The sequence below is a fragment of the Micromonospora sp. CMU55-4 genome (assembly GCF_011602315.1).
Lineage (GTDB): Bacteria > Actinomycetota > Actinomycetes > Mycobacteriales > Micromonosporaceae > Micromonospora > Micromonospora chalcea.
Genome location: NZ_JAAOLH010000015.1, coordinates 115,343 through 172,498, shown reverse-complemented (window position 1 = coordinate 172,498; position 57,156 = coordinate 115,343). Strand labels below are relative to the sequence as shown.

At 73.1% G+C, this 57,156-nt stretch carries 51 protein-coding genes (1 of these 51 running past the window's edge); 32 read left to right on the top strand and 19 right to left on the bottom strand.

Going from position 1 to position 57,156, the window contains the following annotated elements; genetic code table 11:
* Positions 1–343: 343 nt before the first annotated feature.
* Positions 344–1,654: a serine hydrolase gene (locus HA073_RS24025; protein WP_166457340.1), complete on the bottom strand. Its 1,311-nt coding sequence runs from the start codon at positions 1,652–1,654 to the stop codon at positions 344–346.
* Between the two features lie 98 nt (positions 1,655–1,752).
* On the opposite strand from HA073_RS24025, the gene HA073_RS24020 reads away from it, so the two are divergent.
* The 9 genes from HA073_RS24020 (at position 1,753) to HA073_RS23980 (ending at position 13,678) form a co-directional block, all read left to right on the top strand.
* Positions 1,753–2,226 carry an NfeD family protein gene (locus HA073_RS24020; protein WP_030504273.1) on the top strand — a complete coding sequence of 158 codons (474 nt, stop codon included), beginning with the start codon at positions 1,753–1,755 and terminating at the stop codon, positions 2,224–2,226.
* A gap of 5 nt (positions 2,227–2,231) precedes the next feature.
* Positions 2,232–3,338: an SPFH domain-containing protein gene (locus HA073_RS24015; RefSeq protein WP_043329729.1), complete on the top strand. Its 1,107-nt coding sequence runs from the start codon at positions 2,232–2,234 to the stop codon at positions 3,336–3,338.
* 129 nt (positions 3,339–3,467) lie between these two features.
* Positions 3,468–4,271, top strand: a complete 804-nt coding sequence (locus HA073_RS24010) for a hypothetical protein (RefSeq protein WP_166457339.1) — start codon at positions 3,468–3,470, stop codon at positions 4,269–4,271.
* A 90-nt stretch (positions 4,272–4,361) separates the two neighbouring features.
* Positions 4,362–6,566, top strand: a complete 2,205-nt coding sequence (locus HA073_RS24005) for a transglycosylase domain-containing protein (protein WP_205798368.1) — start codon at positions 4,362–4,364, stop codon at positions 6,564–6,566.
* Between the two features lie 101 nt (positions 6,567–6,667).
* Positions 6,668–7,039: a hypothetical protein gene (locus HA073_RS30370; RefSeq protein ID WP_043329734.1), complete on the top strand. Its 372-nt coding sequence runs from the start codon at positions 6,668–6,670 to the stop codon at positions 7,037–7,039.
* A gap of 278 nt (positions 7,040–7,317) precedes the next feature.
* Positions 7,318–8,415 carry a TOMM precursor leader peptide-binding protein gene (locus tag HA073_RS23995; RefSeq protein ID WP_166457337.1) on the top strand — a complete coding sequence of 366 codons (1,098 nt, stop codon included), beginning with the start codon at positions 7,318–7,320 and terminating at the stop codon, positions 8,413–8,415.
* Positions 8,416–8,425: 10 nt separating this feature from the next.
* Positions 8,426–9,733: a hypothetical protein gene (locus HA073_RS23990; RefSeq protein ID WP_166457336.1), complete on the top strand. Its 1,308-nt coding sequence runs from the start codon at positions 8,426–8,428 to the stop codon at positions 9,731–9,733.
* Positions 9,734–9,894: 161 nt separating this feature from the next.
* Positions 9,895–13,011 carry a BTAD domain-containing putative transcriptional regulator gene (locus tag HA073_RS23985; RefSeq protein ID WP_166457335.1) on the top strand — a complete coding sequence of 1,039 codons (3,117 nt, stop codon included), beginning with the start codon at positions 9,895–9,897 and terminating at the stop codon, positions 13,009–13,011.
* 106 nt (positions 13,012–13,117) lie between these two features.
* A complete protein-coding gene (locus HA073_RS23980; protein ID WP_064445359.1) occupies positions 13,118–13,678 on the top strand; it encodes a dihydrofolate reductase family protein in 561 nt (186 codons plus the stop codon).
* A 4-nt stretch (positions 13,679–13,682) separates the two neighbouring features.
* Here the strand turns inward: HA073_RS23980 and HA073_RS23975 are convergent, their stop codons facing one another.
* Complete coding sequence (locus HA073_RS23975; protein WP_069087720.1) at positions 13,683–15,515, bottom strand: thiamine pyrophosphate-requiring protein; 1,833 nt, start codon at positions 15,513–15,515, stop codon at positions 13,683–13,685.
* On the opposite strand from HA073_RS23975, the gene HA073_RS23970 reads away from it, so the two are divergent.
* The 3 genes from HA073_RS23970 (at position 15,473) to HA073_RS23960 (ending at position 19,675) form a co-directional block, all read left to right on the top strand.
* Positions 15,473–16,429, top strand: a complete 957-nt coding sequence (locus tag HA073_RS23970; RefSeq protein WP_369830103.1) for a TrmH family RNA methyltransferase — start codon at positions 15,473–15,475, stop codon at positions 16,427–16,429. The genes HA073_RS23975 and HA073_RS23970 overlap by 43 nt on opposite strands.
* 44 nt (positions 16,430–16,473) lie before the next feature.
* A complete protein-coding gene (gene argG, locus HA073_RS23965) occupies positions 16,474–17,925 on the top strand; it encodes an argininosuccinate synthase (protein WP_064445361.1) in 1,452 nt (483 codons plus the stop codon).
* A gap of 76 nt (positions 17,926–18,001) precedes the next feature.
* Complete coding sequence (locus tag HA073_RS23960; RefSeq protein ID WP_166457334.1) at positions 18,002–19,675, top strand: PucR family transcriptional regulator ligand-binding domain-containing protein; 1,674 nt, start codon at positions 18,002–18,004, stop codon at positions 19,673–19,675.
* Positions 19,676–19,894: 219 nt separating this feature from the next.
* Here the strand turns inward: HA073_RS23960 and HA073_RS23955 are convergent, their stop codons facing one another.
* A complete protein-coding gene (locus HA073_RS23955) occupies positions 19,895–21,244 on the bottom strand; it encodes a hypothetical protein (protein ID WP_166457333.1) in 1,350 nt (449 codons plus the stop codon).
* A gap of 86 nt (positions 21,245–21,330) precedes the next feature.
* On the opposite strand from HA073_RS23955, the gene murD reads away from it, so the two are divergent.
* On the top strand, positions 21,331–22,677 hold the full coding sequence (gene murD, locus HA073_RS23950) for a UDP-N-acetylmuramoyl-L-alanine--D-glutamate ligase (protein ID WP_166457332.1): 1,347 nt from the start codon (positions 21,331–21,333) through the stop codon (positions 22,675–22,677).
* Between the two features lies 1 nt (position 22,678).
* Here murD and HA073_RS23945 read toward each other — a convergent pair whose 3' ends face one another.
* The 3 genes from HA073_RS23945 to HA073_RS23935 form a co-directional block, all read right to left on the bottom strand.
* Entirely contained in the window at positions 22,679–23,215 is a 537-nt protein-coding gene (locus tag HA073_RS23945) for a DUF6114 domain-containing protein (protein WP_166457331.1), read from the bottom strand.
* Between the two features lies 1 nt (position 23,216).
* Positions 23,217–23,831: a DUF6230 family protein gene (locus HA073_RS23940; protein ID WP_030500319.1), complete on the bottom strand. Its 615-nt coding sequence runs from the start codon at positions 23,829–23,831 to the stop codon at positions 23,217–23,219.
* Positions 23,832–24,016: 185 nt separating this feature from the next.
* Complete coding sequence (locus HA073_RS23935; protein ID WP_043329745.1) at positions 24,017–24,775, bottom strand: TetR/AcrR family transcriptional regulator; 759 nt, start codon at positions 24,773–24,775, stop codon at positions 24,017–24,019.
* Between the two features lie 344 nt (positions 24,776–25,119).
* Here HA073_RS23935 and HA073_RS23930 point away from each other — a divergent pair, with 344 nt between their 5' ends.
* Positions 25,120–25,806, top strand: a complete 687-nt coding sequence (locus tag HA073_RS23930) for a Tat pathway signal sequence domain protein (protein ID WP_166457330.1) — start codon at positions 25,120–25,122, stop codon at positions 25,804–25,806.
* Positions 25,807–25,862: 56 nt separating this feature from the next.
* Here the strand turns inward: HA073_RS23930 and HA073_RS23925 are convergent, their stop codons facing one another.
* Positions 25,863–26,825, bottom strand: a complete 963-nt coding sequence (locus tag HA073_RS23925) for a hypothetical protein (protein ID WP_166457346.1) — start codon at positions 26,823–26,825, stop codon at positions 25,863–25,865.
* A 118-nt stretch (positions 26,826–26,943) separates the two neighbouring features.
* On the opposite strand from HA073_RS23925, the gene HA073_RS23920 reads away from it, so the two are divergent.
* Positions 26,944–28,239, top strand: a complete 1,296-nt coding sequence (locus HA073_RS23920; protein ID WP_043329748.1) for an aspartate aminotransferase family protein — start codon at positions 26,944–26,946, stop codon at positions 28,237–28,239.
* 3 nt (positions 28,240–28,242) lie between these two features.
* Here HA073_RS23920 and HA073_RS23915 read toward each other — a convergent pair whose 3' ends face one another.
* Entirely contained in the window at positions 28,243–29,622 is a 1,380-nt protein-coding gene (locus HA073_RS23915) for an acyltransferase (RefSeq protein WP_166457329.1), read from the bottom strand.
* A gap of 163 nt (positions 29,623–29,785) precedes the next feature.
* Between HA073_RS23915 and ngcE (HA073_RS23910) the strand changes: the two genes are divergently transcribed.
* From ngcE (HA073_RS23910) to HA073_RS23880, 7 genes are all read left to right on the top strand, one after another.
* Complete coding sequence (ngcE, locus tag HA073_RS23910; protein WP_043329751.1) at positions 29,786–31,201, top strand: N-acetylglucosamine/diacetylchitobiose ABC transporter substrate-binding protein; 1,416 nt, start codon at positions 29,786–29,788, stop codon at positions 31,199–31,201.
* Positions 31,201–32,109, top strand: coding sequence for a carbohydrate ABC transporter permease (locus tag HA073_RS23905; protein WP_030500326.1), 909 nt, complete (start codon positions 31,201–31,203; stop codon positions 32,107–32,109). Before ngcE (HA073_RS23910) ends, HA073_RS23905 begins: the two co-directional genes overlap by 1 nt.
* Positions 32,106–33,011 carry a carbohydrate ABC transporter permease gene (locus HA073_RS23900; protein ID WP_069087727.1) on the top strand — a complete coding sequence of 302 codons (906 nt, stop codon included), beginning with the start codon at positions 32,106–32,108 and terminating at the stop codon, positions 33,009–33,011. The genes HA073_RS23905 and HA073_RS23900 overlap by 4 nt, the downstream gene beginning before the upstream one ends.
* A gap of 85 nt (positions 33,012–33,096) precedes the next feature.
* A complete protein-coding gene (locus HA073_RS23895; RefSeq protein WP_166457328.1) occupies positions 33,097–33,582 on the top strand; it encodes a hypothetical protein in 486 nt (161 codons plus the stop codon).
* An 85-nt stretch (positions 33,583–33,667) separates the two neighbouring features.
* Positions 33,668–34,039 carry a VOC family protein gene (locus HA073_RS23890; RefSeq protein ID WP_166457327.1) on the top strand — a complete coding sequence of 124 codons (372 nt, stop codon included), beginning with the start codon at positions 33,668–33,670 and terminating at the stop codon, positions 34,037–34,039.
* On the top strand, positions 34,032–34,352 hold the full coding sequence (locus HA073_RS23885) for a helix-turn-helix transcriptional regulator (protein ID WP_030500330.1): 321 nt from the start codon (positions 34,032–34,034) through the stop codon (positions 34,350–34,352). Before HA073_RS23890 ends, HA073_RS23885 begins: the two co-directional genes overlap by 8 nt.
* Positions 34,345–34,776, top strand: coding sequence for an SRPBCC domain-containing protein (locus HA073_RS23880; RefSeq protein WP_043329759.1), 432 nt, complete (start codon positions 34,345–34,347; stop codon positions 34,774–34,776). Before HA073_RS23885 ends, HA073_RS23880 begins: the two co-directional genes overlap by 8 nt.
* A 16-nt stretch (positions 34,777–34,792) precedes the next feature.
* Here HA073_RS23880 and HA073_RS23875 read toward each other — a convergent pair whose 3' ends face one another.
* A complete protein-coding gene (locus tag HA073_RS23875; protein ID WP_166457326.1) occupies positions 34,793–35,782 on the bottom strand; it encodes an N-acetylglucosamine kinase in 990 nt (329 codons plus the stop codon).
* 157 nt (positions 35,783–35,939) lie between these two features.
* Here HA073_RS23875 and HA073_RS23870 point away from each other — a divergent pair, with 157 nt between their 5' ends.
* From HA073_RS23870 to HA073_RS23830, 9 genes are all read left to right on the top strand, one after another.
* Positions 35,940–36,887 carry a MurR/RpiR family transcriptional regulator gene (locus HA073_RS23870; protein WP_043329763.1) on the top strand — a complete coding sequence of 316 codons (948 nt, stop codon included), beginning with the start codon at positions 35,940–35,942 and terminating at the stop codon, positions 36,885–36,887.
* Positions 36,884–37,633 (top strand): sugar isomerase domain-containing protein, encoded by a 750-nt coding sequence (locus HA073_RS23865; RefSeq protein ID WP_030500334.1) that lies wholly within the window; start codon positions 36,884–36,886, stop codon positions 37,631–37,633. Before HA073_RS23870 ends, HA073_RS23865 begins: the two co-directional genes overlap by 4 nt.
* Before the next feature lie 24 nt (positions 37,634–37,657).
* Positions 37,658–39,070, top strand: a complete 1,413-nt coding sequence (ngcE, locus tag HA073_RS23860) for an N-acetylglucosamine/diacetylchitobiose ABC transporter substrate-binding protein (protein WP_166457325.1) — start codon at positions 37,658–37,660, stop codon at positions 39,068–39,070.
* 22 nt (positions 39,071–39,092) lie between these two features.
* Positions 39,093–40,034, top strand: coding sequence for a carbohydrate ABC transporter permease (locus HA073_RS23855; protein ID WP_043329767.1), 942 nt, complete (start codon positions 39,093–39,095; stop codon positions 40,032–40,034).
* Positions 40,035–40,047: 13 nt separating this feature from the next.
* Entirely contained in the window at positions 40,048–40,998 is a 951-nt protein-coding gene (locus HA073_RS23850; RefSeq protein ID WP_043329769.1) for a carbohydrate ABC transporter permease, read from the top strand.
* Between the two features lie 138 nt (positions 40,999–41,136).
* Positions 41,137–42,804, top strand: a complete 1,668-nt coding sequence (locus tag HA073_RS23845) for a bifunctional 3'-5' exonuclease/DNA polymerase (protein WP_205798413.1) — start codon at positions 41,137–41,139, stop codon at positions 42,802–42,804.
* 140 nt (positions 42,805–42,944) lie between these two features.
* Positions 42,945–43,538, top strand: a complete 594-nt coding sequence (locus HA073_RS23840; protein ID WP_030500339.1) for an NTP transferase domain-containing protein — start codon at positions 42,945–42,947, stop codon at positions 43,536–43,538.
* Positions 43,539–43,578: 40 nt separating this feature from the next.
* The gene (locus tag HA073_RS23835; RefSeq protein ID WP_043329771.1) at positions 43,579–43,911 is read left to right on the top strand and encodes a TfoX/Sxy family protein; all 333 of its coding nucleotides are present in this window, start codon (positions 43,579–43,581) and stop codon (positions 43,909–43,911) included.
* 81 nt (positions 43,912–43,992) lie between these two features.
* Positions 43,993–44,709 (top strand): VOC family protein, encoded by a 717-nt coding sequence (locus HA073_RS23830; protein WP_113972440.1) that lies wholly within the window; start codon positions 43,993–43,995, stop codon positions 44,707–44,709.
* Between the two features lie 35 nt (positions 44,710–44,744).
* Here the strand turns inward: HA073_RS23830 and HA073_RS23825 are convergent, their stop codons facing one another.
* The 8 genes from HA073_RS23825 to HA073_RS23790 are packed head-to-tail and all read right to left on the bottom strand — an operon-like array spanning position 44,745 to position 53,791.
* Entirely contained in the window at positions 44,745–46,388 is a 1,644-nt protein-coding gene (locus HA073_RS23825; protein WP_166457324.1) for a DUF4127 family protein, read from the bottom strand.
* Entirely contained in the window at positions 46,385–47,098 is a 714-nt protein-coding gene (locus tag HA073_RS23820) for an N-acetylmannosamine-6-phosphate 2-epimerase (RefSeq protein ID WP_064445377.1), read from the bottom strand. Before HA073_RS23820 ends, HA073_RS23825 begins: the two co-directional genes overlap by 4 nt.
* Complete coding sequence (locus HA073_RS23815) at positions 47,095–48,015, bottom strand: ROK family protein (protein ID WP_064445378.1); 921 nt, start codon at positions 48,013–48,015, stop codon at positions 47,095–47,097. Before HA073_RS23815 ends, HA073_RS23820 begins: the two co-directional genes overlap by 4 nt.
* Positions 48,012–48,854 carry a carbohydrate ABC transporter permease gene (locus tag HA073_RS23810; RefSeq protein ID WP_013287328.1) on the bottom strand — a complete coding sequence of 281 codons (843 nt, stop codon included), beginning with the start codon at positions 48,852–48,854 and terminating at the stop codon, positions 48,012–48,014. Before HA073_RS23810 ends, HA073_RS23815 begins: the two co-directional genes overlap by 4 nt.
* The gene (locus tag HA073_RS23805) at positions 48,844–49,791 is read right to left on the bottom strand and encodes a carbohydrate ABC transporter permease (protein ID WP_043329779.1); all 948 of its coding nucleotides are present in this window, start codon (positions 49,789–49,791) and stop codon (positions 48,844–48,846) included. Before HA073_RS23805 ends, HA073_RS23810 begins: the two co-directional genes overlap by 11 nt.
* 11 nt (positions 49,792–49,802) lie before the next feature.
* Positions 49,803–51,086 (bottom strand): ABC transporter substrate-binding protein, encoded by a 1,284-nt coding sequence (locus tag HA073_RS23800; RefSeq protein WP_043329780.1) that lies wholly within the window; start codon positions 51,084–51,086, stop codon positions 49,803–49,805.
* A 22-nt stretch (positions 51,087–51,108) separates the two neighbouring features.
* Positions 51,109–52,704 carry an FAD-dependent oxidoreductase gene (locus HA073_RS23795; protein ID WP_043329781.1) on the bottom strand — a complete coding sequence of 532 codons (1,596 nt, stop codon included), beginning with the start codon at positions 52,702–52,704 and terminating at the stop codon, positions 51,109–51,111.
* A gap of 40 nt (positions 52,705–52,744) precedes the next feature.
* A complete protein-coding gene (locus HA073_RS23790; protein ID WP_135241080.1) occupies positions 52,745–53,791 on the bottom strand; it encodes a LacI family DNA-binding transcriptional regulator in 1,047 nt (348 codons plus the stop codon).
* Between the two features lie 299 nt (positions 53,792–54,090).
* Between HA073_RS23790 and HA073_RS23785 the strand changes: the two genes are divergently transcribed.
* The gene (locus tag HA073_RS23785; protein WP_157538970.1) at positions 54,091–54,231 is read left to right on the top strand and encodes a hypothetical protein; all 141 of its coding nucleotides are present in this window, start codon (positions 54,091–54,093) and stop codon (positions 54,229–54,231) included.
* A 1-nt stretch (position 54,232) separates the two neighbouring features.
* Here HA073_RS23785 and HA073_RS23780 read toward each other — a convergent pair whose 3' ends face one another.
* Entirely contained in the window at positions 54,233–55,042 is an 810-nt protein-coding gene (locus HA073_RS23780) for a metal-dependent hydrolase (RefSeq protein ID WP_043329783.1), read from the bottom strand.
* A gap of 200 nt (positions 55,043–55,242) precedes the next feature.
* Positions 55,243–57,156: the 3' portion of a serine/threonine-protein kinase gene (locus HA073_RS23775; protein WP_166457323.1), read on the bottom strand. 372 nt of this gene lie beyond the right edge of the window; 1,914 of the gene's 2,286 nt are visible here — the last part of the coding sequence; the start codon falls outside the window, past its right edge; its stop codon occupies positions 55,243–55,245.

Sequence of the window (57,156 nt, the reverse complement as noted above, 5' to 3'; positions counted from 1 at the left end):
CGGGGGGGGACGTGCCGGGGCCCGGGGGGGCAGGCTTGGCGCCCGCCGCGGGCCCGGGCCCCCCCCGCCCCCGCCGTGCGCCAGCGCCACCCGCCCCCGCCCCCGCCCCCGCCCCGGCCCCTCGCGCCCCTGGCCCCCCGCGCCCCGCCCGCCCCCCGCCAGGGTGATCAAGGAGTTTGTGGGTGAATTGGAGATCAACGCGGACGCGAACTCCTTGATCACGGGGTGAGCGGTGCGGGTGTGCGTCGATCATGGAGTTGTGGTCCCCGCGGATCGGGCATAGCGGGCGGAATGAGGGCCACAAGTGCAAGATCGGCGGGGCGGGGGTGGGGAGGGGCGGGAGTTACGGGAGCTCGTCGGGGGTTCGGGTCAGGACGAAGGTGGCTATGTCCAGGGCTACCGGGGTTCCTGTTTCGTCGCGGATCACCGTCAGGATCTCGCCGTCCTGGGAGCCTGCGCGGCCCCGCCACCGGTCCAGGCCCTCGCGGGTGAAGCGCAGCAGCGGTCTGCCGACCTGGCCGCCGACCAGGTCACCGGCGGCGTCGACGCGGAACTCGTACTCGCCGCCCATCCACCACCAGCGCCCGGTCAGCGCGGCCACGTCGGCGGCGGGCGGGTCGGCCGGGCGCCAGGGGGCGGGCGCGGCCGGTTCGGCGTCCAGCACCAGTGTGAGCGCTTCCCGGCCGAGCGCGCCGATGTGGTGGCCGCGCAGCCCGTACGAGTTGGCGAAGTTGACCACGGCGGTTCGGGTGGGCCGGTGCACGGCCAAGCCGGCGACGTACCCGGGCATGGATCCGCCGTGCCCGACGTACACCCGGTCGCCGACCCGGTAGAGCTCGATGCCGAGGCCGTGCCCGCCGGTCCACGAGTCGAGGTCGTTGATGACCATGGGGGCGCACATCTCGGTGAGCGTGGCGGGGGAGAGCAGCGCCGGGTCCGGGTCGGCCAGGAACGTGGCCCAGCGGCCCAGGTCCTCGACCGTCGACCAGAGCTGGCCGGCCGGCGCCATCGCCGCGGTGTCGGTGAGCGGCTCCTCCCGCAGCGTCTCGTGCCAGGGGTGGACGACGTATCCGCGGGCGTACGGCTCGGTGGGGTGGTACGTGGTGCGGCGCATGCCCAGCGGGGCCAGCAGCCGCTCGGTCAGCAGCTCCGCCCAGGGCGTGCCGGTGATCCGTTCCAGCGCGGCGCCGAGCAGCCCGTACGCCAGGTTCGAGTAGTGGTAGACGAAGTGCGGCGGGTAGGCGATCTTGTCCGGGGTCAGCCCGGCGAGCAGGGTGTCCAGGTCCGTGCCCCCGACCCGCTCCCACCAGTCGCCGTCCGGCTCGCGTTGCAGGCCGCTGACGTGGCCGAGGAGCTGGCGCACCGTCACCGAGCCGACCGGGGTGCCGGGCAGGTGGGCGTCCAGCGGGTCGTCCAGTGACAGCCGGCCGGCGTCGCGCTGCTGCATCACCAGCACCGCGGTCATCGTCTTGGTGATCGAGCCGATCCGGTACTGCAGGTCGGCGTCGGGGCGGGGCGTCTCACCGGCGACGGCGAGGTGCGCCAGCCGGCCGTCGCGGACCACGCCGAGAGCGAGCGAGGGGCCCCGCCCCTCGGCCTGGGCCCGGGCGACCAGCAGGTCCACCTGACGCGCGGTCTCGGGCAGCAGGGGCATCTCGTCCTCCTCATCGGCGGTGGGCGCGGTACGCCGAGCCGAGCCTAGCGATCATGACAGTTCGATGACACGTGCGTTGACGTGTCAGGATTGTTCTCGTGGACGCCGTGTTCTGGATCGTTCTGGGTGTGGTATTGGCGGTCGCCGAGATCTTCACGACGACGCTCTTCCTGATCATGTTCGGGGTCGGGGCGTTCGCCGCGGCCGGCGCCGCGGCGCTCGGTGCGCCGGTGGCGCTGCAGGCGGTGATCTTCGCGGTGGTGTCGGCGTTGTCGGTGGCGGTGGTCCGTCCGGTGGTCCGGCGGCACGCGCGGCCGGCGATCGAGACCGGGGAGCAGCCGTTCGGGGTGGAGGCGCTGGAGGGGGCCACCGCTGTGGTCCTGGAGCCGGTCGACTCCGAGCGCGGGATGATCAAGATCGATGGTGAGCTGTGGACGGCCCGCTCGTACGACGCGACGCGCTCGTACGCCGAGGGTGAGCGGGTGCAGGTGATCAAGGTTCGGGGCGCTACCGCCCTGGTATGGCAGGACGACATTTCCACCCCGGGCGAGCTGCCCGAAGCGAAAAGGTGAACGGTATGGAGTTTCTGGCGATCCTGATGATCGCGGTGGCGTTGATCGGTGTGGTGACGCTGTTCAAGGCGGTGCGGATCGTGCCGCAGCAGCGGCAGGACGTGGTGGAGCGGCTGGGCCGGTACAAGCGCACGCTGAACCCGGGCCTGAACCTGCTGGTGCCGTTCGTCGACGCGGTACGCACCAAGGTCGACATGCGTGAGCAGGTGGTCAGCTTCCCGCCCCAGCCGGTGATCACCTCCGACAACCTGGTCGTCTCGATCGACACGGTCCTCTACTTCAAGGTCGTCGACTCGGTTCGCGCCACCTACGAGATCTCCAACTTCCTCCAGGCGATCGAGCAGCTGACCGTCACCACGCTGCGTAACGTGATCGGCTCGCTGGACCTGGAGCGCGCGCTCACCAGCCGCGAGGAGATCAACCGGCACCTGTCCGGCGTGCTGGACGAGACCACCGGCCGCTGGGGCATCAAGGTGACCCGGGTCGAGATCAAGGCGATCGAGCCGCCGCCGAGCATCCGCGACTCGATGGAGAAGCAGATGCGCGCCGAGCGGGACCGCCGCGCCGCGATCCTCAACGCCGAGGGCCACAAGCAGTCGCAGATCCTCACCGCCGAGGGTGAGAAGCAGGCCGCGGTGCTGCGCGCCGACGGTGACCGGCAGGCCCGGATCCTCCAGGCGGAGGGCCAGGCCAAGGCGATCCGTACCGTCTTCGACGCGATCCACACCGCCAACCCGAGCCAGAAGGTGCTGGCCTACCAGTACCTCCAGGCGCTGCCGCAGATCGCCAACGGCACTGCCAACAAGGTCTGGATCGTCCCGACCGAGCTGACCAAGGCCCTGGAGGGCATGGGCGGCGCGCTGGGCGGGCTGGCCAACATGGCCGGCGACGTGCCGTCGCCGGAGGCCGCCCGCAGCGCCGGTGAGGTCGAGCGGGAGGCCGCCGAGGCCGCCCAGGCCGCGGCCGTCGCGGCCCAGGAGATCCACAACGAGGTACGGGTGGCCGAGGCGCAGGCCACCGGCGGCAACGCCCCGCAGGGCCTGCCCGCGCCGGAGCCGGTGTCGCCGGCCAGCCTGGTGAACGACCCGGCGGACCAGCGCGAGCGGGGCTGACCGGCAAATCCGAAAAGTCCTCATACGGCGCTCCGGCGACTGCCACCATCGGTCTTGAGGACGGGTGGTGAGCAGGGCCGGAGCGCCGTCGCGTGTCCCGGGCCACCCGCGGCGCGAACGAGGTGACCCATGAAGGACCCGGCGAACCGGCTGTTCTCCCGTACCCCGGTCCCCGGCGCGCACGACCCCGCCGGGCCGATCGGCTCCCGGCGTACCGGAGGGGGGTTCGGGGTCCTGCCGTTCGTCTCCGAGCCCGGCCCGGGCGCGCCCGCCACCGACGCGACCTGGGCCTGGTCGATCCGCCGGTTCGCCCGCGCGGCGGTCTGGCTGCTGCCCGCGTACGCGGTGCTCTACGGCCTGGTGGCGATGGCCAGCGACGGCGGGGTGGGCAACGACCCGTACCCGGCCGACGGCCGGCCGCTCTACCTGGTCGGCTGGGTCGCCTCGGTGTGGCTCGGGCTGCTCGCCCTGCTCGCGCTCACCGGCCTGCTCGCCGCCACCCGCTGCCGCCGCGTCGCGCTGGCCGGGCTGCTCGCCAGCATCGGCGGGATGGTGCTGATGCTCCCGTTCGCCGGGCTGGCCGAGCAGACGCCGGTGTTCGGCGTGACCGCGCGCGGCATCGTGCTGTTCGGCGCCACGCTCTACAGCGTGGGCTGGTTCCTGACCGGCTGGTCGGTGGCCCGGTCCGGGATGTTCTCCTACGGCGACGGGACCATGCTGATGATCGCCGCCCCGCTGCTCGGCCTGGGCGGCGCGCTGATCGGCTCGCTGCAGACGTTCGGCGCGATCTTCGTGCTGGTCGCCGGCATCGGCATCGGCTACCGCAGCGGCCGCCTGGTGCCCGAGACCATCGCCCGGGACGCCGCAGCCGCCAGCGTCGCCGCCGCACCCGTGCCGCCCGTGTCACCGAAGGGCCCACTCGGGGCGGGCTGACCGGTTCGGAGCTGGGCGGTTGCCGTGAAGTAACTGACAGTTGCCTGGCGAGGTGGCCGGTAGGCGGCTTTCGTGGCAATCCTTGCCTTCATGCCGTCACCCAGGTCGCCGCTGTCGCGGCTGTTCACCGTGCTGCTGGCCGGCCTGCTCGCCGGGCTCGTCCTCGCGGTCGCCGCGCTTCCCGCCGGACTGCTCGGCGGGTTCGCCGCCCGGGCGGCGCTCGGCGCGTACGCGGACCTGCCCGACGCGCTGCGCACCCCGGCCCAGCCGCAGCGCTCCTACCTCTACGCCAACGACGGCAAGACGCTGATCACCACGTTCTACGACGTGAACCGCACCGACGTGTCGCTGGACGAGATCGCCCCGGTGATGCGGCAGGCGATCATCGCGGCCGAGGACCGGCGGTTCTACTCGCACGGCGGCGCGGACCTGCGCGGCATCGCCCGGGCGCTGGTGGCGAACGTCAAGGGCGGCGGCACCGAGCAGGGCGGCTCCACGCTGACCATGCAGTACGTCCGCAACGTGCTCAAGACCGACCCGAACCGCACGCCGGCGGAGCGGCAGGCCGCCACCGAGCAGACCGTCGGGCGCAAGCTCCAGGAGATCCGGTACGCGAACGCGCTGGAGCAGTCGCTGTCCAAGGACGAGATCCTCAACCGCTACCTCAACATCGCGTACTTCGGCTCCGGCGCGTACGGCGTCGCCGCCGCCAGCCAGCGCTACTTCGGCAAGGCCCCGGCCGACCTGACGCTGGGCGAGGCGGCGCTGCTCGCCGGTCTGGTCCAGTCGCCGGAGGCGTACAGCCCGATCGACGGCGACCTGGACCAGGCGCTGGCCCGCCGGGCGTACGTGCTGGACGCGATGGCCGAGACCGGCGCGATCACCGCCCAGCAGGCCGCTGCGGCGAAGGCGCAGGCGCCCACGCTGCGCCCGACCGCCCAGCCCAACGGCTGCACCGCCACCGCCCAGGGGCACGACGACTGGGGCTTCTTCTGCGACTACCTGCGCCGCTGGTGGCTCACCCAGCCCGCGTTCGGCGCCACCCCCGAGGAGCGCGAGCAGGCGCTGCGCCGGGGCGGCTACCGCGTCGTCACCACGCTGGATGCGAAGATCCAGCAGACCGCGCAGGAGCAGGCCACCAAGGTCTACGGGTACGGCAACAAGCGCGCGCTGCCGATCGCGGCGGTCGAGCCCGGCACCGGCCGGGTGCTCGCCATGGCGGTGAACCGGCACTACAGCCTCGACGCCAACCCGGACGGGCAGGCCAACCACCCGAACACGGTCAACCCGCTGATCTCCGGCGGCGCCAGCGTCGACGGCTACCAGGCCGGCTCGACGTTCAAGATGTTCACCATGCTGGCGGCGCTGGAGGCCGGCAAGCCGCTGTCCACCGGCTTCGACGCCCCGAGTCGCCTGCCCACCCGGTACGCCTCGGACGACGAGGGCAACTGCGACGGCACCTGGTGCCCGGCGAACGCCAACCCGCAGTGGATGGACGGCTACCGGATGATGTGGGACGGCTTCGGCCGCTCCGTCAACACGTACTTCGTCTGGCTGGCCGAACAGGTCGGCGAGGACAAGGTGGTGGAGATGGCGCAGCGCCTCGGCATCACCTTCCGGGCCGACTCCGACGCCACGTTCGCCCGCGACCACGCCGCCGACTGGGGCGCGTTCACGCTCGGCGTGGCCGCCACCACCCCGCTCGACCTGGCGAACGCGTACGCGACGGTGGCCGCCGAGGGCACGTACTGCACGCCGCTGCCGGTGGTCTCGGTGACCACGCCCGACGGCGGGAGCGTCGACGTGGGGCAACCGGAGTGCAAGCGGGTCCTCGACCCGGACGTGGCCCGGGCCGCGACCGACGCGGCCCGCTGCCCGGTCGGCCAGCAGTCGGCGTTCGGGCAGTGCAACGGCGGCACCGCCACCGCCGTCGACTCGATCGTCGGCCGCCCGGTCGCCGGCAAGACCGGCAGCTCGGAGCGGAACGCCACGGAGACGTTCGTCGGGTACACCCCGCAGGTCGCCGTGGCCGGCATCGCCGCCAACCCGGACGACGTCACCGACCTGGTCGGCTCCGCCGTGCAGGCGAAGGTGATCGACGCGGTCGCGCGGACCATCAGGACAGCGGTCACCGGCGAGCCGGTGGCCGACTTCACCGCGCCGAGCCGGGCGCTGGTCGGCGACCCGCAGCGTCCGCAGCCGCCCCGGCGGACCGAGCCGGACCGCCGCGAGCAGCGCGAGGACCGCGACGACCTGCCCTCCGACGTGCTGCGCTGGCTGCGCGACCGCGGGTAAGGAAGGGCCCCTTCTTAACGCCTCCGGTAGTAAAGGGGCCCCTTCTTAACGCCGCCCCCCGGCGCGCGGCCACCCGCCGTCTCCGGTCGCCCCGGCCCGCCTTGATCACGTCCTGGCACCAGTTCCACCGGTCCAGCACCGCCACCCGGCCGGTCAGGCGGGCCACCGCCACGGTCCGGGCCATCGCCGCCGCGCGGACCGTCGCCTCCAGCGCCGGATGGACGGTACGGCCGAACAGCGCCACCCCGTCGGCCCGGCCGAGTGCCCGGGCCAGCCGGTTCCACAGTGGCCGCCCACCGGCGTTCTCGAAGTACCGCGCCCGGACACCTCGCCGGCGCAGCCGCTCGGCCAGCGCCTTCGCCTGGTTGGTCCTGCCGGAGCCGTCGACGCCGAGCAACGCGATCATCACAGGTCGGGCCACGCACCCGGATGGTGGCGGCGATCATCAACGGCCGCTGATGATCGACTTGTGATCGACCGGTGACGCCGGGCGACAGGCTTGGGCTCGCCTTCCGGCACCACGGAAGGCGTACCCGAATCGAGGAGGCGTCCATGGAGAAGGCCACGATCGAGCAGGCCGGCAAGAAGAAGCTCTCGCTGAAGGTCCGCAAGCTGGAGCGGCTGGAGACCACCGTCATCCGCGAGAGCAACGGCGCCTGATCCGCGCCGGCACCCCGGTCGCCGCCACCTACCGCGGCGGCCGGGGTGCCGCTTCCCGTCTTCCGCCGAGCGTTAGTGAGGTTGCGGTCCCATGCTCAAGCCGCGCGTCAAGAGTGTCCACGAGCCCTACACGCTGCCGGGGAACCGGCTGATCATCGGTCTGATGCAGTACGGCGTCGCGTCGGAGATCCAGGACGACGAGGACGGCACGATCGCCCGCATCCTGACGTTGCTGGACGGCACCCGGTACGTGTGGGAGGTCTGCGCGGACCTCGCCGAGACGCACCCGGGCATCGACGAGGACAGCGTCCGCGAGGTGGTGGAGCAGCTCATCGCGCAGGGCTTCGTCGAGGACGCGGCGGCCACGCTGCCCGACGGGTTCACCGCGGAGGCCGCGCAGCGCTACGACCGGGCCCGGCACTTCTACGCCTGGATCGACACCCAGCCCCGCAGCTCGCCCTTCGAGGTGCAGGCGCGTATCGGGCGGGCGCGGGTCTCCGTACTCGGTCTCGGCGGCACCGGCACGGCGGTCGCGGCCGGACTCGTCGCCAGCGGCGTCGGCGGCCTGCACTGCGCCGACTTCGACGTGATCGACCAGCCGAACCTGACCCGCCAGCTGCTCTACACCGAGAGCGACCTCGGCCAGCCGAAGGTGAAGGTCGCCGTGGACCGGCTGCGGGCGATGAACTCGCACGTCGACGTCACCGGGGAGGAGTGCCGGGTCCGCTCCGCCGACGACCTGGTGCCGCTGATGAACGGGCGGGACGCCTTCGTCCTCTGCGCGGACCGGCCCGTCGACCAGATCCAGGACTGGACGAACGAGGCGGCGCTGCGTACCGGCACGCCGTGGTTCATGGCGCTCTACACCGGGCCGATGACGGTCGTCGGCTCGTTCCTCCCGGGCCGCACCGGGTGCTACACCTGCCTGCGGCGGCGGCCGGACAAGCACGAGATCCAGACCGACGGCACGCCGCTGCGCGGCGGGGAACGACCGAACGCGGTGATCGCCGCCACCGCGAACGTGACCGGTCACCTCTGCGCGCTGGAGGTGCTCTACCACCTCGGCGGGCTGCCTCAGCAGGTCGCCGGCCGGGTCTTCCACCAGAACGCCGCGCGCTGGGACCACCACTACTTCATCGACGTGCCGCGGGACCCGGACTGCCCCTCGTGCGGTCCGCGCGGCGCGTGAGGACCGGGCGATGACGACCACCGGGGTCGAGGCGGCGCCGGATCTGGGCGCCGCGACGCGGGTACGGTTCCACCCGCTGCGGATCCGGCCGTCCGACGACGACCCGGACTCGGTGGTGGTGGGCCGGCCGGAGGTCGGCGAGTTCGTGGAACTGCCCGCGATCGGCGTCCGCGCCGTCGAGCTGCTCGACGGCGGAGCGCCGATCGGCGTGGCCGAGGAACGGATCGCCGCCGACCACGACGTGGACCTCGACCTCGTGGACCTGGTGCTCGCGCTGCGGGAGGCGGGCCTGGTGGCCGAGGTCGACGGCCGGCCCACCGGCGACGCCCGCCGCGAGGACCGGCCGCACCTGCCCTGGCTGCGGGCCCGGCACGTGCGCTGGCTGTTCGGCCCCGCGGCGAAGGTGGCCTACGTCGCGCTGGTCGCGGCGACGCTGGCCACAGTGGTACGCCGTCCCGAGCTGCTGCCGTCGTACCGGGACTTCTTCTGGACCGGCTACGTCGGTCTCGCCGTGCTCGTGAACACCGTGCTGTTCTCCGGGACGGCGGTGCTGCATGAGTTCAGTCACCTGGTGGCGGCCCGTTCGCTGGACGCGCCGGCCCGGATCCGGTTCGCCACCCGGCTGCACCATCTGGTCCTGGAGACCGACGTGACGGCCATCTGGTCGGTGCCGCGCCGCCACCGGTACCGCGTCTACCTCAGCGGCCTGCTCTGGGATTCCGCCGTGGTGTGCGCCGCGCTGCTGGTGATGGCGTACGCCCGGCCGCATCCGCTGGTCGGCGGCCTGCTGTCCGCCGTCGTTCTGGTGATCGTCATGTCGATGGCGCTGCAACTGCACGTCTACATGCGTACCGACTGCTACTTCGTCCTGCTGGACGTGCTGCGGTGCCGCAACCTGTTCCAGGACGGCTTCGCGTACGCCCGGCACCTGCTGCGCCGGGGTCTGCACGCGGCGCTTCCCGGCCGGGTGACGCCGTCGGCCGGGGACCCCACCGCCGTCCTGCCGCCGCACGAGCGGCGCGCGGTACGGATCTACGCGCTGGCGGTGGTGGCGGGCAGCGCTGTCGCGTTGTCTAGCTTCGTCCTGTTCGGAATCCCGATCGTCGCGCACGGCGCGATCCAGGCCGGCTCGGCCGTGCTGGCCGGCGCGACCGGCGGAAGCCTGCTCGCGGCCGTGGACGGCGCGCTCGTCCTGCTCGTCGAGGGCGCGCTCCAGGCGATGTTCCTGGTCACGTTCTACCGCCGTCACTCCCGGCGGCGCCGGGCGCGGGCCACGTCCGGTCAAGCGCCGCACGCCGCGCCGGACCCGATCGGCTGACCACCGACGACGACCGGACACAGTGGTGTGTCCCCCCGGTCACCGCTGGTACGCGTCACCCCCTGGCCTCGCGCGAACTCGTCTAGGGTGGGCCGGAGGGCGATCTTGACGTGGTCGCCCGGGTCCGCGCGCTTCGGGGGGAGCGAATGGTGCCGGCGGTCATGTTTCGGCTGCTCGGCCCGGTCGAGGTGTGCCTCGACGATCGGACGGTCCGCGTCGGTGGCCCCCGCAGTCAGGCCATGCTCGCCGCGTTGCTGCTGGAAGCCAACCGGATCGTCCCGGTGTCCCGTCTCATGGACGCGGCCTGGGGCGGCCATCCGCCGGCGAGCGCGGACGTCCAGGTCCGCAACCGGGTCGCGGCGGCGCGACGGGCGCTGCGCGCCGCCGGTCTGCCCGGCGACGTGATCGGCACCCACGGCTCCGGATATCTGCTCACCGTCGCCGAGGGTCAACTCGACCTGGACGTCTTCGAGGAACGGGTACGCCGGGCGGAAGGGCTCCTCGACCGGGGCGGCGCCCCGGAGGAGGCGGTGTCCGGGCTGCGCGAGGCGCTGGCGATGTGGCGCGGTCCGGCGCTCGACGGCCTGCGTACGCCGGCGCTCACCGCGGCGGCGCAGCGTCTCGACGAACGGCGGATGACAGTGGTCGAGCGCTGCCTCGGCCTGGAGCTGGGCCTCGGCCGGTACGACAGTGTGATCGGCCGGCTCACCGAGCTGGTCGAGGCGTACCCGTGGCGGGAGTCGCTCGTGGGTCAGCTCATGCGGGCCCTCTACCTGGCGGACCGGCAGGGCGAGGCGCTGGACCGGTTCGACCAGTTGCGCCGCCGCCTGGCCGAGGAGCTCGGCATCGACCCCACGGCCCAGCTGATCCGGCTGCGCGACCTGATCCTGCGCAACGACCCCAGCCTCCGGTCGGCGCCCGACGCGGGCCCGGTCGTCGCGCCGCCGGACCACCCGCCCGCCGCCGGACAGCGCCCGGCCGCCGGCGCACAACACGGAATCGCCGCACAGCACGGAGGCGCCGCACAACACGGTGCCGCCGGACCGGACGGGGCCGCACGCCCGCCGGTCCGGATGCTTCCGGCCGGCCTCACCGACTTCGTCGGCCGGGAGGAACAGATCGCGGCGGTCCTGGAGTGGCTTCCGGAGCGGCCGGCGGTCGCCGTGACGGCGATCAGCGGCCTGCCCGGCGTCGGCAAGACCACCCTCGCGGTCCGGATCGCCCACCAGCTCGGCCCGGCGTACCCCGGTCCGCACCTCTACGTGGACCTGAACGGGCACGACCATCCGGCGCCCCCGGTCGAGGTGCTCGGGCGGTTCCTGCGGGCGCTCGGCGTGCCCGGCGCCCAGATCCCCGCGGACCTGGAGGAACGCGGCGCGCTGTTCCGGGGCGCGATGGCCGAGCGGCCCGGAGTGGTGCTGCTGGACAACGCGGCCGACGCGGCGCAGGTGCGCCCCCTGCTGCCCGGGACGGACACCGTCGTGCTGGTCACGAGCCGGCGCGCGCTCGTCGACGTCGACGGCGCCCACCAGCTGCGGCTGGAGCCGCTGCCCGAGGCGGACGCGCTGCGGCTGCTGGCCGGCATCATCGGCCCGGACCGCGTCGCCGCCGAGCCCGGCTCCGCGTCGGACGTCGTCCACCACTGCGGGCTGCTGCCGCTGGCGGTGCGGATCGCGGGCGCCCGGCTGGCGATACCCGGCGTGCTGTCGCTGCGGCAGGCGGCGGCGCAGCTCGCCGAACTCTCGCACCGGCTGGACCATCTCGCCCGCGCCGACCGCAGCGTACGGGCGGCGTTCCACTCGGCGTACGTGGCGCTGGACGAGCCGGCCCGCCGGCTGCTGCGCCGGTTCGCCGTGCTGGACCTCGACCGGGCCCCTCCGTGGCTGCCCGCCGTCCTGCTCGACGACGAGGCGGGCGCGGCGAACGCGGTCACCGGTCTGGTCGAGGCCAACCTGGTCGAGGTGACCGGGCCGGACGAGCTGGGCCAGGTCCGCTACCACCTGCACGATCTGGTCCGCGCGTTCGCCCGGGAGCGCGCCGCGCGGGAGGAGGGGCCGCGGGAGCGGCCGGAGGTGCTGCGGCGCGTCTTCGGCACCTGGCTGACGCTGACCGAGCAGGCCCGCGTGGCGCTGAGCCAGGAGGGCGGCGCCGTCATCGTCGCCGACCTGCCGAGGTCACCGGCGCCCACCGGCGAGCACCTGCGCGACCCGAAACGCTGGTTCGGCGCCGAACGGGCCGCCCTGCTCGCCGGCATCGAGCAGGCCGCCGCGACGCCCGGCCTGGAGGACTACTCCTGGGCGCTGGCCTGGCACTGCGACTACTACCTGTTCGTCGACGCCCGGGTGGACGACCTGACCCGGGTCACCGAGATCGGGCTGGCGGCCGCCGAGCGCCGGCGGCACCCGGAGGGGATCGCCCGGCTCCGGCTCTGCGTGGCGTTCGCGGCCCTGCTACGCAGTGACCTGGAGGCCGCGCTCGGCTACGCGCGGGCCGCCGCGGCGGCGGCCGAGCCGCTCGCCCAGCCCTGGCTGCGGGCCGACATCGCCGGCGTCGAGAACCAGGTGTACGAGGGACTGGGGGACCGTCCGGCGGCACGCGCCAGCCTGGTCCGCTCCATCGAGCTGTACCAGGAGGCCGGCGACGAGGTGGCCGCCGGACCGAAACTCGCCCGGCTGGGCGTCCTCCAGTTCCAGGAAGGCGATCCGGCCGCCGGGGAGACGCTCGCCCGGGCCGTCGCGCTGCTGCGGGCCGCGGGCACGCCCCGGCCGCTCGCGTTCGGCCTGCGCGCGTCGGGCCGCTGGCACGACCACCGTGGCGCGGTGGACGAGGCCCGGGCGGCGTACCTGGAGGCCCTGGAACTGGTCCGGCGGCACGGTGACCGGCTCGGTGAGGTGGCGCTGCTCAGCGAGGTCGCCGCGATGCTCGCGGGGCACGGCCGGCTGGGCGAGGCGGCCGGATACGCCGACACCGCCCTGGAGCAGGCCCGCGAGATGCGGGTCGCCGCCTACCTGGCCTACGCCCGGTACGCCCAGGGACGGATCAGCCTGATGTCGGGCGACCCGGCGCGGGCGCGGGTCCTGCTCGAACAGGCGGCCGACGACCTGACGGCCAGCCCGCCGCTGCAGCTGGAGGCCCTGATGGACCTGGCCCGGGCGGTGGAGCGGCTGACCGGGGCCGAGGCGGCCCGGGACGTCTGGCGACGCGCCCACGAGGTGGCCGCCCGGATCGGGGCCACCGCCACGGCGGACGAGATCGAGCGGCGGCTGGCCGGACCGTAGCCTGGCCGGGAGTCGTCGGGGCCGGGTTGTCGGATCCGGCCGGGCGGCTCCGACCCACCGGCGAGCGCGCCCGACCGGGACGCGCCGCAACGCGGAGGAACACATCATGGGCACTGTCAGCTACGGGGTGCACACGTCCGTCGACGGCTTCATCGAGGGGCCGAACGGCGAGTTCGACTGGCCGCAGATGGGGGAGGAGCTGTCCGCGTACTCGATCGACCTGGCCGAGCGGGCCGACGCCTTCGTCTACGGGCGGCGGGTGTGGGAGATGATGGCCTCCTACTGGCCGCAGGTCGAGTCGATCTCCGACCACCCGCACGACCTGGCGTTCGCGCCGATCTGGCGGCGTACCCCGAAGATCGTGGTCTCCCGCACGCTCGCCGAGGCTCCCCACGGCGCCGTGGTGGTCGGCGGCGGCGACCTGGCGAAGGAGTTCGCCGAGGTCCGCGAGCGGTTCCCCGGTGACCTGCTGGTCACCGGCGGCACCGGCGCGGCGACGGCGCTGGCCGCGCTGGGGCTCGTCGACACCTACGAGGTGATCGTGCACCCGGTGGTGCTCGGCGGCGGACGGCAGGTGCTGCCCGACCTGGCCCGCCAGCACCTGCGGCTGGTCGAGACGCGTCAGTTCGACGGGCGGTCGGTGCTGCTGCGCTACGCGCGGGCCTGACGCCTCAGCGGCCCCGGCGGCGGGGCCGGTACGTGGCGAGCGCGGCCGGTACGCCGCGGCGCACGATGCCGGCCCGGTCGCTGTCCCCGCGCAGCACCGCCGCGGCGGTCTTGCGGGCCTGCTCGGCGGTGAAGTGCGGCGGCAACATCAGCTCGGCCGGGTCCACCACCGCGTTGACCACCACCGGCCGGTCCGCGTCGAGCACCCGCTGCCACAGGCCGTCCACCCGGTCGGGGGAGTCGACCAGCTCACCGCCGAGGCCCAGCACCTCCGCCCATTTGTGGTACGCCACGTCCGGCAGGTCCTGGCTGTCCGGGAACATCGGGGTGCCCTCGCTGGACCGCTGCTCCCAGCTGACGAACGCGAGGTCACGGTTGTTGAGCACGAGCACCACGAACCGGGGGTCGGCCCACTCCCGCCAGTACTTCGCCACAGTGATCAGCTCGTTGACGCCGTTCATCTGCATCGCGCCGTCGCCGAGCAGCGCGATCACCGGGCGGTCCGGGTGGGCGAACTTCGCCGCCAGCGCGTACGGCATGCCGCCGCCCATGGACAGCAGCGTGCCGGAGAGGCTGGCCAGCATGCCGGGGCGCACGCGCACGTGCCGGGCGTACCAGGCGGTGGCGGTGCCGCAGTCCACGGCGAGCACGGCGTCGTCCGGCAGCGCGTCGTCGAGCGAGGTGAACAGCGACTGCGGGTTGACCGGGTCGGCCGGCTGCGCGGCCACCTCGCGTTGCGCGGCCCGCCACTTGCCGGTGGCGTCGGCGAGGGTGGCCCGCCAGGCGGTCTGGCCCGGCCCCGGGCCCAGCTCCCGGAGCAGGGCGCGCAGCGTCGGTCCGGCGTCGCCGGTCAGGTTCACCTCGGTCGGGTAGCGCAGCCCCATCCGGCTGCCGTCGATGTCGATCTGCACCGCCCGGGCCTGCCCCTCCGGCGGGTAGAACTCCGAGTACGGCATCTGGCTGCCGACGATCAGCAGCCGGTCGCACTCGCGCATGAGTTGCCAGCTGGGGCGGCTGCCGAGCAGGCCGATCGCGCCGGTCACCCAGGGCTGCCGGTGGTCGACGGCGGTGAAGCCGAGCAGCGCGGTGGCCACCCCGGCGCCGAGCCGGTCGGCGATCCGGCGTACCTCGTCCTCGGCGCCCAGCGCGCCCTGCCCGACCAGCATCGCCACCCGCTCGCCGCCGCGCAGCACCTCGGCCGCGCGGCGCACGTCGGCCTCCGGCGGCACGGTCGGCTCGCTGCTCGGCACCGCGCTGGTGTGGTAGTAGCCGTGCGCGTGCGGCGGGTGCGGCACCGCCGGCAGGTCCTGCACGTCGGAGGGAAGGACCAGGGCGGTCACGGTACGCCGGGCCAGCGCGGTGCGGCAGGCCCGGTCCACCAGGTGCCGGGCCTGCGACGGATCGTCGAGCTGGGCCAGGAAGGCCGACGCCACGTCCTTGTAGAGCGAGAGCAGGTCCACCTCCTGGTAGTAGCCGCCGCCCTCGGCGGGCAGCGCGGTGTGCCCGAGCAGCGCCACCACCGGCTGGTGGTCGAGCTTGGCGTCGTAGAGGCCGTTGAGCGCGTGGATCGCGCCCGGGCCGCTTGTCACCACCACGCAGCCGAGCGGGCCGCCGCCGTACTTGACGTGCGCGCCGGCCGCGAAACCGGCGGTCTCCTCGTGCCGGACCTGGATGAACCGGGCGCGTCCCTCGGCGCGTTGCAGCGCCGAGGTCATGCCGTTGATCCCGTCGCCCGGGTAGCCGTAGTAGCGATGCACGCCCCACTCGGCGAGCCGGGCCACCAGGTAGTCGGCGACTGTGGCGTCGCGGGGGAGGTTGCCGTCGTGATCCGCGCCCATCGTGGTCCCTCCGTCGCGTCGGCCTTCCGGCTCCGTTCCCCGCCCGGGGCGGCGGAAACCCGGCCCGTGCCGGAGCGGCCCGGCGGGCCGGGCAGAATCGCGTGGTGCCCGTCCACGAGATCACCGACCCCGACGACGACCGGATCGCCGACTATCGCGCGCTCACCGACGTGGAGCTGCGTACCCGCTGGGAACCGCCGCACGGGCTGTTCATCGCCGAGGGGGAGCTGGTGCTGCGGCGGGCGCTGCGGGCCGGCTACCCGGCCCGGTCGTACCTGGTCGACGCCAAGCGCGTGGACCAGCTCGCCGATCTGGACACCGGTGACGCGCCGGTGTACGCGGCCACGCCGGACGTGCTCCAGCGCGCCACCGGCTTCCACGTGCACCGGGGCGTGCTCGCGTCGTTCCACCGCAAGCCGCTGCGCTCGGCCGACGAGGTGCTGGCCGCCGCCCGGCGGGTGGTGATCCTGGAGGACGTCAACAACCACACCAACCTGGGCGCGATCTTCCGGGGCGCGGCAGCGCTCGGTGTCGACGCGGTGCTGCTGTCGCCGACCTGCGCCGATCCGCTCTACCGGCGCAGCGTACGGGTCAGCATGGGCGAGGTGTTCGCGGTGCCGTACGCGAAGCTCGACAGCTGGCCCGGCGGGCTGGACCAGGTCCGGGCGGCCGGGTTCACCGTGCTCGCGATGACGCCCGCGCCTGATGCCGTACCGATGCAGCGGCTGACCCCGGCGCAGCGCGAGCGGGCGGCGTTGCTGCTCGGGGCGGAGGGGCCGGGACTGACCGCGGCGGCGCAGGCCGCCAGCGACGTGCGGGTGGTGATCCCGATGCGGCGCGGCGTGGACTCGCTGAACGTGGCCGCCGCGGCGGCGGTGGCGTTCTGGGAGCTGGGGCGGGACGACCCGCTCTGACGACCGGCTTGCATGACCATGCGACGGCGTGCATAATCTTCCTTGTGTCCAAGGTTCTCACCTCCCTGCCCATCGGCGAACGTGTCGGCATCGCCTTCTCCGGCGGCCTCGACACCTCGGTCGCGGTCGCGTGGATGCGCGACAAGGGCGCCATCCCGTGCGCCTACACCGCCGACATCGGCCAGTACGACGAGCCCGACATCGCCTCGGTGCCCGGCCGCGCCCACACCTACGGCGCCGAGGTCGCCCGCCTCGTCGACTGCCGCGCCGCCCTGGTCGAGGAAGGACTGGCGGCGCTGACCTGCGGCGCCTTCCACATCCGCTCCGGCGGGCGGGCCTACTTCAACACCACGCCGCTGGGCCGGGCCGTGACCGGCACGCTGCTGGTGCGCGCGATGATCGCCGACGACGTGCAGATCTGGGGCGACGGCTCGACGTTCAAGGGCAACGACATCGAGCGGTTCTACCGGTACGGCCTGCTGGCCAACCCGCAGCTGCGGATCTACAAGCCGTGGCTGGACACCGACTTCGTCACCGAGCTGGGCGGCCGCACCGAGATGTCGGAGTGGCTGCTGGAGCGCGGCCTGCCCTACCGGGACAGCACCGAGAAGGCGTACTCCACCGACGCCAACATCTGGGGCGCCACCCACGAGGCCAAGACGCTCGAACACCTGGACACCGGCATCGAGACGGTCGAGCCGATCATGGGCGTGAAGTTCTGGGACCCGTCCGTGGAGATCCCCACCGAGGACGTCACCATCGGCTTCGACCAGGGCCGCCCGGTGACGATCAACGGCAAGGAGTTCGGCAGCGCCGTCGACCTGGTGCTGGAGGCCAACGCCATCGGTGGCCGGCACGGCCTGGGCATGTCCGACCAGATCGAGAACCGGATCATCGAGGCCAAGAGCCGGGGCATCTACGAGGCCCCCGGCATGGCGCTGCTGCACGCCGCCTACGAGCGGCTCGTCAACGCCATCCACAACGAGGACACGCTCGCCAACTACCACAACGAGGGCCGCCGCCTCGGCCGCCTCATGTACGAGGGCCGCTGGCTGGACCCGCAGGCGCTGATGCTGCGCGAGTCGCTGCAGCGCTGGGTCGGCACGGCGGTCACCGGCGAGGTCACGCTGCGGCTGCGCCGGGGCGAGGACTACTCGATCCTCGACACCACCGGCCCCGCGTTCAGCTACCACCCGGACAAGCTGTCGATGGAGCGCACCCAGGACTCGGCGTTCGGCCCGGCCGACCGGATCGGCCAGCTCACCATGCGCAACCTCGACATCGCCGACTCCCGCGCCAAGCTGGAGCAGTACGCCTCCGTCGGCATGGTCGGCGGCGGCAACCCGCAGCGGGTCGTGGGCGCCGCCCAGGCGGCCTCGACCGGGCTGATCGGCGCCATGCCGCAGGGCGGCGCCGAGGCCATCGCGTCCCGGGGCGTGCCCACCGCCGAGGACGAGGCGCTCGACCGGGCCGCCATGGAGTTCGGCGTCGACTGATCCGCCGTTGGCCGGCTCGTCCTCCCCGGCGAGCCGGCCAGTGCGGCCCTCGGCAACGACGGTGACGCAGGGTAGCGTGTCGCCCGTGTTCCCTACCGTGCGTGAGGTCCTGGACCTGGTGCCGATGCGCCACGGTGCGCCGCGCCTGGTCGCCGGGAACGCCGGGCTGGACCGGCCGGTGCGGTGGGTGCACATCGCCGAGGTGCCCGACATCGCCACCCTGCTCGGCGGTGGGGAACTGGTCCTGACCACCGGGATCGGGCTGCCGGCCGACGACGCCGGGCTGCGCGAGTTCATCGGCACCCTGGCCGACGTCGGCGCCTCCGGACTGGTGGTCGAGCTGGGCCGCCGGTACCTCACCGGAGTGCCCCGGGTGATGGCCGCCGCCGCCGAACGCCGCGGCCTGCCCCTGGTCGAGCTGCGCCGGGGCACCCCGTTCGTCCGGATCACCGAGGCGGTGCACGGGCTGATCGTGGACGCCCAGCTCACCGAGCTGCGCGCCACCGAGGAGATCCACCAGCGGTTCACCGACCTGTCGGTGGAGGGCGCCGAACCGGCCGAGGTGCTGCGGCAGGCCGCCGAACTGGCCGGCTGCCCGATGGTGCTGGAGAACCTGTCCCGGCAGGTGCTCGCGTACGACCCGGCGGGGGAGAACGCGGAACTGCTGCTGGACGGCTGGGAACAGCACTCCCGGCAGATCCGCCCGGCCGGGCGCACCGCGTACGACCCGGGCAGCGGCTGGCTCGTCACCACCGTCGGGGCGCGCGGGCAGGACTGGGGACGGCTGCTGCTGCGCTGGCCCGTCGCCGAGTCCACCCCGCCGACCCGGCTGACCATCCTGATCGAGCGGGCCGCCTCCACGCTGGCCCTGGGGCGGCTGATCCGGCGCGACGCCGAGGGCCTGGAACGGCAGATCCACCGTACGCTGCTGACCGCGCTCATCGACCACTCCCGCCCGGTGGACGAGGTGGCGCTGCGCGCCAAGGCGCTGGGCGTCGTCCTGGACCGACGGCACCTGGTCGGCGTGGTGGTCCGGCACCGTGGCGACGAGCCGGCCGCCGGCCCGGGCGCCGACGCCGACCCCGAGGCCGGTCCGGCCCGCCTGCGCGACCTCGCCGAGGCGGTCGGCCAGGCCGTGCGGGACGCCAAACTCACCGCCCTGACCAGCGCCGTCGACGACCATGCGGTGGGGGCGTTGCTGGCCCTGCCCGACGCGGCCGACGAGGAGAAGGCACTCGCCGCGTTCGCCACGGCGTTGCGCCGGGTACGCCTCGACGCCGCCCCGTCCCGCCCTCCGGCCACCCGTACCGTGGTGGCGGCCGGTTCGGGCGTGGGCAGTCTGCGCGAGGCGCGCCGCTCACTCGTCGAGGCGCGTCAGATCGCCGAGGCGGCACGGCGGGACCCCCGAGACCTGCCCTGCTACCGGCTGCCGCACGTCGGGCTGGCCGGTCTGCTGCACCTGCTGCGCGACGAGCCCCGGCTGCAGACGTTCGTCGAGCGCGAACTCGGGGCACTGCTCGCGTACGACGCCCAGCACCCACGTGAGCAGTTGCTCGGCACGCTGCGCGCGTACCTGGAGCAGGGGCGGAACAAGTCGGCGGGCGCTGCCGCGGCGCACCTTTCCCGGCCGGCGTTCTACGAGCGGCTGGCCCGGATCGGCCGCATCCTCGACGCCGACCTGGACTCGGTCGACAGGTGCCTGTCCCTGCACGTGGCCTTGCTGGCCCTCGACGCCATCCGAACCTCCTGACCCACCCCCGGGCCGTCACGCCGGTCCCGCCGACCCCGCCGATCTTGGACTTGTGGCGCCCGAGATGCCCAAAACCGCGGCTTATGCGCGCCGCCACAACTCCAAGATCGATGGGGCCGAGGCGGTGATCATGAGGTTAGGCCGGTGTTTTGCCCGGATTCGCCCCGCCAACTTCATGATCAACGCGGCGGGCGGGCGGGGGGTGGGGGTGGGGGTGGGTCAGGTTAGGGCGGTCAGGGTTTTGGCGTAGGGGGGCGGGACGAAGTTCGGGCCGGCGGGGGTGAACACGTCGGAAGTGGCGGCCGCCTGCCAGGCGGTGTCGGGCAGGGCCGCGACCAGGGCGCGTACCACCGGGGCGTCGCGCCACTGGTCCTGCTGGGCGAGCAGGCTCAGCGCGACCACCGACTCCTCCACCTCGCCGACGCACTCGAACGGCTTGTGCCCGTCGACGCCGAGCAGTTCCCGGTAGCCGGGCACCTGGGACTCGTCGGCCAGCAGGTCGCCGCCGAAGATGCCGGTCAGCCGCTCCCGGGGCATGAACGGGGCCATGGCGAGGAACACGAAGCGGCACTTCGGGCAGTCGCGGCACCAGCGCTCGCTCGCGTCGCGCAGCTTGAACGCGGCGTTGCAGCTGGTCACTACCGCGTCGTACCGGTCGATCTCGGCGAACAGCCGGGCGATGTGCAGCTCGGACAGGGAACGCAGCAGCGAGAAGTACGGCTCGGTGAGCCCGGCGTGCTCGGCCAGCGCCGCGCGCAGCAGCCCTTCCGCCTCGACGCCCTTGGACCACTGATGGTTGATCTCGTGGCCGTTCCAGATCAGGTTCGGGTCGGACGCCGAGCGCTCGTTCGACATCACCACCGGGCCGAGCCCGTGCAGGACGGCGGTGGCCACGGCGATCAGCGAGTTGATCGCGGTGACCGGAATGTGCCCGTTGCGCGCGCCGGCCGCGTTCAGCTCGAACAGCACCGGGTCCAGCCGCCGCCGGGCGGCCAGCGGCACCAGGTCCGACGCCTCGTTCACCGCCACGATCACGTGGTTCGGGTTGACCGAGAAGGGCACCGGGTCGAGGCCGGCGCGGCGCAGCGCCTCCAGCGTGACGATGGAGTCCTTGCCACCGCCCACCGCCGACAGCGGCCGCCGGTCGGAGTTGTCCAGCGCCGGCGCCGGATCCACCGTCCCGGCGGGCACCTCGGGACGCAGCTCCAGCACGTGCGGCAGCTCGTTGCGGTACGCGTACTCGGCGAGGCCCTTGGTGTAGACGGCGGTGACCAGCTCGACGGCGGCGGCGCCCAGCGGCGCGGGCAGCACCAGCCGGGGTGGCGCGGCGGCCTTGTAGTAGCTGACACCGGCCACCACGTGCAGCAGCTCCAGCACCCGCGCCAGGGTGGCCGCCGTGGTGTCGGAGACCGGCTCGGCCGGCAGCGGGAGCGTGATCACCTCGGTGAATCGCCGCTCGCCGTCGGGACCGGTCAGGGCGTAGTCGAACAGGACCTCGCCGGTGGCGAAGTCGATCGAGTAGGACGGGAAGGTGAAGGCGTCCATCCGCCGCAGCTGCTCGTTGGGCACACGCCATACTAGGCCCTGGTTCGTCCGCCCGTGTCCGGCTGGGCCGACCCCCACCGCCGTGCACCGACCGAGTCCGAGGAGAGCCCGTGCGCCTGTCTGATCTGCGCGGACGTCATGTCGCCGTCTGGGGCGCCGGCCGCGAGGGCCGGGCCGCGGTGACCGCGATCGCCGCGCACGGGCCGGCCGGCCTGGTCGTCGTCGACGACAGCGCCAACTTCCTCACGCTGCCCTGGGAAGGTCCGCTGGCCGACGCGGCGCCGCTGGTGACCGGCGAGGCGGGCTTCGACCGGCTGGCCGCCGCGGACGTGGTGGTCCGCTCGCCGGGCGTGCCGAACACGCACCCGTGGATGGTGGAGCTGCGCCGCCGGTCCGTGCCCGTCACGCAGGGCAGCGCGCTGTGGATGGCCGACCACGCGGACCGGACCGTCGGGGTGACCGGCAGCAAGGGCAAGAGCACCACGTCCAGCCTGATCAGCCACCTGCTCACCGCGATGGACCGGCCGAACGTGTTCGGCGGCAACATCGGGGTGCCGCTGCTGGACCTGCCGGAGGCGGAGCTGTACGTGCTGGAGCTGTCCAGCTACCAGTGCGCCGACCTGACCGACTCGCCCCGGGTGGCGGTGGTGACAGCGCTGTTCCCCGAGCACCTGGACGCCCACGGCGGCGAGCGGGAGTACTACCGGGACAAGCTGAACCTGATCGCGCACGGCCCGCACGCCGTGGTGGTCAACGGCGCCGACCCGCGCCTGGCCGCGGAGCTGGGCGACCGGGCCGCGATCCGGGCCGGCTCACCGGACACCACGCACGTGTCCTCCGGCCCGGACGGCACGCAGTGGTTCCACCTGCGGGACACGCCGCTGTTCCCGCGCGCGGCGCTGCCGCTGGTCGGGCGGCACAACGAGGGCAACCTCTGCGTCGCGCTCGCCGTGCTGGACGCGCTCGGCGTCGACGTGGTGGCGCGCAAGGACAGCCTCGCCGTCGCGGTCGCCGAGTTCCAGGGCCTGGCGCACCGGCTGACCGAGATCGCCGACCCGTCCGGGCTGACGTTCGTCGACGACACGCTCGCCACCAGCCCGTACGCGGCCATGCACGCGATCGACGCGTACGAGGGGCGGCCGTTGACGGTGATCGTCGGCGGCGCCGACCGGGGGCTGGACTACAGCCCGTTGCGCGCGCACCTGGCCGACCGGGAGATCACCGTGATCGGCGTGCCGGACAGCGGCCCCCGCATCGTGGAGGCGCTGTCCGGGCTGCCGTCGGTGCGTACCGAGCTGGCCGACGACCTGGTCGCCGCCGTCGGGCTGTCCCGCAAGCTCACCCCGGCCGGCGGGGTGGTGCTGCTGTCCCCGGCCGCGCCGAGCTACGGCCGGTTCCGCAACTTCGAGCACCGCTCCGAGGTGTTCGCGCAGGCGGTGGCGGACACCGCCCGCTGAGTCAGCCGCGTTCCGCCCGGGCGTCCCGCGACGGCCCCGGCTCGGCCGACAGGAGCGCGTCGAGCGACTCGGTGGGCGCCGAACTGTCCACCGGTTCACGCGGCCCGGGCGCGGTGGCGGCGACCGCCGTGCCGGCGGCGGGTGCCGCCTCGGCGCGGGCCGGCCGCTGCTTGACCGGGGTCCAGGCGAACGCGAGCGCCCCGCCCACCAGCGCCAGCAGCATGCCGACCAGGAACCCGCCCAGGTTCGAGGTCAGCCAGGAGACCAGCCCGAGCACCAGGGAGAGCACCGCGTAGAAGACCCGTTGCTGCGGGGTGGTGATCAGCAGCACGCCGCAGATCACCAGGATCGCCGGGACCAGGTACGCGGCCAGGCCCTGCGGCCCGACGTGCAGCAGGACACCGAGCGGCGCGCGCAGCGTCACCAGCATCTCCGCGCCGCCGAGCGCGATGAGCAGCCCGGCGGTGAACGGTCGCGCGCGCCGCCAGCGCCGCCAGCGTGCGCGGACGCCGGCGGCCGTGTGCTGTCCCGGGCTCATGTCAGCACCCGTCGGAGCTGAAGCCCATGCGCAGGTTGGGCAGCGTGAAGATCGCGGCGGTGGTGGCGTAGTTGTTCTGCCGCAGGTTGGTGATGGTCACCGTGTCGGCCTGCTGGGCGAACACGCCCGGGTTGCCCTTGACCCCGGGGACCTTGTCGACGGTGCTGGCGTCCTGCCCGACGTCGATGTTCTTGAAGGAGGCGTTGCCGGCGATCTCGTCGCCGTCGACGACGAGCGTGCGGGCGGTGACGGGCTTACCGGAATTGCCGGCGGTGATCCGCAGGTTGGTTCCGCCGAGGTTGATGCTCTGGCAGAGGTTCGTCAGTTCGGCCTTGTCGATGGCCGAGACGATCACGAGCACCTGCCCGCCGGTGTCGCCCTGGTTGGGGCTGTCCGGGATCATCTGGTCGAGCGTGGCGAACTGCTCGAACCCGGTCCCCTCCAGTTTGTCGGCGGTGACGGTGAACGGCATGCCCGAGATGGCGAACTGCGCGCCGAGGACACCCTGCGCGGTGAGCATCACCATGCCGGCCGCGCCGACGGTCACGGTGCCGAGCGTGACGGCGAACCGGCGCCAGCGTACGCCGCTTCTCGGTTGATCGATCTGCTCCGACATGCTGGCTCCCTTTCGAGATCAATTCATCCGCGACGATGTGAATTGGATTCGCGGGGCGTCCGCGCCGGGTGGGCGCAGGCCGAAGTTACCGCTGAGTAAAAGGCCGGTCAACTGCCTGTAGCAGATCATTGGACGGCATTTGCCAAAAGCGGCTAAAGTGAAAAACCGCTGCGGTTTCTGATCGGTCAGGGATGAGCGGGCGGCGCGCACGGCGCCGTGGCGGCCGGTCCGTCGTCCGGTCGGGCGGCCCGGGCGGCGCGCCGGGCGCCCTCGGGACCGAGGAACGGCGCGGTGGCCGCGTACGTGAGCACCGGCAGCAGCGCCGGCAGCTCGTCGGCCCGCCCCTGCGCCACCCGCTCGCGGATGGTGGCGTGGATGCCGCCGACCACAGTGGACACCAGCGCGTCGCGATCGACCTCCGCCGGCTCCGGACCGGTGCCGGCGAAGAACCGGCGGAAGCTGCGCAGCAGCGCGTCGCGTTCCCGGCGCGCGTCCGGGCCGGCCGCGTCCACCTCGACGAGTGCCATCCGGGCGAACGCGGGCACGCTCGCCAGCACGTCGAGCAGCGTGCGCAGCGCCGCGCGTGCCGCGTCCGGCCAGGCCGGTCCGGCGTCGCGGTAGGCGTCCTCCATCAGGTGCGACACCACGGCGATGCCGTGCCGGTACGCGGCCAGGAACGCGTCCTGCTTGCCGTTGAACAGCGCGTAGAACGCGGGCCGGGTGACTCCGGCCGCGTGGCAGATGTCGCTGACCCGGGCGTTGTCGTACCCCCGGGCGGCGACCTCCCGGACCAGCCCGTCGAAGAGGCGGTCGCGCTGGGTCGCCGCCACCTCCTCGGCCGGCACCCGGCGCGGGCCGCGCTTGATGGCGCGGTCCGGGTCGCGGCCGTGGCGGGCGCCCGGCAGGGGTGCGGGTGCCGGTGACGGCGGGCTCGGGATGGTCACCTGTCGACCTCTCTCGATGCGTTGACTTTACGACCCTCCGGGGTTTATAACTTTCGACACGCTCAGTTCACGCCCCGTCACCGCTGGTGATCTCTCCTCGTCGGTCACCCCGTACGTGTCGAAGGAGGGCCGGATGGCTGCCATTATCGCCGCGCGCACCCGTCCCCCCAAGGCCGGAAAGACCGAGGTGACGCGGCGTCGCCGCACTGCGCCACGCCGCCCGGCCCGCTGAGGCCGCAACGGCGCACCACCACCATCGGCGGCCCGGCCGCCGCACCCACCGGCTCCGTCCACCCCGGACGCCGCCGGAACCGTTTCCTGTCCCACCGCCGGAAGGAACAACCATGCCCAGGTACGGACGCATCGGCGCGGGTCTCGCCGCCCTGGCGCTGCTGACCGGTCTGGTCGGCGCCGCCCCCGCCACCGCCGCACCCACCACCTCGCTGGCCAGCAACGTGCTGACCTACCCGACCGTCGCCGGCACCGCCGTGTCGGTGGGCGACGTCATCCAGGCCAGCCTGCGCAGCGGCACGAACGCCACGTTCTACTCCTCGTCCAGAGGCACCACCGGCATCAAGTGCGCCGCGTCCAGCTTCAGCGCCAAGGTGCTGACCAACCCGACCGCCCCCGGCACCGCGACCGAGAGCCTGACCGCGCAGTCGTTCTCCAGCTGCACCACGAACGTCTTCGGCACCACCGGCGTGCAGAGCATCACCGTCAACAACCTGCCCTACACCACGTCGGTGACCAGCGCCGGCGTGGTCACCATCGCCGGCACGGCGGCCGCGCCGATCCAGAGCACCGTCGTGCTCAACTCGCTGCTCGGCGCGATCACCTGCGTCTACCGCACCAGCACGAACACGCTGACCGGTACGGCGTCCAACGGCACCAACTCGATCACCTTCACCAACCAGACCCTTACCAAGTTCTCCGGCCCGTCGCTGTGCTTCGGCACCGCGTACTTCACCGCCTCGTACTCGCCGGTGAAGGACACCAGCAAGACCGGCAGCCCGGCGGTCTACGTCAACTGACACCCGCTCCCGGGCCGGTGCGCGGCGGTACGCCGGGCGCCGGCCCGCACGCCGGTTCAGCCGGCCGTCAACGTGGCGTGCAGCGCGCGCATCGACCGCAGCGCCGACCGGATCTCCTGCAGGTAGCGGCCCGGCGTCAGGGTCGGCTCCGGCACGTCGACAGCGGCCCGGGCGGCCGGGTCCACGCCGACCGTCTCGATGCCGCACCCGTACGGCACGGCGAGCGTCCGCAGCGCGTCGCAGTGCTGGAACGGCACGTAGATCGGTGCGGTCACCATCAGCACCTCGTCGCCCGCGCGCAGCCGCACGTGCTCGGCCCAGAACCGTTGCGTGTCGGCGGTGTGCGCGCGACGCCGGTCCGGCTCGCTCGACGGCGCGGCGAGCACCCGTACCGGGGGCAGCCCGGCCGGCCGGTAGGTGCGCGAGGACCAGGACCGGTGCGGATGACCGGCGGGCTCGCCGCGCTCGTCGTCCGGCTCGGCCACCCCGAACGCCAGCCGCACCCCGGCGTCGAGGACGTCGACCTCGGTGGCGCAGCCGGACACCCCGGCCGCGTCGAGCGTGCGGCACTCGGCCGCCGAGAGCGGCCGGAAACTGCCCAGCACCGCCACCTCGCCGGTCACCCCGGCCGCCGTCCGGGCCAGCATCGCCGCGTACGCGGTGCGCCGCAGGCAGGCGTGCGCCAGCCCGCCGAGCACCAGCAGGTGCGCGTACCCGGATCGGGCCGGCGCGACCGCGCGGACCAGGCCCAGCGTGGCGGCCGCGCGCAGCACCAGCCCGGCGGTGGCCGGGTCGAACGCCGGCTCCCGGGCGTCCGGGCGTTCCCGTCCCTGCCGGAAGTCCCAGCGGCGGGCGGAGAACACGTCCAGGCCGGCCAGCACCGCCGTCAGGTCACCGTCGGGCCAGTCGCCGCCGAAGTGCGCCACCAGATCCCGCACCGGGGCGGACTCCACCCAGGACCGGATCCCGGCCAGGAGGTCCGCCCGCGTCGTCCCCGCCACGCCGCCCGGCAACGTCACCTGATCCGTCCGCACCCGCCGGATGCTACCGCCGGGCCGGCCCGCGAAGTGCCAGTTGTCCCGCCCCCGCTCGTGGTGGGAACGTGCGGGGGATCCACCTCCGCTGAAGGGTGCGCCGATGACCTCCGACGACCTGCTGGCCCGGCACCGCGCCGTGCTCCCGTCCTGGATGCCGCTCTACTACGCCGAACCGCTGGAACTCGTCGCCGGGTCCGGCCGCCGGGTCACCGACGCGGCCGGCCGGACCTATCTGGACTTCTTCGGCGGCGTGCTGACCACGATGGTCGGCCACGACATCCCGGAGATCCGGGAGGCGGTCGAGCGGCAGCTGCGGACCGGGCTCGTGCACACCTCCACGCTCTACCTGATCCGCCGGCAGGTCGAGCTGGCCGAGAAGATCGCCCGGCTCTCCGGCATCCCGGACGCCCGCGTGTTCTTCACCAACTCCGGCACCGAGGCGAACGAGGCCGCGCTGCTGGTCGCCACGAACCACCGGCGCTCGCACCAGATCCTCGCGGTGCGCAACAGCTACCACGGCCGGTCGTACGCGACGATGGGCGTCACCGGCAACCGCGGCTGGTCGGCCAGCGCGCTGAACCCCTTGCAGGTGGCCTGGCTGCACTCGGGGGAGCGGCTGCGCGGGCTGCTGGCCCGGCTCGACGCCGCCGACCGGGTCGACGCGGCGGTCGAGGACCTGCGCGAGGTGCTCGCCACCCAGACCGCCGGCGACGTGGCCTGCCTGATCGCCGAGCCGGTCCAGGGTGTCGGCGGCTTCGTGCACGGCCCGGACGGGCTCTTCGCCGCCTGGAAGAAGGTGCTCGACGAGCACGGCATCCTGCTGATCAGCGACGAGGTGCAGACCGGGTGGGGCCGTACCGGCGAGCACTTCTGGGGCTACCAGGCGCACGGCGTGACCCCGGACCTGCTCACCTTCGCCAAGGGCATCGGCAACGGCTTCGCGCTCGCCGGGGTGGTCGGCCGGGCCGAGGTGCTGGAGTCGGTGCCGGCGATCAGCTTCTCCACGTTCGGCGGCAACCCGGTGTCCACCGCGGCCGGCAACGCGGTGCTCGACTACCTGCTCGACCACGACCTCCAGGGCAATGCCGCCCGGGTCGGCGCGATCCTCGGCGACGGCCTGCGCGCGGCCACCGCCGGGCTGGACCGGGTCGCCGAGGTACGCGGCAAGGGCCTGATGCTCGCCGTCGAGTTCGTCCACCCGGGCACCGTCGAGCCGGACGCGGCGCTGACCACCCGCGTGTTCGAGGCGTGCCGGGCCGGCGGCCTGCTGGTGGGCAAGGGCGGCCTGTACGGCAACGTGATCCGGATGGGCCCGCCGCTGACGCTCACCGAGGACGAGGCCCGGGAGGGCCTGGCGATCCTGGTCGACGCGATCCGCGCCTCGATCGAGGCGTGACCATCAGCCCGGCCGGTCCCGTCCGTACCTGAGCAGCCGCAGCAGACCCGCCCCGGCCAGGTACGCCACCAGCGCCGGGGCGGGCAGGCCCAGCGGCTCCGGTCCCTCTTTGGGCGTGAGGCTGTTCAGCAGCAGGCCGACGAGCACGCCCGCGTACCCGGCGAGGGCCAGCCCGGCGCGCAGCCGCCGCCTCCCGACGCCGGCCGGGCCGGTCGCGGCCGGGCGGCGGGTCCGGGCCTCGACCGGACCGAAGACGGCGACCAGCACGGCCAGCACCGCGGCCAGCGCGAGCAGCCACGGTACGCGCCACGCCCACCAGGCCGCCGAGCCGACCGGGGGAGTGGGCAGCACGCCGAGCGCGTCCAGCAGGCCGACCAGCAGCACCGCGGCGGTCAGGTGCCAGAGGAATAGGGTGAGCACCACGGCGTTGACCGCGAGCACCGCCTGCCAGGGGCCGGACCGGCGCAGCCAGCGCCCGGCCGGGCGTCGCAGCAGCAGGATCAGGCCGAGCTGGGCGGCCGCGGCGGCCATCAGCGCCAGGCTCGGCGGCGCCGCGTTGTCCAGCCGCTCGCCGGGTACGTGGAGCATCGCCACCGGGTACGGTCCGGCCACCGTGAGCAGCACCAGCGCGACCAGGCCGCCGCCGAGCAGTGCCGCCCCGGCCCGGCCGGACAGCGGCAGTCCGCGGCGGAACAGCCCACGCGGCGCGGCGTGTCCGGCGCGGGTGTCCGGCCGGGCGGCGTCGTACCAGGCGAACCCGACCTGGTGCACGGCCAGCCAGCCCAGCAGGTAGTTGCCGTCGGCGAGCACGGCCGGGCCGAGCAGGCGGCCGAGGTCGCCGAGCGCGACCAGCACCACGAGCACCACCGGCACGGCGAGCCCGAACCGGCGGTGCAGCGCGAACATCGGCGGGGTCAGCGCCACCACCGCGACGTAGGCGACCAGGAACCACAGCGGGATGGTGGCGAACCAGATCACCTCGCGCGCCTGCGCCGCGTCGGCGCCGCGCAGCGTGGCGATCCCCGCTCCCGCCGCCAGGACCAGCAGCAACACGGTGGTGGGGCGGATCAGCCGGGCGCTGCGGTCGACCAGCCAGCCCGTCGCCGAGCCGCCCCGGCGGCGGCGTGAGGTGAGCGAGGCGGCGTTGGCGTAGCCGCCGACCAGGAAGAACACCGGCATCACCTGGGCCACCCAGGTCAGCGGCCAGGCCCAGCGCAGGTCCGCCAGCGCGGAGTGGCCGGCGGGGCGGCCGTTGTCGTACCCGATCACCGTGACGCCCCAGTGGCCGAGCACGACCATGGTGATGGCCAGCGCCCGGAGCAGGTCGATGTAGCGCTCCCGCCCCGGCGGCGTGCGTTGCGCGAGCTGCCGCAGGCGGCGCATGAAGTCAGGCTAGGCCAGCGCGCCGCGACCGGTACGGATAACGGATCGGTCGAGAGGGGTTGTGGTCCCCGTCGCACTGTCGTAGAAATTCTTCAGTGGAAATGCCTTATGTGAAGACAAGCGACAGATCGTTCACCGGGCGTACCCGAACCGAGGAGATGCGATGAACAGGCGTGAGATCCTTCGGCGCAGCGCCGCCGCCGGCCTGCTGGCCACCCCTGCCGCCGGCCTGCTCGCCGGCTGCGCCACCTCCGGTGGCGGCGACGAGGGCGACGGCGGCGCGTACAAGGGCACGAAGAGCGAGCAGAACCCGCTCGGCGTGGCCGAGGACGCCCCGCTGGAGGTGGTGATCTTCAACGGCGGCTTCGGGGAGGACTACGCCAAGGCCCACGAGGCCATGTACAAGGAGCGGTACCCGAAGGCGGAGATCAAGCACTCGGCCACCGCGGAGATCAGCAAGACGCTCCAGCCCCGCTTCGTCGACGGCAGCCCGCCCGACGTGGTGAACAACTCCGGCGCCGGCCAGATCGACTTCAACGGCCTGGTCTCCCAGAACGCGCTCGCCGACCTGGGCGAGCTGCTCGCCGCCCCCAGCCTCGACACGCCCGGCAAGACGGTCAAGGACACGCTGCTGCCCGGCACCGTGGAGGTCGGCTCCTACGACGGCCGGTTCCTGGTCCTCAACTACACCTACACGGTGTACGGCATCTGGCACTCCACCAAGCTGTTCGCCGACCGTGGCTGGGAGGACGCCAAGACCTGGGACGACCACATCGCGCTCTGCCGCCGGATCAAGGCCGCCGGCATCGCCCCCTGGACGTACGCCGGTGTGCACCCCCGCTACATGAGCTGGCCGCTGATCTCCACCGCGATCAAGCTCGGCGGCCCGTCCGTGGCGCTGGCGATCGACAACCTGGAGCCGAACGCCTGGAAGTCGGACGCGATGAAGACCGCCGCCGACGCCTGGCACCAGATCGTCAAGGACAAGTTCATCCTCGCCGGCTCCCCGGGCCTGGACCACAAGCAGTCGCAGACCGCCTGGTGCCAGGGCAAGGCCGCGTTCATCTCCTGCGGCTCCTGGCTGGAGAGCGAGCAGAAGGACGTCACCCCGCCCGGCTTCAACATGACAGTCGCGCCCACGCCGAGCCTGGGCAGCGGCGACAAGCTGCCGTACGAGGCGATCCGCGGCACCGCGGGCGAGCCGTTCATGGTGCCGGCGAAGGCGAAGAACGTAGCCGGTGGCCTGGAGTACTTCCGGACCATGCTGTCCCGCAAGGGCGCGCAGGACTTCACCAAGAAGGTCGCCAGCCTGCCCGTGGTCGCCGGCGCCACCGAGGGCGTCGACCTGCCGTACGGGCTCAGCACCGTGGTCAAGGCGCTCGACGCGTCCGGGTCCAACGGCTTCAACTGGGTCTACAACAACTACTACCGCAAGCTGGAGCGCAACCTCGTCGACGCGGCCTGCGGCGAGTTCTTCAGCGGCCGGATCGGCCCGGCCGAGTTCCTCGACCAGTGCCAGAAGGGCGCCGACTCGATCGCCGGAGACAGCTCGGTCAAGAAGTACAAGCGGTCCGCGTGATGCGACAGGGTCGCCTCCCCCTGATCCTCACGTTCCTGCTGCCCCCGCTGGCGCTGTACGGCATCTTCGTGCTCTCGCCGTACCTCCAGGCTTTTCAGATCTCCACCACCGACTGGATGGGCTACTCCGCGCAGGCCGACCCGGTCGGCATGGCGAACTTCCGCACGCTGCTGAACGACGGGTACGTGTGGAACGCCCTGAAGAACAACGCGATCCTGCTCGCCGTGGTGCCGGTGGTGACGATCGGGCTGGGCCTGTTCTTCGCCAGCATGCTCACCATGGGCGGCCGCCGGGGCCGGGCCGGGGTGACCGGGGTGCGGGGCACCTCGGTCTACCGGCTCGTCTACTTCTTCCCGCAGGTGCTCTCCGTGGTGATCATCGCGCTGCTCTGGAAGGAGATCTACAGTCCGACGAGTGGCCTGCTCAACGGCGCCCTGCGCGCCGTCGGGCTGGCCACCCCGGCCTGGCTCGGCGACCCGCGCTTCGCGTTCTGGTGCGTGCTGGCGGTGATGGTGTGGAGCAACGTCGGCTTCTACGTGGTGCTCTTCGGCGCCGCCATGCAGGCCATCCCGCGTGACATCTACGAGGCGGTGCTGCTCGACGGCGCGTCCCGCACCACGATGCTGCGGAAGATCACCATTCCGCTGCTCTGGGACACCATCCAGGTCGCCTGGATCTACCTGGCCATCGCGGCGCTGGACGGCTTCATCCTGGTCCAGCTCATGACCAACGGCGGGCCGAACTTCTCCTCCGACGTGATCGGGCTGCGGATGTACGACACGTCGTTCGGCAGCGAGAACAAGTTCGGGTACGCCTCGGCGATCGGTGTGGCGATGTTCTTCCTGACCCTCTCGGTGGCGGTGCTGGCGCTGCGCACCGCCCGGCGCGATCGGATCGAGTACTCGTGACCACCGTGGACACCGGCGCCCCGGCCGCCGAGGCGACCCGCGCGGCGACCCCGGCCGACCGTCCGCCCCGGCGTGAGCTGGGCGTGGCGAACGTCTTCTCGCACGGCTTCCTCATGCTCTGGGCGGCCATGACGGTGCTGCCGCTGGCCTGGATGGTGCTCAGCTCGCTGAAGAGCAACGGCGAGATCATCGCCGAGCCGTGGGGGCTGCCCGAGGCGCTGCGCTTCGACAACTGGGCGCGGGCCTGGAGCACCGCGCACATCGGCCGGTTCTTCTTCAACAGCCTGGTGGTGGTGTCCGGCTCGCTGAGTCTGACCATGCTGCTCGGCGCCACCGCCGCGTACGTCTTCGCGCGCTACGAGTTCCGCGGCCGGCAGGTGGTCTACTACCTGTTCGTCGGCGGCATGATGTTCCCGGTGTTCCTGGCCCTGGTGCCGCTGTTCTTCGTGGTCCGCAGCGTCGGCCTGCTCGGCACCTGGCCCGGCCTGATCCTGGTCTACACCGCCTACTCGCTGCCGTTCACGGTGTTCTTCCTGACCGCGTTCTTCCGGACGCTGCCGACCTCGGTGGCGGAGGCCGCGCTGATCGACGGGTGCGGGCACTTCCGGCTGTTCTTCCGGGTGATGCTGCCGATGGCGCGACCGGGACTGATCAGTGTCGGCATCTTCAACTTCCTGAGCCACTGGAACCAGTTCCTGCTGCCCCAGGTGCTCATCCCCGGCGACGGGCAGGACCGGATGCTGGCCCAGGGCCTGAGTTCGCTCGCGGTCAGCCAGGGCTACGCCGGTGACTACGCCCAGTTGTTCGCCGGCCTGACCATCGCGGTGCTGCCGGTCCTCGTGGTGTACGTGGCGTTCCAGCGTCAGGTCCAGTCCGGACTGACCGCGGGGCAGCTCAAGTGAGGCGGTTGCCACAGGCAACGGGGCAGTGGGGAAGATCGAACTGACCTAGGGTGGGCCGGCACGCTCATCTATCGACAGGAATCTCATGTTCTTCCTCATCTACACGCTGTTGCTGCTGCTCGGCGGCATCGCGATGGTCGCGGTAGGCGTGGCCGTCAAGGAACAGGGGACCGGCTCCCGCATCCTCAACGTAGTCGTCGGCCTGGCCTTCTTCGGGTACGGCTTCTACCTGCTGTTCCTCTTCGACGGCGACAGCTACCGGATCTTCTTCTACGTCTTCGTCCTGCCGATCCTGCTGATCGTGCGCGCGGTGAAGGCACGCAAGGAGGCGCGCGAGCAGGCGGCGGCACAGCAGTTCGCGGGCGCGCCGCAGCAGCCGGGGATGTACCCGGCGGGACAGGGCCAGCCCGCGCCGTACGGCGTGCCGCAGGGTCAGCCCGCGCCGTACGGCGCGCCGCCGCAGGGGTATCCCGGTCAGGCGCCGCAGCAGCACGCGGCGTACCCGCCGCACGCCGGGCAGCCGGCGCCGCAGGGCTGGCAGCCGGGGCAGCCGGGCGGTCCGAACGCCTGAGCGGGTGACGGAGGCCGGTCGGTGGATCCCGGCCGGCCTTCGTTCCGCTTGACCGGTAGGAAATTTCCTACCTATGCTGGCGGGCATGTCCGTCACTCACGCGCAGATCGTCTCCGTCCCCGTCGGCGACCAGGACCGGGCCCGCGACTTCTACGTCGACGTCCTCGGCTTCGACCTGGTCCGGGACAACCCGATGCCGGACGGCCGCTGGGTCCAGGTGGCGCCCCGGGGCGCGGTGACCACGCTGACGCTCGTCACCTGGTTCGACAGCATGCCGGCCGGCTCGCTGCGCGGGCTGGTGCTGGAGAGCGACGACCTCGACGCGGACGTGGCCCGGCTGCGCGAGCGGGGGGTGGCGTTCGCCGAGGACAGCGTCCAGGTCGTGCCCTGGGGGCGCTATGTCACCTTCGCCGACCCGGACGGCAACGGGCTCGTCCTGCAGGAGACCTGTGTCTGAGCCGGACGTGTTCGCGGCGCTGGCCAACCCGACCCGGCGGGAGGTGCTGCGGCTGCTCCGCGACGAGGGGGAGCAGCCGGTGCAGCGGCTCGCCGACCGCTTCGAGATGCGGCGTCCCAGCCTGTCGGAGCACCTGCGGGTGCTCAAGGACGCCGGGCTGGTGACCGAGCGGCCCGTCGGCCGGCAGCGGGTCTACGCGCTGCGCCCCGAGCCGCTGCGGGAGGTGGCCGACTGGCTCACCCCGTACGAGCGGTTCTGGCGGCAGCGGCTGGCCGGCCTGGGCGACGTGCTGGACGCGATGCCGGATGAGTGAGCCGACCCGCATCGCGGTGGACCAGTTCCTGCCGCACCCGCCCGCCAAGGTGTGGCGCGCGCTGACCGATTCCGATCTGATCGGACGCTGGCTCATGCCGAACGACTTCCGGCCCGTACGCGGGCACCGGTTCACGTTCCGGACCGACGCGCGACCCGGCCAGCGGTTCGACGGGACGGTCCACTGCGAGGTGCTGGAACTGGACGAGCCGCGCCGGATGCGGTGGGCCTGGCGCGGCGGCACGCTCGACACGGTGGTCACCTGGACGCTTGTGCCCGAGGGGCGGGGCACCCGGCTGTTCCTGGAGCACGCCGGGTTCGATCCGGACGATCCGCTTCAGCGGCGTACCTTCACGCTGCTCGACGGCGGCTGGCGTACCCACGTCTGGGCGCGCCTCGCCGCCGCGCTGGCCGCGCTGCCCTGACCCGCCGCAGTGCGGGTCAGGCGGGTGGGGGCACGAGGCGGGCGTGCAGCGCCGCCGGGTCGGTCACCTCGGGCAGGTCCCGGGCGGCGAGCCAGGCCGCGGCGGCGGCCCCGTCCCCGGCGCTGAGCAGCGGCGCGTCCGGCCAGCGGCCGGCCAGCTCCGCGCGTACCGCGCCGGCCAGCGGCGTGTCGCCGGTGAGCAGCCCGCCGCCGAGCACCACGGGGTCGGCCGCTCCCGGCGGGCGGATCCGGGACACGCTCTGCGCCAGCGCCGCGGCGGCCTCGGCGATCAGCGCGACCGCCGTGGGCTCCCCGTCGCGGGCCGACGACACCACGAGCGGCGCAAGCCGGGCCAGTTCCACCGGCGGTCGCCGGGTCACCGCCTGCACCACGGCGTCGACCGTCGCGCGCGGTCGGTCGTCCACAGCGGTCGCGTCGGTCAGTTCCGACAGCACCCGTCGGCCCAGGTCGCCGGGGGCTTGTGCGCGGTCCAGACCGGTCAGCAGCCGGCGGACCGCCTCGCGGCCGAGCCAGAACCCCGAGCCGGCGTCGCCGAGCAGCCAGCCGTGGCCGTCGGCGACACGGTCCAGCCGCAGGTCGCGTACCTGGGCGGCGATCGCGCCGGTGCCGGCGATGAGCACAGTGCCGTCCGGGGCGGCGGTGCCGGAGGCGTAGGCGACCAGCGCGTCGCCGTGCACCGCGTACGGGCAGCGCAGTCCCGCCTCGGCCCAGGCGCTGTCGAACGCGTCGCGGCCGTTCGGGTCGGCCAGGAGGCGGCCGGCCCCGGCGAGGCCGATGACGCCGGCGCGTACCCGGGTCGGGTCGATGCCGGCGAGCGCCGCGCGCAGGGCGGCGAGCAGCTCGGCGGCGGCCCGGTCGGCGCCGTGACTGGTCGGGTTGCCGCCGCCGGCCCGGCCTTCGCCCAGGCGGGCGCCGTCGAGGCTGAGCGCTGCCGCGCGGGTCGACGTACCCCCGACGTCGAGGCCGACCACGACGGTGTCCGACATGGTCCCCATGCTGGTCGGCCGCGTCGCCGGACGCAAGATCGCGGTCGTGCGCCAGGTAACAGTTTGAAAACTTCGCCCACGGCCTTGACACGGAGGGGCCTTCAGTAAGAACTTTTACCACTAACAGTTAACACTCTTTTCCGAAAGGCGCCCGCCGATGGTCGAGCACGAGGTGGAGACTTCCGCGGCGACCGCGGTGGTCGATGCCGGTCCGGCCGACCGGCTGGGCGCCGACGGTGTGCTGGCCCGGGTCCGGGCCGGCGCGGGGGAGTTGACCGGCGCGCTGCGCCGGGTCGCCGAGCACGTGCTCAGCGACCCGGAGGCGGCGGCCCGGGCCACCATCGTCGAACTGGCCGAGCGCAGCGGCACGTCACCGGCGACCATCACCCGGTTCTGCCGGGCGATGGGCTTCGAGGGGTACGCCGACCTGCGGCTCGGCATCGCCGCCGAGACCGGACGGGCCCGCTCCGCCGGCTGGACCGTCGACATCGGACGCGAGATCCAGCCCGGCGACCCGCTGTCCCGGGTGCTCGACCAGATCATGGCCGCCGACACGCGGGCCATGCACGACACCGCCGCGCTGCTGGACCTGGCCGAGGTGGAACGGGCCGCGGTCGCCATCGCCGGGGCCAGCCGGGTGAACATCTTCGGGGCCAGCGGCAGCGCGCTGGTCGGCGAGGAGATGCAGTTCAGCCTGCACCGCATCGGGGTCGCGGCGTGGGCCTGGAACGACGTGCACGAGGGGCTGGCCAGTGCCGCGCTGCTGGGCGCCGGGGACGTCGCGCTCGGCATCTCGCACACCGGGCAGACCCGGGAGACGATCGAGCTGCTCGCCGAGGCCGGCAGCCGCGGCGCGACCACAGTCGCGCTGACCGGCTTCCCCCGCTCGCCGCTGGCCGAGCTGGCCGACATCGTGCTGGTCACCGCCAGTCAGGCGACCACGTTCCGGCCGGACGCGCTCTCCGCCCGGCATCCCCAGCTCGTCGTGCTCGACCTGCTCTACATCGCGGTGGCGCAGCGTACCCACGACCGCGCCCACGCGGCCTTCCGGCGTACCGCCCAGGCCGTCGACGGGCACAAGGCCGCGAAGGGGTCCCTCTCATGATCAGTGCCCAGCGGTACGCCGACGCGGTCCGCCCGGTGCTCGACCGGCTGGTCGACACCCAGGCGGTCGCGGTCGACCGGGCAGCCGACCTGATCGCCTCCGGCCTGCGCGCCGGCGGCGTCCTCCAGGCGTTCGGCGCCGGTCACTCCGAGGCGTTCGCCGCCGAACTGGTCGCCCGGGCCGGCGGCCTGGTCCCCGCCAACCGGCTCTCCCTGCACGACCTCGTGCTGCACGGCGACGCGCCCCGCGACGTGCTCGCCGATCCGAAACTGGAACGCGACCCGGCCGTGGCGCACCAGCTCTACGCGCTGGCGGCGCCGCAGCCGGAGGACGTGTTCGTGGTCGCCTCGCAGTCCGGCATCAACGGCTCGGTGGTCGAGCTGGCGACGCTCGTCAAGCGCGGCGGCCACCAGCTGATCGCTGTCACCTCGGTCGAGCACACCGCCCGGGTAGCTCCTCGGCACCCGTCCGGGCACCGGCTCGCCGACCTCGCCGACGTCGTGCTGGACAACGGCGCGCCGTACGGCGACGCACTGCTGCCGCTCGAGGGCGGCGGCGCGGTCTGTGCGGTCTCCTCGGTCACCGCGGCGCTGCTGGCGCAGCTGCTGACCGCCGAGGTCGTACGACGGTTCCACCAGGCCGGAGAGGTACCCCCTGTCTACCTCTCCGCCAACGTCCCCGGTGGGGACGAGCACAACCTCGCCCTCGAGTCGCGGTACGCCGGGCGCCTCCGGCGGACCGCCTGACCCGACACCACAAGGAGAGACAAGATGTCGGTTACTCCCGAGAAGGTCGGCGACGTCAGCCGTCGGACCCTGCTGCAGCGTGCCGCGGCGGCCGGTCTGCTGGCCGTACCGGCGGCCGGTCTGCTCAGCGCCTGCGCCGGCAGCGAGCCGAGCAAGTCCGACGGCGGCGGCGCGGCCAAGAGCAAGGACAACCCGTTCGGCGTCAAGGACGGCAGCGCGGTCAAGGTGGTGGTCTTCAACGGCGGCCTGGGCGACCAGTGGGCCAAGGAAGACAAGGTCATCTTCAACGCCAAGCACCCGAACATCACGGTCAACATGTCTTCCACCCAGAAGATCAAGACCGAAGAGCAGCCCAAGATGGCGACGCAGCCGAGCGACCTGGTGATGAACTCGGGCGCCGACATGATGGACCGCAGCACGCTGATCAACGAGGGCGCGATCGAGCCGCTGGACGACCTGCTCACCGCGCCGGCCTGGGACAGCGAGGGGACCGTCGCCGACAGCCTGCTGCCCGGCACGGTCGCCGACGGTACGCAGAACGGCAAGTTCTACGTCGTCAACGTCGCCTACACGGTCTGGGGCAACTGGTACAACGCGGCCCTGTTCAAGAAGGAGGGCTGGACGGCGCCGACCACCTGGGACGAGTTCTTCGCGCTCGCGCCGAAGATCAAGGCCAAGGGCATGGCGCCGTACGTGCACGACGCGGTGCACGGCTACTACCCGCGCTGGGCGCTGTTCGCCAGCATCTGGAAGGCGGTCGGCAAGCAGGCAGTCGTCGACATCGACAACCTGAAGGACGGCGCCTGGAAGGCCGACGGCATCGTCGCGGCACTGGAGCCGTGGGAGAAGCTGGTCAAGGACAAGCTGCTGCTGCCGGGCAAGCTCGACCACACCCAGTCGCAGCAGGCGTTCCTGGACGGCAAGGCGGCCTTCATCCAGGTCGGCACCTGGCTGAAGAACGAGATGGCCGCGACCATCCCGCCGGGCTTCGAGATGACCATCTCCGACTACTGGAGCAAGAGCGGGGACAAGGCCGCCAAGGACGTCTTCGCCTCCTCCGGCGAGGGCTTCGTGGTGCCGAGCAAGGCGCCGAACAAGGAGGCCGCGAAGGAGTTCCTGCGGGCCATCCTCTCCAAGGCCGGCTCGGCGAAGTTCGCCGAGCTGACCAAGTCGCTGGCCTCCACCAAGGGCTCCGGCGACAACGTCCAGGACACCGCGCTGGCGTCGGCGAACTCGCTGATGAAGAACGGCAGCTCGGACCTGATCTCGGTGAAGTTCCCGGACTTCTACGCCGACCTGGACAAGGAGAGCCAGAACCTCTCCGAGGAGCTCATGGCCGGCCGCCTGACCGCGCAGCAGTTCGTCGACAAGATGCAGGCGGCCGCCGACAAGGTCGCCAAGGACTCGTCGATCAAGAAGCAGACCCGCACCGCCTGATCACCGCGAGGAAGTGAGTCCAATGCGGCACGGAGTCGCGCGTTTCGTCACGGGCTTCCTGGCCCTGCCCGTCGCGCTGTACCTGTTCTACGTGGTGTGGCCGTTCGCCCAGGCGGCGGGATACTCGCTGACCGACTGGGGCGGGTACTCCGATTCCCAGCGCTTCGTCGGGCTGGACAACTACGTCCGGCTGTTCTCCGACGAGCTGATCCGGAAGGCGTTCTGGCACAACGTGTTCTTCCTGGTCACCGTGCCGCTGTTCACGATCGCGCTGGCCCTGTTCCTCGCGTTCCTGCTCAACGTGGGCGGACGCGAGGACAGGGCCGGCATCCGCGGAGTCTTCGGCTCCGGGATCTACAAGGTCATCTTCTTCTTCCCGCAGGTGCTGTCGCTGGTGGTCATCGCCGTCATGTGGCAGCAGATCTACCGCACCGACGGGCAGGGCCTGATCAACGGCCTGCTCATCAAGATCGGGCTGGTCGACGCGGACAACCCGATCGCCTTCACCGCCGACCCGGAGCCGTTCCTCGGCGTGCCGGCGGTGCTCTGGTGGCTGCTGTTCATCGCGGTGTGGAGCGGCGCCGGCTTCTACATGGTGCTGTTCTCCGCCGCGATGCAGTCGATCCCGAAGGACATCTACGAGGCCGCCATCCTCGACGGCGCCGGCCGGTTCCACACGTTCTTCAAGGTGACGCTGCCGCTGCTGCGGGACAGCATCTCGGTCGCCTGGGTCTATCTGGGTTTCATCGCGCTGGACATGTACGCGCTGGTCTTCGTCATGACGCCGAGCCAGGGCGGACCGAACCACGCCAGCGAGATCTTCGCCTCGGTGATCCAGTTCAACGCCTTCCAGAAGGGCCAGTTCGGTTACGCCTGCGCGATCGCCGTCGCGCTGGCCATCTTCACCATCCTGCTGGCCGCGCTCCAGCTGAGGATCACCCGCCGTGAGCGGATCGAGTTCTGAGGAGGTCTGGACGATGAGTACGGTGACGCACCCCTCCGGTCCGGCCCGGTCCGACACGGCGCCGCCGGCCCGCCCGCCCGCGGCCCGGCGGGACGTCGGCAACGGCTTCGGCGGCCGGATCTTCAACGGCTTCTCGCACCTGTTCCTCGCGGTCTGGGCGATCATGGTGGTCTACCCGCTGCTGTGGGTGGTGATGTCGGCGCTCAAGACCGACTCCGAGGTGATCCGCGAACCGCTGTCGCTGATCCCCGACGCGCTGCAGTGGGACAACTTCGCCCGGGCCTGGACCGCCGGGATCGACAGCTTCTTCCTGAACACGCTGCTCGTGCTCGTGTTCAGCGTGACGCTGACGATGCTGCTCGGCTCGATGGCCGCGTACGCGCTGGCGCGCTACGAGTTCCGCGGCAACCGGCTGATCTACTGGATGTTCCTGTCCGGGCTGACGCTGCCGATCTACCTGGCCGCGGTGCCGCTGTTCAAGGGCGTCTACAACACCGGGGTGAGTCTTCCGCTGCTCGGCCCGAACAAGCACCTCATGCTGATCCTGGTCTACGTGGCCTGGTCGCTGTCGTTCACGATCTTCTTCATGCACTCGTTCTTCCGGACGCTGCCCGACTCGATCGCCGAGGCGGCCCAGGTCGACGGGGCGTCGCACACCCGCACCTTCTTCAGCGTGATGCTGCCGATGGCCAAGCCGGGCCTGATCAGCATCGGCATCTTCAACGTGCTCGGCCAGTGGAACCAGTGGTACCTGCCGACGCTGCTCATGCAGTCGGTCTCCGGCGAGCCGAAGAACCAGGTGATCGCCCAGGGGCTGATCGAGCTGTCGGTCAACCAGGGCTACAAGTCGGACTGGAGCGGACTCTTCGCCGGTGTCACCATGGCGATGCTGCCGGTGCTGATCGTGTACATCGTCTTCCAGCGCCAGGTGCAGTCCGGCCTCACCGCCGGCGTCGGCAAGTAACCCTCCGGACGTAAGGAAGGGCCCCTTCTTAACGCTCAGCGTTAAGAAGGGGCCCTTCCTCTACCGCAGGCGTTAAGAGGGGGCCCTTCCTTACACGCGGAGCGTGTCGGGGGGAGGGGGCAGAATGCGTCCGTGCTGATGGCGGTGGTGGCGGACGAGCGGGGCGGCGGCGTGCTGCAACCGCTGCACGCCGACGGCACCCCGGCCGGCCCGGCCGAGGAGGTCACCGACCTGGCCGCCGCGGTGGCCGCCCGCGAGGCCGCCGGGCACCCCCGCTGGCTCTGGGCCGCCTGGGCGGGCGTCTACCCGGCGCTGCTGCGCGCCGGGGTGCGCCTCGACCGCTGCCACGACGTCGAGCTGACCGAGGCGCTGCTGCTCGGGCACGCCGGCCGTTGGGGCGAGCCCCGCGCGCTGCCGGCCGCCTGGGCCCGGCTGACCGGCGCGCCGGTCCCGCCGGACCCGGCGCCCCGCCCGCCCGAGCCGCCGGGCCAGGCCCAGGCCGCGCTCTTCGAGCCGCCGTCGGGCCCGCCCGGTCCGGGCGTCACGGCGTTGACCCGGGTGTACGCCGACCAGCTCGCCCGGATCGCCGCGACCACCCATCCCGGCCGGTTCCGGCTGCTGGTGGCCGCCGAGTCGGCGGGCGCGCTGGTCGCCGCCGAGATGGGCGCGGCCGGTCTGCCGTGGCGCGTCGACGTGCACGACGCGATCCTGGCCGACCTGCTCGGTGAGGCGTCACCGGTCGGCGGGCCGCCGCGCCGGCTGGCCGAGTTGCAGGCCCGGATCGCCGACGCGTTCGGCGTACGCCAGGTGCACGCCGACTCGCCGGCGGAGCTGTTGCGGGCGTTCGCCCGCGCGGGCGTGGACCTGCCGAACACGCGGGCCTGGGTGCTGCGCGGGGTGGAGCATCCGGCGGCGCCGCTGGTCCTGGAGTACAAGGAGCTGTACCGGATCTGGACGGCGCACGGCTGGGCCTGGCGCGACGCCTGGGTCGCCGGCGGCCGGTTCCACCCGGAGTACGTGCCGGGCGGCGTGGTCTCCGGCCGGTGGGCGACCCGGGGCGGTGGGGCGTTGCAGATCCCGAAGGTGATCCGGCAGGCAGTGGTGGCGGACCCGGGCTGGACGTTCGTGGTCGCCGACGCGGGCCAGCTCGAACCGCGCGTGCTCGCGGCGGTCTCCGGTGACGAGCGGCTCGCCAAGGCGGGTGGGGCCGGTGACCTGTACGCCGCGCTGGCCCGGGACGCGTTCGCCGGTGACCGGGCGAGGGCCAAGGTGGCCCTGCTCGGGGCGATGTACGGGCAGACCGGCGGCGCGGCGGTGCCGGCGCTGGCGGTGTTGCGGAAGAACTATCCGACCGCGTTCGGCTACGTCGAGGCGGCGGCGCGCACCGGTGAGGCGGGCGGGCTGGTCCGGTCCTGGCTGGGGCGTACCTGCCCACCGGGGTCGGCGGGGTTCGCCGAGGGTGAGGAGGCGCTGCCCGACGGCGAGGCCGACCCGCACAGCCCGTCGGCCCGCGCGGCCCGGTCGCGTGGTCGTTTCACCCGCAATTTCGTCATCCAGGCGACTGCCGCCGAGTGGGCCTCCACGCTGCTGGCGACGCTGCGCACCGAGCTGGCGGGCACGGAGGCGGAGCTGGTGTTCTTCCAGCACGACGAGGTGGTGGTGCACTGTCCGGCCGGGCGGGCGGCGGCGGTCGCGGAGGCGGTCACCGCGGCCGGCGCGCGGGCCACGCGGCTGCTGTTCGGCGACACTCCGGTCCGGTTCCCGCTCGACACGTCCACTGTCGACTGCTACGCAGACGCGGCATAGTCACGCAAATTTCCGTTTTGCCCCGCTACCCGCATCCGGTCGTGCTCGTTGGGCCCGGTGTGCGTACGACGGGACGGACCGGGCGGCTGTGCCCGGTCCGTCCCCTGATCGAGGGGGCACCGCTGAACCGGATCGCTGCAATGATCATCGCCGCCGGAGGCGGCCGCCGCATCGGCGGACCCGAAGCGCTGCTGCACCAGGGCGAGAAGCCGCTGGTCAGCCAGATGATCGACACGATGGCCGAGGCGGGCTGCGCACAGGTCGTGGTCGTCCTGGGCGCGGCGGCCGAGCAGGTGCGTCAGACCACCGACCTGACCGGCGCCACGGTCGTGGTCAACCGCGCGTGGGGCACCGGCGTGGGCTCCTCGATCCGGGCCGGGCTCGCCGCGCTCACCGACGACGACATCGAGGCCGTCGTCGTGGTGCCGGTGGACATGCCCGGGCTCACCGCGGCGGCGGTCCGCCGGGTGACCGCGCTGCCGTACCCGGACGTGCTGGTCTGCGCCACCTATGACGGGCTGCGCGGTTACCCGATGCTGTTCGGCCGCCGCCACTGGTCCGGCATCGCCACGCTCGCCAGCGCCGACGTCGGCGCCCGGCCGTACCTGCTGGCGCACAAGGACCAGATCGTCGACATCGCCTGCGACTCGGTGGCCGACGGCAGCCGGATCGACAGTCCGGAGCTGATGGCGCTGTACGGCCTGTCCATCCCCGAACAGCGCGTCGGCGCCTGAGGCGCGCCCGCCTGTCGGACCCGGGTGCCAGGATCGGACCGTGGCCTACGACGAGGACCTGGCGAACCGCGTACGCGAACGTCTCGGGGGTGAGCCCGGCATCACCGAGCGGCGCATGTTCGGCGGCCTGGCGATGATGCTGCGCGGCAACATGGCGGTGGTGGTGCGCGGCGCGGGCGGCCTGATGGTCCGGGTCGACCCGGCCGAGGCCGAGCGCGCGCTCGCCGAGCCCGGCGCCGAGGCGACAGTCATGCGGGGCTGGGTGATGCGCGGCTGGGTCACCGTGTCGCCCGCCGCCTGCGAGCGCGACGCCGACCTGGCCCGCTGGGTCGACCGGGGGGTCCGCTTCGCGCGTACGCTGCCGGCGAAGTAGCCCGCCGGATATCCGGGTGCGCGCCCGGCCCGGCCCGTCCTACGCTGCGGCCAGTCGGCAGCGGGGGATCGGAGACGACGGATGGCGGTTCACCTCTACGCGGTCAGCATGGACGCGGGCGACCCGCGGCGGCTCGCGCGGTTCTGGTCCGGGGTGCTCGGCCGGGAGATCCTCGACGACCCGCGCGAGGGCGTGGCGCTCGGCGGCGACGCCCACAGCGACGTCCGCATCCGGTTCCTGCCCAGCGACGCGCCGAAGACCGTGCAGAACCGGATCCACTTCGACCTGACCAGCGCGTCGCCGCAGGCCCAGCGGGACACCGTCGACCGGGCGCTGACGCTGGGCGGGCGGCACATCGACATCGGCCAGGGGCCGGACGACGACCATGTGGTGCTCGCCGACCCGGAGGGCAACGAGTTCTGCGTCATCGGGGCAGGCAACACCTTCCTCGCCGGCTGCGGCCCGGTCGGCGCTGTCAACTGCGACGGCACCCGGGCGGCCGGCCTGTTCTGGACCGAGGCGCTGGGCTGGCCGCTGGTCTGGGACCACGGCGAGGAGACCGCGATCCAGTCGCCGCGCGGGGGCGCGAAGGTCACCTGGAGCGGGCCGCCGCTGATGGACGCCGGCGGGCGGGACCGCGTACACCTGGATCTGGTCGCGGACGGCGACCGGGACGCGGAGATCGACCGGCTGCTGGCGCTCGGCGCGACCCGGGCCGGTACGGGCCGGCACACCGTCGGCGACGTGGTGCTGGCCGACCCGGACGGCACCGAGTTCTGCCTGCTGACGCCCCGCTGAGGCGGGTGCGGCCCGGGGGACCGCACCCGCACCGGTCAGCGCAGCCGCAGGCTCGGCTCCAGCGTGACCTCGAACAGCCGGTCCCACGGCAGCTCGACCCGCACCGCCGTGACCCGGTCCAGCGTCGCGGTGAAGGTCTTACGTCCGCGTACCCCGAGCACCAGCTCGTGCCCGGCGAAGTGGTCGGCGAAGTACCGCTCGGTCAGCGGCACCAGCCGGTCGCGTACCCAGCCGTCGAAGTAGCGCTTCTGCTCGGCGGTCAGCGCCAGCGGATCCCAGCCCTGCGCGCGGGCGTGCGCGTACGCCTCGACCTGCACCACGTTCTTCCACGGGTCGTCCTTGACGAACCGGTAGAGCAGGTACTCGGCGTGCGCCTGGGCCGGCCCGCGCAGCTCCGGCACGCCGAAGCCGCTGCCGGAGGAACGCAGGTACGCCCACCGCGCGGTGCCGTGCGCGAGCGCCAGCCCGAGCGCGTTGCCGCCGGTGTTCCACCCCGAGTACGACAGCAGCGCCGGCAGGTCCAGCCGGGACTCCATCCGGGACACCAGGTCGTGGTCGCCCTTGTTGACGATCAGCGGGTCCACCACGATCACCGGGGTGCCGGCGGCCAGCAGTTCACCGATGCGGCCGACGAACGCGTCCAGGTCGGCGGCCCGCTGCCCGGCCGCCGCCGACGGGGTGTTCACCGCGAGGACGATGTCCGCGTCGCCGGTCACCACCCGGCCGCCCACCGAGGTGACGTGCCGGCGGATGTTCTCCGCGAACGGGATGCCCTCCAGCGCGGCGGTCCACCCCTCGCCGGACACGCCGGCGTACTCCACCCGGTAGGTGGGCGCGGCGCCGGCCGCGACGACGCGCGCGACGAGCAGCGCGTTGACCTCGTCGGCGCCGGGGAAGATCTCCACCCGGTCGCCGACGCCGAGCCGCGCCACCAGCGCCTCCAGCTCGACCCGCTCGGCGCGGGCCAGGCCGACCGGCGCGGTGTCGTCCTCGGAGAGCACCAGGTGGCTGATCGTCCCGTCCGCGACCCACTCCACCATCAGCCGGTTGACCTGGTGGTTGCGTGCCCGCGCGGCCAGGTAGTCCTCGACCACGGCGTCCGGGATGCGCGCCCGCACGGCGTCGAGCTGGCCCCGCAGCGCCTCCTGGCCCAGGTTGACCACCTGGTCGTACAGCTTGGCCCACTGGACCAGCAGGTCACGGTAGTTGTCCAGGTCGGTGCCGGTGCTGGTGATGGCGAGCCGCTGGATCGTGTCGTGCACCTCGATCACCGCGTCGGACCGGCGTGCGCGCAGCCGCCGGATCGCCTCCAGGTTGCGCAACGCGTCGGCCAGGGCCGGAGCGGCGGTACGCGAGGCGATCAGGCCCCCGTACGCCAGCATGCTCACCGAGATCACGTACCCGTCGACGCGGTCGGTGCCGTCGAGCCAGCGGGCGATGCCGGCGCCGTCACCGGGGGTGAAGAAACGGCCCAGCAGGTTCCGCGGCGGCAGCAGCACCTCGGCGTCGGCGCTCGCACCGGTCATCTCCGCGCAGTACGTGTTGACCGGCCGGTCGTCCAGCGGCACCAGCGCCACGCTCGGTCGCCGGCCGGCGGGCCGGGCGAACGCGGGGCCGCCGAGGGCGACGGTGGCCAGGCCGGCCGCGCCGGTGGCCGCAAGAAGGGTTCTTCTCTTCATTGATGCTCCCTTTTCTCCGGCGCGCTCGCCGCCCGGGGGGTGGCCGGTACCAGCCGGCGGGTGATCCACAGCGGTGAGGTGACGGCGTTGCCCATCACCACCGCGTGGGCGCCCGCCTCGAAGGCCCGGCTGATCTGCTCCGTGGTCCGGTAGCGCCCTTCGGCGATCACCGGCACGGGCAGCAGCGCGGCGAGTCGCGCCACGAGCCCGAGGTCGGGCCCGTCGATCGGTGGGCCGGCCGGCGTGTAGCCGGACAGCGTGGTGGCGACCGCGTCCGCGCCGGCCTCGACGGCGGCGACGCCCTCGGCCACCGTGGCGACGTCGGCCAGGACCAGCGCGTCGCTCTGTTCGTGGACCGCGCGGACGGTGTCGGCGAAGGTCCGGCCGTCGGGCCGGGGACGGTCGGTGGCGTCCACCGCGACGACGTGCGACCCGGCCCGCGCCGCTTCGAGGGCGTGCCCGGCGGTCGGGGTGATGAACACGCCCTGCGTGCCGTGCTTGTACAACCCGATCACCGGCACGTCGACGGCGGCGCGTACGGCCCGCACGTCGTCGGGGCCGTTGACCCGGACCGCCACCGCGCCGCCGCGGACCACGGCGGCCGCCACGCGGGCCTGGACGTACGGGTCGCGCATCGGGTCGTCCGGGTCGTCGGGCAGGGGCTGGCAGGACACGACCAGCCCGCCGGCGAGTTCGTCCAGGACACTCACGTGCTTGTTCCTCCGTCGTGGTGGATCGGTGCGGTGGCGAGCCGGGCGGCGCCGACCACCACCGCGTCGGCGCCCAGCGCCGCCGGAAGCAGCGGCACGTGCGCCCAGCCGCCGGGTAGCTCCGCCCGGTAGGCGGCCGTGGCGGCGGGAAGCAGCGTGGCGGCGGCGCCGCCGGCGACCACCACCGCATCCGGGTCGAGCAGGGCGACCAGCCCGGCCAGGGCCGCGCCGAGCGCGGCGCCGGCCCGGTCGACGACCTGCCGGGCGGTCGCGTCACCGGCCGCCGCGCGCCGCGCCACCTCCCGGCCGGTGACCGGGTCACCGCCGGTGAGCGCATACGCGGCGGCCAGGCCGGTGCCGGAGGCGATCGCCTCCAGGTGCCCGTACCGGCTGCAGCCGCAGCGCAGCCGGTGCGCGCCCGGTGCCGGCAGGTGCCCGAGCTGGCCGGCCGCGCCCCGGGCGCCGCCCTCGCCCCGCCCGTCGTTGACGATCGCGCCGCCCAGCCCGGTGCCGACGGCGGCCAGCAGCACGTGCCCCCGGCCCCGTCCGGCTCCGGCCCAGCACTCGCCCAGCGCCGCCGCGGCGACGTCGTTGGTAACGCGCACCGGCCGGCCCAGCCGCGCGGCCAGCTCGTCGGCCACCGGGGTGCCGGCCCACCCGGGCAGGCTGTCGGTGGCGTACCGGATGGCGCCGGTCGCCGGGTCGACGGTGCCCGCGGTGCCCACCCCGACCGGTCCGGGGCCGGCGGCGGCGAGCAGGTCCGCGGCCAGGCCGGCGGCGGTGTCCAGCACCGCGGCCGGCCCGCCGCGCGCGGGGGTGGGCGCCTCGCGGCGGTCGAGCACCCGCGCACCGGGACCGACGAGGGCGGCGGCGGTCTTGGTGCCGCCGATGTCGATCCCGACGACCGGCTCGGTCATCCCTTCAGACCGGTGTGCGCGAGGCCCTCGACGAACTGCTTCTGCGCGATGACGAACACCGCCAGCACCGGCAGCGCGGTCATCGACGCCGCCGCGAGCTGGACGTCCCACATCGGACCGCCGTACGCGTCGACGAACTGGGTGAGCGCCTGCGGCAGGGTGAACTTGTCCGGCGAGGAGAGGAACACGATCGGTTCCAGGTACAGGTTCCAGCTGTGCAGGAACGTGAAGATGGCCACCGCGCCGAGCGCGGGCCGGGACAGCGGCAGCGCGATCTTCCAGAACGTGGCGAAGCGTCCCAGCCCGTCGACCCGCGCCGCCTCCTCCAGCTCACCGGGGAGGCTGATGAAGAACTGCCGCATGATGAACGTGGCCAGCACGCTCGGCGCCCCGAAGATCGGCACCAGGATCAACGGCCAGTGGGTGTCGATCAGGTCGAGCTTGAAGAACATCTGGAACAGCGGCACGATCGTCACCTCGCTCGGGATGAGCAGGCCCGCGAGGACGACCAGGAACAGCACGTTCTGTCCCCGGAACCGGATCCGCGCGAACGCGTACCCGGCCAGCGACGCCACGGCGAGCGTGCCGACGGTGACCAGCAGCGCGATGTAGAGGCTGTTCAGGTACTGCTGCCCGAACGGCTGCAGCTCGAACACCCGCTGGTACGCGTCCAGCCGCGGATCGGTCGGCAGCAGCTGCGGCGGGAAGGAGAAGATGTCCGCCACCGGCTTCAGCGACGAGGTGACCATCCACCAGGTGGGGAACACGAACGGGACGGCCAGGACCATCAGCACCCCGTAGAGCACCAGCTTGGTCCGCCGGGACAGGTCACGATTCATGGAAGACCCACCTCTTGCGCATCTGCCACTGCAGCACCGTCAGCGCGAGCACGATGACGAACAGCAGGATCGACAGCGTGGCGCCGTAGCCGAAGTGATGGAACTGGAAGGCCTGCTGGTAGAGGTAGTAGACGAGCACCGTGGTCGAGGTGCCGGGTCCACCCTGGGTCAGCACCGCGATCTGCGCGAACACCTGCAGCGAGCCGACCACCGTGATGATCGACGTGAGCATGATCGTCGGGCTGATCAGCGGCACGGTGATCCGCCAGAACTGGCGCAGCCGGCTCGCGCCGTCGACCTCGGCGGCCTCGTACAGCTCGGCCGGCACGCCCTGCAGGGCGGCCAGGAACAGCACCATGTTCAGGCCGACGTTCTTGAACACCTGCACGACGATCACCGACAGCATCGCCGTGCCCTCGCCGCGCAGCCAGTTGGGGCCGTCGACGCCGATCGTGTCGAGCAGGCCGTTGATGCCGCCGTTGTCCTGCAGCAGGAAGCCCCAGACGATGGTCCACGCGACGAGCGAGACCACCACGGGGGAGAAGAACAGGGTGCGGAACACGATGGTCCCGCGCAGCTTCTGGTTGAGCAGGACGGCCAGCAGCAACGCCAGGCCGAGGTTGAACACGACCAGGCCGACCGAGAACAGGCCGGTCGACCGCAGCACCGGGCCCAGGTTGGGGTCGTCGGCCAGCGCGGCGTAGTTGTCGGTGCCGATGTAGTCGAAGCTGCCGGCCAGCACGTTCCACTCGTGCAGGCTGTACCAGACCACGAGGACCAGCGGCAGGATCACGAAGACCACGCTGCCGAGCAACTGCGGGGTGATGAACAGGTATCCGGTGAGCTGGTCCCGGCGGCGGGTGGTCCAGAACGGCCGGGCCCGGCCCGGGGCGGGCCCGGCAGCAGCCGGGCCCACCCTGGTGTCCGTCTGGGTCATGATCCTCGGCCCTACTTCGCCAGCAGCGGCTGGATCTTGGAGCAGACGCCGTCGAGTACGCCCTTGACGTCCGCGTCCGCCTTCCACAGCGGGTCGAGCGCGGCGCGCACCTGCTGGCTCAGCTCGGCCTGCCCGGAGTGGCTGGGCTTGACCGTGCCGTTGGTGATGCCGTCGATGACGACCTTCTGCAGCTGCTCCGGCTTGAGCTTCGGGTTCGTCTTCGCCAGCGTCTCGGCGGTCAGCTGGGACTGCCGCGGCGGCGGGAAGAACTGGGCCAGCTTCGCCGAGTTGGTGGGGTTGGTGAAGAAGGCCAGGAAGTCGGCGGCCTGCTCGGCGTGCGGGCTCTTCTTCATCACGCCGATGCCGGCCTGGCCGACCACCGCGTACGGGCCCTTCGGACCGGCCGGCAGCGGGACCAGGTCCCAGTCGAAGCCGTTCTCCTTCAGCAGCGAGGCGCGGGAGATCTGGGTGACGGTCATGGCCGCGTCACCGGCGAAGAAGTCGGCGGTCGTGCCCGGACCGGGCAGCGCCTTGCCGGTGAAGATCGCCTTGTGCAGCGTGGTCATCGCCTCGACCATCTCCGGGCTGTTGAACCCGCAGCTGCGGCCGTCCTCGCTCCACGCCTGGGCGCCCCAGCCGGTCCAGAACGTGGCCAGGTTGTCCCAGCCCTTGTAGTCGAAGTCGCGGACCACGAGCCCGGCCTTGCCCGACTTCGCGGCGGTGGCGCCGGCCGCGGCGAGCGCGGTGTCCCAGTTCCACTGCCCGGCCGCGATCAGCTCGGCCGGGGTCTTCTGCCCGGCCTTCTTGAGCATGTCGTTGTTGACGAACACGCCGAACGGCGAGGTCGAGAACGGGTACGCGAAGAGCTTCCCGTCGTTGCGCCACAGCTTCAGCGTGGCGGGGGACAGGTCGTCGTACTGGTAGCCGTCGGCCTTCTTCAGCGTGTCGTCGAGCGGGCTCAGCGCGCCGGAGGCGACGAAGTCCGGAGCCGAGTTCTCGAAGATCCACGCGAGGTCCGGCGCGTTGCCGCCGGCGATCTGCGTGGTGAGCGTCGTGGTGTAGTTCTCGAACGGCAGCGGATCGAACTTGATCTCCGCGACGTCCGGGTTGTTCTTGCGGTACTCGTCGGCGATCTCGTTGAACAGCTTGAGGTGCGCCTCGTTCGCCGACCAGACGGTCATCCGCAGGCTCGCCGGACCGTCGTCCTTGGCGTCGCCGCCACCGCCGCAGGCGGTCAGGGCGAGCACACCGGTCATGGTCGCCGCGACCAGGCCGGACAATCTTCCGTATCTCACTTTCCTTCTCCTCACCGGGGGTTCAGTAGCCCGCGATCTGCGGCCAGCGGCATTCCACGCCGGCGGCCGAGATGCGGTCCGTGAATTCGGCCAGCAGGCGGGGGGTGCCGCGGACCGCGCGCGGGGACTCGCCCCGCGCAAGGCAGAAGTCGGCCAGCAGGCCGGCGACCTCACCGACGTTCCACTCGACCGGGTGCAGTCGGTAGCTGCCGTTGGTGATGTGCGTGGTACCGATGTTCTTGCCGGCCGGCAGCAGGTTCTCCATCCGCTGCGGGATGAGCGCGCCGAGCGGGATCTCGAACGGGCAGGAGCCGACGTCGATGTAGTTGTCGCCGCCGGTCGACGGGTGCAGGTCGATGCGGTACATGCCGACGCCGATCGAGTCGGGGTAGCTCACCGCGCCGTGCTCGCCGCGTACCGCCAGGGAGAGGTCCTGCTCGACCACCGTGTACTCGGCGCGGATGCGGCGCGACTCCCGGATGTAGGGCGCCTGCGCCAGCCCGTCGGGGCTGCCGGTCACGTCGCCGCGCAGCCGCAGCCCCGGGTAGCCGGTGCCGCCGTCGGGACGGGGCGCCTCGGTCTGCAGCCAGTACAGGACGGAGTACGACAGCTCGCGTGCCTGGGATAGGTGCCAGGACGCGTTCGGCACGTCGATGACCGGGCCCTCGAAGTAGTCGATCATCGGCCAGTTGACGAGCGTGATGTCGCTGCCGTACGCGCCGTCGACGAAGTTGCGCCGCGCCGCGATGCGCCGGAACGTCCACAGGTTGCCGTCGCCCGGGTTGAGCCGCTGGTCGGCGTTGACGCCCAGCGGGTCGTCGTCCGGGTTCGGCGTGAAGCTGCGCTCGACGATCTCCAGCGTGCGCGGGTGGGGTGACCGCCAGGACAGCAGCCGGTCGCCCCAGAAGTCCGGCTTGTAGTCGCGCCAGAAGTCGTACCCGGCGGGCCGGTCGATGGTGTGGTCGCCGTCGACGTGGTCCAGCGCGAAGCAGACGGACACCGCCTGCATGTTCAGCGGCTGCGCCTGCGCCGGCGCGCTCGGCTCACCGGTCTGCGCCTGCGACTCGAACCCGGTCACGTACTCGGTGCCGGTCAGTGGCAGCAGCTCACCGGTCTCGGTGGCGTCCAGGACGTACGGCGCCTCCACCTCGATCCGCTCGTCGCGGTCCCGGTGGGCGAGCGTGACGCCGGTGACCCGGTCGCCGTCGGTCTCGGCCGCGACCGGCCGGTACGGCTGCAGCACCGTCAGCCGCCCGGACCCCCGGTACGGCGCGAGCATCTGCTCCAGGACCGCGACCGCCACCCGGGGCTCGTGGCAGAGCCGGCTCACCCAGCCCGCGCCCGGGTTCAGGTCGGTCCACGCCCGGGACCGCTCGGTCAGCGGGTAGTGGCGGCGGTAGTAGTCGCGGATGCCGTCGCGCAACTCCCGGTAGCTCGCGGTGGCGCCGAACTGCTCGATCCAGGAGTGCTCGTCCGGCGGGACCGCCTGGCTGGTGAGCTGCCCGCCGAGCCAGTCGAACTCCTCGGTCAGGATGACGGACCGGCCGGCACGGGCCGCGGCCAGCGCCGCGGCGACACCGCCCAGTCCGCCCCCGACGACGAGGACGTCCGCACGCATTAGTACCACTTGCTTCCTTCCAGTTGCGCGGCCGGGCGTGTCAGCGCCGGTCGGCCGCCGATCCAGGGACGCCGAGGGTGTCGCCCTCGACGAGTTCGCAGGGCAGGAGCCGTTGCTGGAGGCCGCCGGCGCTGCCGTCGATGACGCCGGTCAGCACCTCGACGGCCTGGCGGCCCATCTCCTCGCGCGGGATGCGGAACCCGGTGAACGTGATGTCCGTGGGCACCGGGACGGTCGGGTCGCCGAGGGTCACGACGGACAGGTCACCGGGCACCGTCAGCCCCTTGCGGCGGGCGGCCGTCTCCAGCGCCACGGCGGTGGCGAAGTCCTCCACGAAGGCGACGGTGCTGCCGTCGGCCCGCAGGTCGTCCACTGTGGCGTCGGCGGTCTCCGCCGTCGCGGTGATCTGGCGGGCGCTGTCCGCGCCGGTCGCGCCGGCGTGGAAACCGCTGCGCCGGTCGTGCGAGGACTCGGCCGAGGTGCCCATGCCCACGTACGTCAGCCGCCGGTGTCCCAGCTCCACCGCCCGCTCGGCCAGCCGGTGGACCGCGCTGGCGTAGTCGGCGCCGACGTAGGGCACCGGGCCGCCGGCGTCGTCGCGGCGTCCGACGGCGACGTAGGGGAACCCGTCGCGGTTGAGCCGGAGCAGCTCCGCGCCGTCGATCTCCCGGCCGAGCAGGATGCAGCCGTCGGCCAGCCGCAGCCGGTTGTCCTGGTGGAAGATGCGCCGCCGGCCGTCCACCACCGGGGCGCTGGTGAACAGCAGCAGGTCGCAGCCGACCCGTTCGGCGTACTCCTCGATGCCGAGCAGGAACGGGTGGAAGAAGTCCCGGCTGCCGCTGGGGAAGGCCGGCTCGTAGGTGAAGACGCCGATGATCCGGTTGAACCCGGAGGCGAGGCGGCGGGCGGCCGGGTCGGCGGCGTATCCCGTCTCGGCGATGACCTGCAAGACCCGGTCCCGTGTCTCCGGCGCGATCCGGACGTCGGCGTCGGTGCGGTTGTTGAGCACCAGCGACACGGTCGCCTGGCTGACGCCGGCCATGCGTGCGATGTCACGCTGGGTGACACGCCTGGGGGGAGGGGTCACGTCGGTCCTTCCACTTCCGCTAATGCGTATTAGCGATCGGGTCGGGATGGAGCCTCTCTGCTCTCCCGGCGTCCTGTCAAGGGGTGGCCGGAAGATTTCCGTTCGATGAACTCCCTGATGTAATGCGGATTAGCAACCGCGCCCGCCGCTGCCCTGCGGTTGTTCGGGCGGGAATCTTGACAAGGGCCGACCGGGCGCGCGACAGTAGGCGGACCTCCGCGCTAATGCGCATTAGCGTGTCGTCGATCGTCCGCACGGATGATCGACGACGCTTGCTTCCCTACCTAGAGTGATGCCGGGTGCGGCCTCTGCCCGCCGCCACCCCGGGCATTACCGTTCTCATCGGACGGTCGTGGCGCCGTCGCGGCGTGGGCTGGACGGCCCGGCTGATCCGGGCCCGGGCGGCCACCGCCCGCCCGGTACGCGCCGAGGCGGGCTGACCTACACCTGGATGTCGAAGCGCTGCAGCACCGAGGGCGCGACCAGCCCCACCGCGGCCAGGACGGACAGGATCGTCATCGCGGTGCGCAGCACCACCGTCTCGGCCTTGCTGCCGGTACGCAGAGCGATCTTGTTGGGCAGGCCGATCATCGTCCACATCCGGCGTTTGATCGGGATCGGCCACAGGATCGGCACCCCGGCCCGGGTGATCATGTCGCCGAGGATGTGCACGAAACAGCCCACCCCGACCGCGAGGCCGATCATCGGATAGCCCCGGTCGCCGGGCAGGTTGGCGAACGTGAACCAGGCCGCGGCGGCGGACACCAGCGTGACCACCACCCAGCCCGCGCGCTCGGCCCACTTGTCGAACAGCCCGCGCAGCGCCAGGCCGATCATGAAGAAGAGGATTCCGACGACGGCCCACTTGCCGTAGTGGGCGCAGAGCGCGGTGGTGCCCCATCCGACCAGCACGGTGAACGGGATGGTGTGGGTGAGCGTGCGGTGCCCGTTGTTGCGGCGCGGATCCTTGCTGAGCTTGGTGGCGTAGTAGACGCCGAGTGAGATCTTCTCCACCACCTCGGCGACGAAGAGGCTGACCACGCCGAACGTGCGGGCCACGGTGGCGCCGCCCTGGTTGCGGGTGACCTTCCCGGACAGGTCGAGGTCGGGGAAGAGCGCACCGCCCGCGCAGACCGCAGTGCCCACCGCCAGCGCCAGCGGTGTCTGGTGGTAGTCCGCGAACTGGGCCATGGCCCAGGAGCCGGTCAGCCACACCGCCGCGCCCGAGAGCGCGTGGGACGGTCCCATCATCTCGGCTCGCCCTTCCCGAAGATCTTGATCCACGAAACTACGCCACTGTAGTCAGCCCGTGCGACAGCGGGGCATCAGCCGGACGGTCCACTGGGGAAGGGGTGCCGCGGACGCGCGACGGCGTACCGCTGCCACCCGGAATTATGGCGGGCCGGGCAGCCGGCGCCACGCCGACTGTCGGTGATGGGACGGGGTGCGGCTCAGCCCGCGGTACGGGTGGGCCGGACCGTGCCGAGGCTCGCCCGGATGACCGCGAACTGCTTCGACGCGTCCGCCCAGTCGGCGTCGGACGTGGTCAGCCCGAGCGTCCACCCGGCCCGCTGACCGGGCAGTACGCGCAACGCGCGCATCCGCTCGCCGTACGGCGCGGTCCACCGGCACTCCCACTCCGCGCCCGGACCGTCGGCGGCCAGCCGGATCTTCTCGTACTGCGGCAGCCGACCGGCGGAGGTCAGATCCCGCTCGGACGAGCGCAGCCGACCCACCGGATCCCCACCCGGATACGGCTCGACGCCGAGGATGCGCCGGGTGGCCGGGTCCTGGAAGCAGGTCGTGTCGCCGGAGCGCAGCTGCAGCCACCCGGCGGGCAGGGCGATGTGGAAGCCGCCGGTGTCGGCGGGCCAGACCCAGCCGGCCGGCACGTTCACCGCCGGGTCCTCGGGAGGTGGGCCCTTGCGGACCGGCGTGCCCGTCACGTCCGGCCGGACGCAGGGGAACGGGGGAGGGGGCACGCCCGGGCCGCCGGGCTGATGATCCCAGGGCCGGGCGACGGCCTCGCCGGACCGGCGCGCCTCCGGATGCTCGTCGGCGCCGTCGGTGACCGCCAGCGCGGTGCCGACGCCGGTCGCCACGGCGAGCAGCACCGCGCCCACGGCGAGCCCCCAGCGTCGCAGCCGCTTCTGATCCTCGGCGTCGAGCGGTCGGTCCGGAGGGCGCGGAACGCCGGTGGGCGGGGGCGGGCCGGCCCGCAGCGCACCGCTGTCGGCGGGGCCGCTGTGGGCGACCGGGGCCGGGCGGGCGACCGGCGCCGCGTCCGGGCCGGGGATGCGCACCGGGCTCAGCGCGTCGGCGCGGGGCGCGGACTCGGGGCCGGTCGGGCTCCCCGGGTCGACGAAGCTGGTGAGGACCGTCGGGCCGAGGCTGACCGGACCCGAGCGGTCCGGGGCCGCCCGGGGCGGCTCCGCCGGCGTGGTCGCGGGGGACTCCGCCCGCTTCAGTTCGTCGGACCGGTCCCGCTGCGGCGGCTCCGGGCGGGGGCGCGGCGGTGGCTCGGGTCGGTCCGCCGAGCCCACGGGGCCGGACCGCTCGGCGCCGTCGCGCGGCGCGGGCCGACCGGAGCGGGCGGCCGTGCCGGAAGGGCCGGACCGGCCGGACTCGCCGGAGCGCTCCGGCAGGTCGGCGGAGTCGGACGGACCGCCCGGCGGTGGCGCCCGGTCACCCTCGGCGGGCGGCGCCCACTCGCTGCGCTTCGCCGCCCGGCTCCAGGCGCGGGCGGCGGCGGCCGGCGGCATCAGGTCCGGGTACACGACGCCCGCCGCCGCAGCCGCCGGCTCGTCACCGGCGCCCGCGCCCGGGGGACGTCCCCGAGCGTCGCCCTCGCGCCCGGCGGCCGGCCGATCGGACGGTACGGCGGACCGGCCCGCGGACCCGCCGGCCGCCGTCGCGTCGGCGTCCGACACCGCGGCCACGCCGAGCAGGCGGGCGGTCTCGTGGTGGCCGAGCCGGGCGCGCGGGTCTCGCCGCAGCAGCCCGGCCAGCACCGGCGTCAGCGGGCCGGCGTGCGGCGCCGGGTCGGGCGGCCGGGTGGCGAGCGCGGCGAGCGTGGCCATGGCGGTGCTGCGGGCGTACGGCGAGCGGCCCTCCACGGCGGCGTGCAGCGTGGCGCCGAGCGACCACATGTCCGCCTCGACGCTGGACACGCCCTCGGCGGCCCGCTCCGGCGCCACGTACTGGGGGGAGCCGAGGACCAGGCCGGGGCGGGTCATGGCGCCGTCGCCGCCCTGGAACACGGCCAGCCCGAAGTCGGTGAGCAGCACCCGGCCGTCCCGGGCGAGCAGCACGTTCGCGGGTTTCACGTCCCGGTGCAGCACCCCGGCGTCGTGCGCGGCGCGCAG

Bases quoted from the DNA above. Each gene is read 5' to 3' on its own strand.
- HA073_RS24025 (WP_166457340.1), bottom strand. From the start codon at position 1,654: ATGCCCCTGCTGCCCGAGACCGCGCGTCAGGTGGACCTGCTGGTCGCC.
- HA073_RS24015 (WP_043329729.1), top strand. From the start codon at position 2,232: ATGGAGTTTCTGGCGATCCTGATGATCGCGGTGGCGTTGATCGGTGTG.
- HA073_RS24010 (WP_166457339.1), top strand. From the start codon at position 3,468: ATGAAGGACCCGGCGAACCGGCTGTTCTCCCGTACCCCGGTCCCCGGC.
- HA073_RS24005 (WP_205798368.1), top strand. From the start codon at position 4,362: ATGCCGTCACCCAGGTCGCCGCTGTCGCGGCTGTTCACCGTGCTGCTG.
- HA073_RS23995 (WP_166457337.1), top strand. From the start codon at position 7,318: ATGCTCAAGCCGCGCGTCAAGAGTGTCCACGAGCCCTACACGCTGCCG.
- HA073_RS23990 (WP_166457336.1), top strand. From the start codon at position 8,426: ATGACGACCACCGGGGTCGAGGCGGCGCCGGATCTGGGCGCCGCGACG.
- HA073_RS23985 (WP_166457335.1), top strand. From the start codon at position 9,895: ATGTTTCGGCTGCTCGGCCCGGTCGAGGTGTGCCTCGACGATCGGACG.
- HA073_RS23980 (WP_064445359.1), top strand. From the start codon at position 13,118: ATGGGCACTGTCAGCTACGGGGTGCACACGTCCGTCGACGGCTTCATC.
- HA073_RS23975 (WP_069087720.1), bottom strand. From the start codon at position 15,515: ATGGGCGCGGATCACGACGGCAACCTCCCCCGCGACGCCACAGTCGCC.
- HA073_RS23945 (WP_166457331.1), bottom strand. From the start codon at position 23,215: ATGAGCCCGGGACAGCACACGGCCGCCGGCGTCCGCGCACGCTGGCGG.
- HA073_RS23940 (WP_030500319.1), bottom strand. From the start codon at position 23,831: ATGTCGGAGCAGATCGATCAACCGAGAAGCGGCGTACGCTGGCGCCGG.
- HA073_RS23930 (WP_166457330.1), top strand. From the start codon at position 25,120: ATGCCCAGGTACGGACGCATCGGCGCGGGTCTCGCCGCCCTGGCGCTG.
- HA073_RS23920 (WP_043329748.1), top strand. From the start codon at position 26,944: ATGACCTCCGACGACCTGCTGGCCCGGCACCGCGCCGTGCTCCCGTCC.
- HA073_RS23915 (WP_166457329.1), bottom strand. From the start codon at position 29,622: ATGCGCCGCCTGCGGCAGCTCGCGCAACGCACGCCGCCGGGGCGGGAG.
- ngcE (WP_043329751.1), top strand. From the start codon at position 29,786: ATGAACAGGCGTGAGATCCTTCGGCGCAGCGCCGCCGCCGGCCTGCTG.
- HA073_RS23905 (WP_030500326.1), top strand. From the start codon at position 31,201: ATGCGACAGGGTCGCCTCCCCCTGATCCTCACGTTCCTGCTGCCCCCG.
- HA073_RS23895 (WP_166457328.1), top strand. From the start codon at position 33,097: ATGTTCTTCCTCATCTACACGCTGTTGCTGCTGCTCGGCGGCATCGCG.
- HA073_RS23890 (WP_166457327.1), top strand. From the start codon at position 33,668: ATGTCCGTCACTCACGCGCAGATCGTCTCCGTCCCCGTCGGCGACCAG.
- HA073_RS23880 (WP_043329759.1), top strand. From the start codon at position 34,345: ATGAGTGAGCCGACCCGCATCGCGGTGGACCAGTTCCTGCCGCACCCG.
- HA073_RS23875 (WP_166457326.1), bottom strand. From the start codon at position 35,782: ATGTCGGACACCGTCGTGGTCGGCCTCGACGTCGGGGGTACGTCGACC.
- HA073_RS23870 (WP_043329763.1), top strand. From the start codon at position 35,940: ATGGTCGAGCACGAGGTGGAGACTTCCGCGGCGACCGCGGTGGTCGAT.
- HA073_RS23865 (WP_030500334.1), top strand. From the start codon at position 36,884: ATGATCAGTGCCCAGCGGTACGCCGACGCGGTCCGCCCGGTGCTCGAC.
- ngcE (WP_166457325.1), top strand. From the start codon at position 37,658: ATGTCGGTTACTCCCGAGAAGGTCGGCGACGTCAGCCGTCGGACCCTG.
- HA073_RS23855 (WP_043329767.1), top strand. From the start codon at position 39,093: ATGCGGCACGGAGTCGCGCGTTTCGTCACGGGCTTCCTGGCCCTGCCC.
- HA073_RS23850 (WP_043329769.1), top strand. From the start codon at position 40,048: ATGAGTACGGTGACGCACCCCTCCGGTCCGGCCCGGTCCGACACGGCG.
- HA073_RS23845 (WP_205798413.1), top strand. From the start codon at position 41,137: ATGGCGGTGGTGGCGGACGAGCGGGGCGGCGGCGTGCTGCAACCGCTG.
- HA073_RS23840 (WP_030500339.1), top strand. From the start codon at position 42,945: ATGATCATCGCCGCCGGAGGCGGCCGCCGCATCGGCGGACCCGAAGCG.
- HA073_RS23830 (WP_113972440.1), top strand. From the start codon at position 43,993: ATGGCGGTTCACCTCTACGCGGTCAGCATGGACGCGGGCGACCCGCGG.
- HA073_RS23825 (WP_166457324.1), bottom strand. From the start codon at position 46,388: ATGAAGAGAAGAACCCTTCTTGCGGCCACCGGCGCGGCCGGCCTGGCC.
- HA073_RS23815 (WP_064445378.1), bottom strand. From the start codon at position 48,015: ATGACCGAGCCGGTCGTCGGGATCGACATCGGCGGCACCAAGACCGCC.
- HA073_RS23810 (WP_013287328.1), bottom strand. From the start codon at position 48,854: ATGAATCGTGACCTGTCCCGGCGGACCAAGCTGGTGCTCTACGGGGTG.
- HA073_RS23805 (WP_043329779.1), bottom strand. From the start codon at position 49,791: ATGACCCAGACGGACACCAGGGTGGGCCCGGCTGCTGCCGGGCCCGCC.
- HA073_RS23795 (WP_043329781.1), bottom strand. From the start codon at position 52,704: ATGCGTGCGGACGTCCTCGTCGTCGGGGGCGGACTGGGCGGTGTCGCC.
- HA073_RS23780 (WP_043329783.1), bottom strand. From the start codon at position 55,042: ATGATGGGACCGTCCCACGCGCTCTCGGGCGCGGCGGTGTGGCTGACC.